The sequence below is a fragment of the Alkalihalobacillus phoenicis genome (assembly GCF_047302405.1).
Classification (GTDB): Bacteria; Bacillota; Bacilli; order Bacillales; family Bacillaceae_D; genus Alkalihalobacillus.
Genome location: NZ_CP154853.1, coordinates 3,748,642 through 3,806,312, shown reverse-complemented (window position 1 = coordinate 3,806,312; position 57,671 = coordinate 3,748,642). Strand labels below are relative to the sequence as shown.

The 57,671-nt window shown below is 37.1% G+C and carries 56 protein-coding genes and 1 riboswitch (2 of these 57 only partly in view); of the genes, 38 read left to right on the top strand and 18 right to left on the bottom strand.

Annotation, left to right across the window (positions count from 1 at the left end; translation table 11 throughout):
- Nucleotides 1–226, top strand: partial view of a VOC family protein gene (locus tag AA0017_RS17825; RefSeq protein ID WP_413376656.1) — the 3' portion only. It extends 197 nt beyond the left edge of the window; the window shows 226 of its 423 coding nt (coding positions 198–423); the start codon falls outside the window, past its left edge; it ends in the stop codon at nt 224–226.
- A 274-nt stretch (nt 227–500) separates the two neighbouring features.
- Nucleotides 501–641, top strand: coding sequence for a MepB family protein (locus tag AA0017_RS17820; protein WP_413382691.1), 141 nt, complete (start codon nt 501–503; stop codon nt 639–641).
- A gap of 74 nt (nt 642–715) precedes the next feature.
- Here AA0017_RS17820 and AA0017_RS17815 read toward each other — a convergent pair whose 3' ends face one another.
- On the bottom strand, nt 716–1,516 hold the full coding sequence (locus tag AA0017_RS17815; protein WP_413376654.1) for a nucleotidyltransferase: 801 nt from the start codon (nt 1,514–1,516) through the stop codon (nt 716–718).
- A 263-nt stretch (nt 1,517–1,779) separates the two neighbouring features.
- Between AA0017_RS17815 and AA0017_RS17810 the strand changes: the two genes are divergently transcribed.
- The 3 genes from AA0017_RS17810 to AA0017_RS17800 all read left to right on the top strand — a co-directional run bounded on the left by AA0017_RS17810 (nt 1,780) and on the right by AA0017_RS17800 (nt 4,694).
- Nucleotides 1,780–2,091: an iron-sulfur cluster biosynthesis family protein gene (locus AA0017_RS17810; RefSeq protein WP_413376652.1), complete on the top strand. Its 312-nt coding sequence runs from the start codon at nt 1,780–1,782 to the stop codon at nt 2,089–2,091.
- Nucleotides 2,092–2,245: 154 nt separating this feature from the next.
- The gene (locus AA0017_RS17805) at nt 2,246–3,061 is read left to right on the top strand and encodes a dimethylarginine dimethylaminohydrolase family protein (RefSeq protein WP_413376650.1); all 816 of its coding nucleotides are present in this window, start codon (nt 2,246–2,248) and stop codon (nt 3,059–3,061) included.
- Between the two features lie 37 nt (nt 3,062–3,098).
- Nucleotides 3,099–4,694 (top strand): M20/M25/M40 family metallo-hydrolase, encoded by a 1,596-nt coding sequence (locus AA0017_RS17800; protein ID WP_413376648.1) that lies wholly within the window; start codon nt 3,099–3,101, stop codon nt 4,692–4,694.
- 131 nt (nt 4,695–4,825) lie between these two features.
- Here the strand turns inward: AA0017_RS17800 and ytxJ are convergent, their stop codons facing one another.
- From ytxJ to AA0017_RS17780, 4 genes are all read right to left on the bottom strand, one after another.
- The gene (gene ytxJ / locus AA0017_RS17795) at nt 4,826–5,176 is read right to left on the bottom strand and encodes a bacillithiol system redox-active protein YtxJ (RefSeq protein ID WP_413376646.1); all 351 of its coding nucleotides are present in this window, start codon (nt 5,174–5,176) and stop codon (nt 4,826–4,828) included.
- Between the two features lie 141 nt (nt 5,177–5,317).
- Nucleotides 5,318–5,478, bottom strand: a riboswitch (cyclic di-AMP (ydaO/yuaA leader).
- 620 nt (nt 5,479–6,098) lie between these two features.
- Complete coding sequence (locus AA0017_RS17790; RefSeq protein WP_413376644.1) at nt 6,099–7,772, bottom strand: SLC13 family permease; 1,674 nt, start codon at nt 7,770–7,772, stop codon at nt 6,099–6,101.
- An 80-nt stretch (nt 7,773–7,852) separates the two neighbouring features.
- Nucleotides 7,853–8,551: a response regulator gene (locus AA0017_RS17785; RefSeq protein WP_413376642.1), complete on the bottom strand. Its 699-nt coding sequence runs from the start codon at nt 8,549–8,551 to the stop codon at nt 7,853–7,855.
- Nucleotides 8,544–10,154, bottom strand: coding sequence for an ATP-binding protein (locus AA0017_RS17780; RefSeq protein ID WP_413376640.1), 1,611 nt, complete (start codon nt 10,152–10,154; stop codon nt 8,544–8,546). The genes AA0017_RS17785 and AA0017_RS17780 overlap by 8 nt, the downstream gene beginning before the upstream one ends.
- Before the next feature lie 1,039 nt (nt 10,155–11,193).
- Here AA0017_RS17780 and AA0017_RS17775 point away from each other — a divergent pair.
- The 7 genes from AA0017_RS17775 (at nt 11,194) to AA0017_RS17745 (ending at nt 17,829) form a co-directional block, all read left to right on the top strand.
- A complete protein-coding gene (locus AA0017_RS17775; protein WP_413376638.1) occupies nt 11,194–11,616 on the top strand; it encodes a VOC family protein in 423 nt (140 codons plus the stop codon).
- Between the two features lie 151 nt (nt 11,617–11,767).
- Nucleotides 11,768–12,106, top strand: a complete 339-nt coding sequence (locus AA0017_RS17770; RefSeq protein ID WP_413376636.1) for a VOC family protein — start codon at nt 11,768–11,770, stop codon at nt 12,104–12,106.
- A gap of 259 nt (nt 12,107–12,365) precedes the next feature.
- Nucleotides 12,366–13,340, top strand: a complete 975-nt coding sequence (glpX, locus tag AA0017_RS17765) for a class II fructose-bisphosphatase (protein ID WP_413376634.1) — start codon at nt 12,366–12,368, stop codon at nt 13,338–13,340.
- Nucleotides 13,341–13,629: 289 nt separating this feature from the next.
- A complete protein-coding gene (locus tag AA0017_RS17760) occupies nt 13,630–15,255 on the top strand; it encodes a spore germination protein (RefSeq protein ID WP_413376632.1) in 1,626 nt (541 codons plus the stop codon).
- Nucleotides 15,252–16,457 carry a Ger(x)C family spore germination protein gene (locus tag AA0017_RS17755; protein ID WP_413376631.1) on the top strand — a complete coding sequence of 402 codons (1,206 nt, stop codon included), beginning with the start codon at nt 15,252–15,254 and terminating at the stop codon, nt 16,455–16,457. Before AA0017_RS17760 ends, AA0017_RS17755 begins: the two co-directional genes overlap by 4 nt.
- A 10-nt stretch (nt 16,458–16,467) precedes the next feature.
- Entirely contained in the window at nt 16,468–16,701 is a 234-nt protein-coding gene (locus AA0017_RS17750) for a hypothetical protein (RefSeq protein WP_413376629.1), read from the top strand.
- A gap of 15 nt (nt 16,702–16,716) precedes the next feature.
- Nucleotides 16,717–17,829 (top strand): GerAB/ArcD/ProY family transporter, encoded by a 1,113-nt coding sequence (locus AA0017_RS17745; RefSeq protein ID WP_413376627.1) that lies wholly within the window; start codon nt 16,717–16,719, stop codon nt 17,827–17,829.
- Nucleotides 17,830–17,993: 164 nt separating this feature from the next.
- On the opposite strand, the gene AA0017_RS17740 is transcribed toward AA0017_RS17745, so the two are convergent.
- The gene (locus AA0017_RS17740) at nt 17,994–19,535 is read right to left on the bottom strand and encodes a methyl-accepting chemotaxis protein (RefSeq protein WP_413376625.1); all 1,542 of its coding nucleotides are present in this window, start codon (nt 19,533–19,535) and stop codon (nt 17,994–17,996) included.
- Between the two features lie 234 nt (nt 19,536–19,769).
- On the opposite strand from AA0017_RS17740, the gene chrA reads away from it, so the two are divergent.
- Together chrA and AA0017_RS17730 are read left to right on the top strand one after the other, a co-directional pair.
- The gene (gene chrA / locus AA0017_RS17735; protein WP_413376623.1) at nt 19,770–20,951 is read left to right on the top strand and encodes a chromate efflux transporter; all 1,182 of its coding nucleotides are present in this window, start codon (nt 19,770–19,772) and stop codon (nt 20,949–20,951) included.
- 186 nt (nt 20,952–21,137) lie between these two features.
- On the top strand, nt 21,138–21,896 hold the full coding sequence (locus AA0017_RS17730) for a MerR family transcriptional regulator (protein WP_413376621.1): 759 nt from the start codon (nt 21,138–21,140) through the stop codon (nt 21,894–21,896).
- A 147-nt stretch (nt 21,897–22,043) separates the two neighbouring features.
- Here AA0017_RS17730 and tnpB read toward each other — a convergent pair whose 3' ends face one another.
- Nucleotides 22,044–23,177, bottom strand: coding sequence for an IS200/IS605 family element RNA-guided endonuclease TnpB (tnpB, locus tag AA0017_RS17725; RefSeq protein WP_413376619.1), 1,134 nt, complete (start codon nt 23,175–23,177; stop codon nt 22,044–22,046).
- Between the two features lie 263 nt (nt 23,178–23,440).
- Here tnpB and AA0017_RS17720 point away from each other — a divergent pair, with 263 nt between their 5' ends.
- The 6 genes from AA0017_RS17720 (at nt 23,441) to AA0017_RS17695 (ending at nt 28,671) form a co-directional block, all read left to right on the top strand.
- Entirely contained in the window at nt 23,441–23,851 is a 411-nt protein-coding gene (locus tag AA0017_RS17720; RefSeq protein ID WP_413376617.1) for a hypothetical protein, read from the top strand.
- 16 nt (nt 23,852–23,867) lie between these two features.
- Nucleotides 23,868–24,305, top strand: a complete 438-nt coding sequence (locus AA0017_RS17715; RefSeq protein ID WP_413376615.1) for a DUF4279 domain-containing protein — start codon at nt 23,868–23,870, stop codon at nt 24,303–24,305.
- Nucleotides 24,306–24,513: 208 nt separating this feature from the next.
- Nucleotides 24,514–24,816 (top strand): phasin family protein, encoded by a 303-nt coding sequence (locus tag AA0017_RS17710; protein WP_413376614.1) that lies wholly within the window; start codon nt 24,514–24,516, stop codon nt 24,814–24,816.
- A 49-nt stretch (nt 24,817–24,865) separates the two neighbouring features.
- Complete coding sequence (locus tag AA0017_RS17705; RefSeq protein WP_413382688.1) at nt 24,866–26,545, top strand: ABC1 kinase family protein; 1,680 nt, start codon at nt 24,866–24,868, stop codon at nt 26,543–26,545.
- 214 nt (nt 26,546–26,759) lie between these two features.
- The gene (locus tag AA0017_RS17700) at nt 26,760–27,557 is read left to right on the top strand and encodes an alpha/beta fold hydrolase (protein WP_413376612.1); all 798 of its coding nucleotides are present in this window, start codon (nt 26,760–26,762) and stop codon (nt 27,555–27,557) included.
- Nucleotides 27,558–27,765: 208 nt separating this feature from the next.
- Nucleotides 27,766–28,671: a glycerophosphodiester phosphodiesterase gene (locus AA0017_RS17695; RefSeq protein ID WP_413376610.1), complete on the top strand. Its 906-nt coding sequence runs from the start codon at nt 27,766–27,768 to the stop codon at nt 28,669–28,671.
- A gap of 117 nt (nt 28,672–28,788) precedes the next feature.
- On the opposite strand, the gene AA0017_RS17690 is transcribed toward AA0017_RS17695, so the two are convergent.
- The 3 genes from AA0017_RS17690 to AA0017_RS17680 are packed head-to-tail and all read right to left on the bottom strand — an operon-like array spanning nt 28,789 to nt 31,366.
- A complete protein-coding gene (locus AA0017_RS17690) occupies nt 28,789–29,979 on the bottom strand; it encodes an acetyl-CoA C-acetyltransferase (protein WP_413376608.1) in 1,191 nt (396 codons plus the stop codon).
- On the bottom strand, nt 29,979–30,641 hold the full coding sequence (locus AA0017_RS17685) for a 3-oxoacid CoA-transferase subunit B (protein ID WP_413376606.1): 663 nt from the start codon (nt 30,639–30,641) through the stop codon (nt 29,979–29,981). Before AA0017_RS17685 ends, AA0017_RS17690 begins: the two co-directional genes overlap by 1 nt.
- A 17-nt stretch (nt 30,642–30,658) precedes the next feature.
- The gene (locus AA0017_RS17680; RefSeq protein WP_413376604.1) at nt 30,659–31,366 is read right to left on the bottom strand and encodes a CoA transferase subunit A; all 708 of its coding nucleotides are present in this window, start codon (nt 31,364–31,366) and stop codon (nt 30,659–30,661) included.
- 155 nt (nt 31,367–31,521) lie between these two features.
- Between AA0017_RS17680 and AA0017_RS17675 the strand changes: the two genes are divergently transcribed.
- Nucleotides 31,522–32,421, top strand: coding sequence for a LysR family transcriptional regulator (locus AA0017_RS17675; protein WP_413376602.1), 900 nt, complete (start codon nt 31,522–31,524; stop codon nt 32,419–32,421).
- 45 nt (nt 32,422–32,466) lie between these two features.
- On the opposite strand, the gene AA0017_RS17670 is transcribed toward AA0017_RS17675, so the two are convergent.
- Nucleotides 32,467–33,795, bottom strand: coding sequence for a short-chain fatty acid transporter (locus AA0017_RS17670; protein ID WP_413376600.1), 1,329 nt, complete (start codon nt 33,793–33,795; stop codon nt 32,467–32,469).
- 675 nt (nt 33,796–34,470) lie between these two features.
- On the opposite strand from AA0017_RS17670, the gene AA0017_RS17665 reads away from it, so the two are divergent.
- From AA0017_RS17665 to AA0017_RS17645, 5 genes are all read left to right on the top strand, one after another.
- The gene (locus tag AA0017_RS17665) at nt 34,471–35,151 is read left to right on the top strand and encodes a hypothetical protein (protein ID WP_413376598.1); all 681 of its coding nucleotides are present in this window, start codon (nt 34,471–34,473) and stop codon (nt 35,149–35,151) included.
- Nucleotides 35,152–35,352: 201 nt separating this feature from the next.
- Complete coding sequence (locus AA0017_RS17660; protein WP_413376596.1) at nt 35,353–35,898, top strand: NADPH-dependent FMN reductase; 546 nt, start codon at nt 35,353–35,355, stop codon at nt 35,896–35,898.
- An 873-nt stretch (nt 35,899–36,771) separates the two neighbouring features.
- A complete protein-coding gene (locus tag AA0017_RS17655; protein WP_413376594.1) occupies nt 36,772–37,017 on the top strand; it encodes a hypothetical protein in 246 nt (81 codons plus the stop codon).
- A gap of 131 nt (nt 37,018–37,148) precedes the next feature.
- On the top strand, nt 37,149–37,358 hold the full coding sequence (locus AA0017_RS17650; protein ID WP_413376592.1) for a hypothetical protein: 210 nt from the start codon (nt 37,149–37,151) through the stop codon (nt 37,356–37,358).
- Between the two features lie 131 nt (nt 37,359–37,489).
- A complete protein-coding gene (locus AA0017_RS17645; RefSeq protein WP_413376590.1) occupies nt 37,490–37,990 on the top strand; it encodes an N-acetyltransferase family protein in 501 nt (166 codons plus the stop codon).
- A 74-nt stretch (nt 37,991–38,064) separates the two neighbouring features.
- On the opposite strand, the gene AA0017_RS17640 is transcribed toward AA0017_RS17645, so the two are convergent.
- Nucleotides 38,065–38,223, bottom strand: coding sequence for a hypothetical protein (locus tag AA0017_RS17640; RefSeq protein ID WP_413376589.1), 159 nt, complete (start codon nt 38,221–38,223; stop codon nt 38,065–38,067).
- A 127-nt stretch (nt 38,224–38,350) separates the two neighbouring features.
- On the opposite strand from AA0017_RS17640, the gene AA0017_RS17635 reads away from it, so the two are divergent.
- Both AA0017_RS17635 and AA0017_RS17630 read left to right on the top strand, forming a co-directional pair.
- Nucleotides 38,351–39,130, top strand: coding sequence for a class I SAM-dependent methyltransferase (locus AA0017_RS17635; RefSeq protein ID WP_413382685.1), 780 nt, complete (start codon nt 38,351–38,353; stop codon nt 39,128–39,130).
- Nucleotides 39,131–39,543: 413 nt separating this feature from the next.
- Nucleotides 39,544–39,876, top strand: coding sequence for a GrpB family protein (locus AA0017_RS17630; RefSeq protein ID WP_413376587.1), 333 nt, complete (start codon nt 39,544–39,546; stop codon nt 39,874–39,876).
- Between the two features lie 209 nt (nt 39,877–40,085).
- Here AA0017_RS17630 and AA0017_RS17625 read toward each other — a convergent pair whose 3' ends face one another.
- Nucleotides 40,086–40,706, bottom strand: a complete 621-nt coding sequence (locus tag AA0017_RS17625) for a TetR/AcrR family transcriptional regulator (RefSeq protein WP_413376585.1) — start codon at nt 40,704–40,706, stop codon at nt 40,086–40,088.
- Nucleotides 40,707–40,885: 179 nt separating this feature from the next.
- On the opposite strand from AA0017_RS17625, the gene AA0017_RS17620 reads away from it, so the two are divergent.
- From AA0017_RS17620 to AA0017_RS17605, 4 genes are all read left to right on the top strand, one after another.
- A complete protein-coding gene (locus AA0017_RS17620; protein WP_413376583.1) occupies nt 40,886–42,370 on the top strand; it encodes a DHA2 family efflux MFS transporter permease subunit in 1,485 nt (494 codons plus the stop codon).
- 102 nt (nt 42,371–42,472) lie between these two features.
- Nucleotides 42,473–43,327 carry a class I SAM-dependent methyltransferase gene (locus AA0017_RS17615; RefSeq protein ID WP_413376581.1) on the top strand — a complete coding sequence of 285 codons (855 nt, stop codon included), beginning with the start codon at nt 42,473–42,475 and terminating at the stop codon, nt 43,325–43,327.
- 180 nt (nt 43,328–43,507) lie between these two features.
- On the top strand, nt 43,508–43,762 hold the full coding sequence (locus AA0017_RS17610) for a hypothetical protein (protein ID WP_413376579.1): 255 nt from the start codon (nt 43,508–43,510) through the stop codon (nt 43,760–43,762).
- Nucleotides 43,763–44,043: 281 nt separating this feature from the next.
- On the top strand, nt 44,044–45,282 hold the full coding sequence (locus tag AA0017_RS17605) for a Bcr/CflA family efflux MFS transporter (protein WP_413376577.1): 1,239 nt from the start codon (nt 44,044–44,046) through the stop codon (nt 45,280–45,282).
- 109 nt (nt 45,283–45,391) lie between these two features.
- Here AA0017_RS17605 and AA0017_RS17600 read toward each other — a convergent pair whose 3' ends face one another.
- The 5 genes from AA0017_RS17600 to AA0017_RS17580 all read right to left on the bottom strand — a co-directional run bounded on the left by AA0017_RS17600 (nt 45,392) and on the right by AA0017_RS17580 (nt 50,417).
- Entirely contained in the window at nt 45,392–46,273 is an 882-nt protein-coding gene (locus tag AA0017_RS17600) for a putative RNA methyltransferase (RefSeq protein ID WP_413376575.1), read from the bottom strand.
- A gap of 180 nt (nt 46,274–46,453) precedes the next feature.
- The gene (locus AA0017_RS17595; RefSeq protein ID WP_413376573.1) at nt 46,454–47,728 is read right to left on the bottom strand and encodes a TRAP transporter large permease; all 1,275 of its coding nucleotides are present in this window, start codon (nt 47,726–47,728) and stop codon (nt 46,454–46,456) included.
- A 3-nt stretch (nt 47,729–47,731) separates the two neighbouring features.
- The gene (locus AA0017_RS17590) at nt 47,732–48,226 is read right to left on the bottom strand and encodes a TRAP transporter small permease (protein ID WP_413376571.1); all 495 of its coding nucleotides are present in this window, start codon (nt 48,224–48,226) and stop codon (nt 47,732–47,734) included.
- Nucleotides 48,223–49,254: a TRAP transporter substrate-binding protein gene (locus AA0017_RS17585; RefSeq protein ID WP_413376569.1), complete on the bottom strand. Its 1,032-nt coding sequence runs from the start codon at nt 49,252–49,254 to the stop codon at nt 48,223–48,225. Before AA0017_RS17585 ends, AA0017_RS17590 begins: the two co-directional genes overlap by 4 nt.
- A 398-nt stretch (nt 49,255–49,652) precedes the next feature.
- Nucleotides 49,653–50,417 carry an IclR family transcriptional regulator gene (locus tag AA0017_RS17580; protein ID WP_413376567.1) on the bottom strand — a complete coding sequence of 255 codons (765 nt, stop codon included), beginning with the start codon at nt 50,415–50,417 and terminating at the stop codon, nt 49,653–49,655.
- 330 nt (nt 50,418–50,747) lie between these two features.
- On the opposite strand from AA0017_RS17580, the gene AA0017_RS17575 reads away from it, so the two are divergent.
- The 6 genes from AA0017_RS17575 to AA0017_RS17550 all read left to right on the top strand — a co-directional run.
- Nucleotides 50,748–51,692: a fumarylacetoacetate hydrolase family protein gene (locus tag AA0017_RS17575; RefSeq protein ID WP_413376565.1), complete on the top strand. Its 945-nt coding sequence runs from the start codon at nt 50,748–50,750 to the stop codon at nt 51,690–51,692.
- 2 nt (nt 51,693–51,694) lie between these two features.
- The gene (locus AA0017_RS17570; protein ID WP_413376563.1) at nt 51,695–52,192 is read left to right on the top strand and encodes a DinB family protein; all 498 of its coding nucleotides are present in this window, start codon (nt 51,695–51,697) and stop codon (nt 52,190–52,192) included.
- Between the two features lie 208 nt (nt 52,193–52,400).
- On the top strand, nt 52,401–53,513 hold the full coding sequence (locus AA0017_RS17565; protein WP_413376561.1) for a cupin domain-containing protein: 1,113 nt from the start codon (nt 52,401–52,403) through the stop codon (nt 53,511–53,513).
- 28 nt (nt 53,514–53,541) lie between these two features.
- Entirely contained in the window at nt 53,542–54,735 is a 1,194-nt protein-coding gene (locus AA0017_RS17560) for an FAD-dependent monooxygenase (protein ID WP_413376559.1), read from the top strand.
- Between the two features lie 185 nt (nt 54,736–54,920).
- Nucleotides 54,921–55,829: a protease HtpX gene (gene htpX / locus AA0017_RS17555; RefSeq protein ID WP_413376557.1), complete on the top strand. Its 909-nt coding sequence runs from the start codon at nt 54,921–54,923 to the stop codon at nt 55,827–55,829.
- Nucleotides 55,830–56,375: 546 nt separating this feature from the next.
- Nucleotides 56,376–57,671, top strand: the 5' end (the start) of a protein-coding gene (locus AA0017_RS17550) for an endo-beta-N-acetylglucosaminidase (protein WP_413376555.1). The gene runs 1,374 nt beyond the window's last position; the window shows 1,296 of its 2,670 coding nt (coding positions 1–1,296); it begins with the start codon at nt 56,376–56,378; its stop codon lies off the right edge, out of view.

The window sequence follows — 57,671 nt, the reverse complement described above, 5'->3', positions numbered from 1 at the left end:
CCTAATGCTATCTGATACATTCCCTGGTCAACCATATGAAACTGGAGCACAAGTGGACGTAGCGATTACCTTAAGTGATGTAGAAAAATCAAAAGAAGTATTTGGTAAACTTGAGGTCGGTGGCGAAGTAGTGATGCCACTTCAAGAAACTCCGTGGAGTCCTTCATATGGACAAGTAAAAGATAAATTCGGCATAACTTGGCAGATTTCCACAGTGGAAGAATAACTTTTATACTTTGCTGTACAAGTAGTAAAAGTTTAATCAATCGATCAATTAAATTTAATATAATTTCAGGCTGGATATATAGTAAATCCAGCCTTTTTGTGCACTCTTCCTTTTTAATGTTATCTGGTCACTACATTATAAATGATGGATGTGTAGGAGAGAGGAGTTAAAATGAAATCGGAAAGTTTGTTCAGAGATATTATGAACAAGGTTGGAAGTATAGATAACTTTGTTCTAAAACGAGAAGTCCAAAATAGTGGAGCAAAAGGGGAAAATGGCTCTTAGAGTTTATCCGAGTTGGATAACTGAATTGAATACAAATGCTGCTAGAACTCAAAAATGGCAAGTAGAATATTTTATTGATTTATCAAATAACTTCGAAGTTGAAAAATTAAAGAAATTGTATTTTTTATAATTAACGAAATTAAAAAGAGCTAATCCCTCAAAGGTCATTTTCATGACCTTTTGAGGCGCCCCTTTTTGCTTTGATTACGTGAAATGCCGGTTTAGCTTACTTATTAAATGTTGATTTACTTCTATTTTATAGTAAGTAGCTAATATTTTATTGAGTTTTTCCGCCAATGTTAAGGCATTTTTATAGGCAATTTTCAGCTCATTTTCATTTAATGTTGAGGTGATTGACACATAGTCACGGTAAGACTCACTGCTTAAGTCTTTTTCTAAATTTTTTGTACTGTTTAACCAACGTTCAACTGTTTGTTCTTTCACTCTGAGTAATTGTAATAAGAACTTTTGTACGTGCGTTAAAACTTCTAGAGAACGTGCTGATTCCCCTCTCTCCAATACATTCACACCCATCAACCAAGCATTTACGAAATTATTAAAGGCAAAGTTTACATTCTCATCAGTCAATCGGTCTGGTCCAGCACCACTTAGAGCATCAAGTAAAGGCCTCAATTGTCCTGTCGAGTCGTAAATATACATAGACTCCGTATTTGGAAAAACACCAGTTGGTTTAAAACTTTTAATAATTCCTATTTCGGATAGAGGAAGAAAGTGAAACTCTCCACGAATCAGAGTAGAAAAGATGGCTACCTCTGTGCCATACTCATTGTAAAAAAGTAAGTCGACAGGGGAGAGTGCAGAAATCCAAGGTCTTGAGCTGAATTTTTCGACCTTATCGTCTGCTATGAATATATAAAACTCTACATCAGAATACTGGTCCCCTTCACCTTTTATAAAAGAGCCATACATCATACACGCAGCAATTGATTTATCTTGAGTACATTTTTTTGTAACACTTTGAATGATTTTATTTTGGATTAACATATTTCCAGCCCCTTATTTAATTATTTTCTGTTTACATAAGGGACTTATCAACTACAGGACAGCATGAGCAACACATATAGAGAATGCTCCTTTCGCTATTTAGTCAGTATGAATATAACATATAATCATAAAGAGTGGTCATTTTCAATTCAACAAAAGATGGGAGGCTACTCAAGTAAAGTCCACACTAAATAGACCTACTTCATGGTAATATGAGATTGAATATAATTGGTTAAATTTACGAAAGACGAAAGGTGAGAACAATGGAAATTCACTTTACCGAACAAGCAAAAAAAGAACTGTTAAAACACTTCGAATCTAGTACAAGTTATATGTGTTTATATTATGAGTTAGGTGGATGTTGTACGCCCCTTGATGGGGTTATCCGCTTGAAAAAGATAACATCGATACCAGATAGTCATCTAAAAATATTAACAAATGGTATACCTGTTTATACAGAGCGATCGAATTTAAGGTTTTTAGAAGAGAACCTGATCATTGATTATCAACCAAATGGATTTGTAGTTAAAAGTAAAAACCAAATCTATGGATATTCATTGCGGATCGAAAAATAATTCTTTAATCATGTGCACATGGCGATTGGTAATGAAACTTGTGGAATGTACACAGGCTTCTTCGTGAGATATTGAATGTTATAAAAAGTGACGCATTTAATTCCTTTATTACATAGGGTATATATAATTAAATAAACACTAAAGGTGGTGCGTTATGGAAAACGAATACGGTGTGTTAGAAAAAGTGATTGTGTCCGAACCTCAATATATGAGAATTACGGAAATTATTAATGAAGTACAAAAAAAGTATGCAAAAGAAAACATCGATACAACCGCTGCTTTGAAACAACATCGTGCGTTTGTCAAAACATTAAAAAATGAAGGGGTAGAGGTTCTGTATTTGCACAACCATAAAGAGTTAAATGAACAAGTGTTTACTAGGGATTTAGGCTTTGTAGTTGATAAACAATTATGTGTGTCAAATCTAAAAGTACATATTAGGAAAAAAGAAACAGACTTTTTAATTCAAATGCTTAACAAGCAAAAACTTGATTATTATGAATTTCAACATGAAATTGAAGGTGGGGATGTTCTCGTTCACCAAAATACAATTTTCATTGGCATAAATAACCGGACAACAATGGATGCTGTGAAAGAAATAAAACAGAAATTTCCAAGCAAACAGGTCGACGTCATACAGTTAACAGAAGGAATTTTGCATTTGGATTGTGTATTTAACATTATTGACGAACAAACAGCTCTCATATATAAAGATGGAATAGATCAAGAGTCCTTTTTGAGGATGAAGCAAAAATTCAATCTCATTTTGATTACAAAAGATGAACAAGAAAAGATGGCAAGCAATGTATTGTCGATCGGAAACAGAAAAATTATCACTCTATTCAATCAAGAAAGAATAAATACTCTTTTGAAAAGGCGTGGATTTACTGTGATGGAGCATGATTTATCAGAAATTATTAAATCAGGTGGAGCGTTTCGTTGTTGCACCTTTCCGATTATTCGAAGGTGAACAGTCATGTATCGTTTTTTTATAAGGGGGAAAAACCATGCACTGGCAAACAAAAGAAAAGCGTCTAGCATTATTAGAAAAATTAGTTTCTATTCCTAGCATTTCTCGGACTAATGAAGAAAAGGTGGTAACAGATTTTCTATATAAAGAGTGTATGAAACTTGATTTTTTTCAAAAACATCCAGACTTCATGAAAAGTTGTCACTTTAACGATAATAGTTCTTATTTTTCCGCATTATCGAAAAGAAAGGATCAGAAAAAAACGATTATTTTAATCAGTCATTTTGACGTTGTAGGAGTAGATGACTTTGGTTCGCAACAGGATATAGCCTTTAATCTATCAAAAATGACGGAATTTTATCGGATTAATCGAAAGCTTTTATCTTCTCACGCTCAAAAAGAAATGCAGGACGGGGATTGGGTTTTTGGGCGCGGAACGATGGATATGAAAGCAGGTCTTGTCGTTGGAATGGGTATTTTAGAAAAAGCCACTTTAGGGGAATGGGATGGAAATATTCTGCTCATTACGGTATCTGATGAAGAAGTAGGGTCCAAAGGGATGTTGCATGCTGTAGAAGAAATAAAACAGTTAAAAGAAACACATGATTTAGAATATGTCCTATGTTTAAATACAGAATCTTCTTTTAAGGAAAACCCCTACGATCAAAATAAATACTTATATACAGGTACAATCGGAAAATTAATGCCTTCTTTTTATTTTAGAGGAAAAGAAACGCATGTAGGGGAACCTTTTGCGGGTTTAAACTCTACTTTTATGTGTTCCATTTTAACAAATGAACTAGAATTGGCTGCTGATTTTCAAGAAGAAGTAGAAGGAGAGAAAACACCAGTTCTCACTAATTTAATGATGCGAGATTTAAAGCAACATTATAATGTTCAAACCCCCGTTTCATCAGTTAGCATGTTTAATCTTTTGTATATGGAAGAGTCTCTTGCTTCTATTACCAATAAACTCCTCAAAAAAACAAATAACATTGCCGAACAGATTATGACTTTATACAAACAAAGGGCCGATAAAGTAGGGCTACAAACCATTCCATTTAAGGTGCAAGTATTTACTTGGGAAGAATTATATAAAAAAGTATCTAATAAAATAGGAATAGACAAAGTGAACGGTTTAATTACTCAAATACTCGAGGAACAGGCAGAACGAGATGAAAGAGAAGTAAGTTTACACATTGTGCATACATTAAGTGATATTATAGATTCGGAATCTCCTATGATCATTCTGTATTTTAGTCCTCCATTTTATCCAGCTGTTTCCTCGAGAAATAATCAATTAGTAAAAGATTTATCCATGTTTGTTAAAACTTATGCGAAAGAGAACCATCAAATCACGTTAGAAAATCGTTGTTTTTTTCAAGGACTGAGTGATTTAAGTTATGTTTCTTTAAGTCATGATAAAGTGGAACCTTTAACGAATAATATGCCTTTGTTTGGAAATGGATATGATATTCCATTCGAGACGATTAAAACATTTGATTTTCCCGTTATGAATATAGGTGGGTATGGATGTGATCCGCATCAAAAAACAGAACGATTGGAGTTGGATTTTTCATTTCAAATATTGCCTGATTTATTAGAGGAACTACTAAAAAAAGTATTTGAATGACCTTTATCATGTATACACTTTACATGTCAGAACTTTGAAGACTTAAAAAAGCAGTACATCTAGAAAAAAATACTCTCTGTATGTTTATTACTCCTAAATGTAACCCTACTAAAACGCAGGTACAGAGAGTTTTACGATATTTTTCTTGAACCATTTTGGATATTTTTAAGTTCTATACTCTTATGGTTATCACACCAAACTGAATCGAAATCTTTCATAATGATTAATTGTGGAGATTGATGAGTTACTTCTAAATCATTAGCAACTTGTTTAGAAACTGGTTTAGAGCGTACAACATCTATGATATATACATCCACACTGTCTTTATCATATTGACTATAGAATTTTTCGAATTCACTGTAGGCACGCTGGCAGATGACGCAATGCTCATTGTATTTTAAAATAATAGCTATCCTTTCTGATGACTTCATATATATTTCTTCCCACTGTTTAAGGGTTTGGATTTCTTGAATTTTATTCACGTTAGTGCCTCCGTATTTGGTATTAGTAAATGACTTAGGATGCGACCATTTCTTTCAGTTAAGAAAGGGCTGCATCTTTTTTTGCATGATTAATAAACACTGATTATCCGACTTTTTGGTATATCAATGCATAACAAAAAACAATTGTCTCTTTCAACGCTGACGAGGTTAGCTGTCGGATTCGGGCATAAGAGTCGCCCTACGGCTGGCAGAAGTCAGTCGATTCACCCCTAGGATTACGCTATTCTGTAATCCCTAAAAATTGGGTCCCCCGTTTCGTATGAATTAAGCGATATACGAATTGTTCTAAAACATAGCTTTTTCATTTGTAATAAAAGATGTAAAAAAATCCCCCTTTTAAGTGTATGAAAAAAGTTAAATATAATGGATTGACCATAGATTACTCCTGAGTCGTTATGTTGTAAAGTCGTTAAAAGTCTAAAAAGCAGTGGATTTTAGGTGTTTTTATTGGGTTTGAATGGATTAACTTAGTTTTTCTTAAACTATCTAACAAATCCTCTTGTTTTTAAAAAATGAGATGTTTTTCTTCTTATTTAAAAATAGAATTAAAAAATTATTTATAATAATGATTATACAAATTTATCCCAAGTATATATTGACAATTGACTAACATAGGAGTAGATTACTAGTTATGCTTAAGTAGAAAAAATGAAAATGAGTCAATTGATTAGTTGAGAAAAGTCGTTTAAACTTGCGTGTGGCTGTTTTTTTATGGAAGTAAAATATTTAAGAAGCAGGATAAATGGACTTTATAGAGTAAATGATCTAGGGAAGATATTGAGTAAAGTAAAATTACAATGACGAGGATAAAAAAAGAGAGATGTCTTGTGATTGACACCTCCCTTCATTTTGAAGCACTTATTAGAATTCTTTTAATGATAACTAGAGTAACCGTACGTAGTTATCTCATAAAATCTTCTGGAAAGATGCTCAAGTCAATATCAAAAACGATCGGTAACATTAAATAAGTAAACATAACGATTAGAATCGTTGAGAAGACATTTAGAGCAAATCCAGTTCGGACCATTTCGATAATTTTCAACTTCCCTGTCCCGAATATGATTGCATTTGGAGGGGTTCCAACCGGTAGCATAAAGGCACAGTTAGCGGCAATCGCACAAGGGATCATTAGCGCAAATGGATGCACATTGATGGCAACAGCTAAGGAAGCGAGTATTGGCATAATCATTGTCGCGGTAGCTGTATTAGAGGTAATCTCTGTTAACATCATAATTAATAATGTCGCCCCTGCAATAATCATTATCATATGAAGACCATCAAGTACGGTAAGCTGTTCTCCTAACCAAGTAGATAAACCACTTGATTGGAAACCAGCAGCAATCGCAAGCCCTCCACCAAACAGCAATAACACACCCCAAGGAATATCTCTTGAATCAGCCCAATCGAGGATGCGGGCACTCGCTTTACCAGGGATTAAAAATAATAGAATGGTTGCTATCATAGCGATCATCCCGTCTGAAATTCCTGTTAATTGCAAAATCAGTGCACTCTCTCCATTCCAGAAAAAGTCTTTCGTAATCCACATAAAAGCGGCAAATATAAAAACAGTTGCAACTATCCCTTCTTCATAGGAGATAGCTCCAAGCTTTTTTCTCTCATCTTGGATCAGTTCTTTTCCACCTGGAAGATGTTTGAGATTTATTTTAAAGGCGAATTTTACTAAATAGAACCAAGTACAAAGAAGAATGATAATCATGAGTGGTGCAGCAAACATCATCCAAGATGCAAAGGAAACCTCTACTCCAAATAATTCTCTTACTTGACCAGCAAAGATGATAGTGGGTGGTGTTCCGATTAAAGTTGCAAATCCACCAATTGTCCCGGCATAACCTACCCCAAAAAGCATTGATTTTTCAAATTTAGGTAAATCAGAGTTATCCTCTTTTAACGTTGCGGCTACTTGTGCCGTAATCGCAAGAGCCATTGGAACCATCATCATAACAGCCGCTGTGTTCGACACCCACATTGATAAAAATCCAGTTGCCACCATAAAGCCAAGCATAATTCGTTGGGTGCTCGTTCCGATAACAGCAATGATAAAAAGAGCAATCCTACGATGTAAATTCCATTTCTCCATCGCTGTAGCAATAAAGAAACCACCTAAAAATAAGAAAATAATATCATTCCCGTAAGAAGAAGCGACATCAGGACCTGTCATTGTTCCTGTCAACGGCAATAAAATGAGTGGCATCAAGGACGTTACAGGAATCGGAATCGCTTCTGTAATCCACCAAGTAGCAATCCATAATGTAGTTGCGAGTATTAACCGACCTTCTGATGTTAGCCCTTCAGGATGGAAAAAAAGAAGGGTTAAAATAAATAATAATGGACCTAATAATAATCCGACTAGTTGACCTCTTGTATAAGGTTTTTTCTCATCTGGTTTTGGTTTTATAGGCTTAATCTCTTTTTGTTTCAGTTGTTCGTAGTGACTTGATTCTTTTTTTAGAGCATTGCTGCCTTTTTTAGCATAAGCAAAAACATTGAGTGCATCTTTTGTTTTTCTATGTTGTTGCCACATTTTTCCCCAAGCAAGTGAGAAACCTTGTTTCATCGTAACCACCTCTTCTATGAAAGTGTGAAAGCGTTTACTATATTTTTCATTAAATGAGGGATTACGTCTAGCTTATTTAATTAAATGAAACCAGCTTCTAAAAATAGAGGGGCATCTTTAGTAGTTTTATATTTTTGTAAAGGTCTTCCAGAGATTTGATAGACGAGCTCTGTTTCGATTAATTTTTCTTCTTCAAAAAAACGCATGTATTTACGCAAGGAAACGTGTGATATTGAACATTTTTCGGCAAGTTCAGCTGCCGTAAGCCAGTTATTTGTTGCGATTAAACAGCGAATTACACGAAATGCTGTTACTTTTGTAATCCCTTTAGGTAGAGTGTAGACAGGATTTTGACCGCCTTTATGTAAAAGTCTATCAACCTCTTGCTGTGAAAAGATTTGACTAGTATCAAGTCTGTTGGCCCGATAGCGGCTTAAAGCTTCTTGAAAACGTGTAAAGGAAAAAGGTTTGATCAAATAATCGATTACTCCAAAACGATGACCCGTTTGAACGGTTTGAGCATCATTGGCCGAAGTAATTAAGATTACATCTATATTTTTTCCTTCTGCTCGAATTTGTTTCAGTAAGTCGAGTCCATTTTTGGAACCGATATAAACATCAAGCAGGAGCAGGTCGGGTTGATGCTGCTGGAGTTTTGTTAATCCTTCTTCTAGTGAATGGGCTTCACAAATGAGTTCAAATCCGTCCACTTTATTTAAGAACAAACGGTGAAATCGACTAACATCTAAGTCATCCTCAATCATCGCCACTTTAATCATTTTCTTGGCTCCTTTCTGTATATGGAATGTGAACCGTAATAATCGTCCCTTTATCTTTTTCGGATAAGATGTCTAATGTTCCATTAAGGGGCTGAAGTTTCTTTTGGATATTGGCAAGTCCATAGCCGTGATCGCCTTTTTTTGTACTTGCTAGGAATTGCTGTTTTTCGTTTGCAGAAAAACCAATTCCATTGTCTTCAATTACATAACGGAGTACACCACCCACTTGTTTTAATGTGAGCGTCAAGCTTTTGTGGTCCTTATGTTGCATCGCTTCCCATGCATTATCAAAGGTGTTACCAATGACGGTAACCCAGATGTCAGTGAAGTCAGCACTCATACTTGGCCAGGGAGTCCCACTTTGGATATGGACATGAACCCCCATTTGTTCCAGCCAACCGATTCTTTTTGCTAAATAGTGAGCAATACTCACATCTTCGACAAGTTGTTTCACTTGGCTAGCCGCACTTGCGGTTTTTATATGGTAACGTTCAGAAAGGTCTTCAATATAATCTTTTAATTCTTCATATGATTCTGTTTCGACCATTGCTTGAATAATATGGAGCTTATTCATAAATTCATGTGTTTCACTTCTTAAGCTATGAGCATAAACCTCTGCTCCAATAAGATGCCTCACGATGTCATGGAGGTGGCTGCGTTCATTAAAAGTCGCCAATGCACCAACACATTGATGATTGACATACATGGGCACTCGTGTGACGACGGTTTCGACATCACCTCTTTTAATTAACTCATGATCAACCGTAGATGTTGCCATTAGGGCCTCTTGAAGTTTTAACTCAGGCCAAATGAGATCAATAGGAGTATGCTCAAAAGGGCCTTGGTAACCAGTCCGCTTTAGAAATTGTTGGGCTGCATCATTGGCTAAAAGGACTTCTCCAGCATGATTAATCGCTAAGATTCCGTCATTAACTGCTTCAAGCATAGAGTTCCGTTCTTGGACGGCTAAAGCAATTTCTTTCGGCTCCATACCATTTAATGTTTTCTTCAAATGATTTGCTAAAGACCAAGCACCGATAAGACCAAGGATTAAACTTATTGTTGTAATCATAAGCAGGATGATTTGATTATCTAAAACGGCATTAGCAATCGCATCAGTTGAAATGCCTACAGAAACAGCCCCAATTTGATTTCCTTCATTATCCCAAACTGGATGAAAGGCACGCATGGACGGCCCTAAGGTGCCGACATTTTCAGATGTATATTTCTCTCCTGAAAATACTTGTTCGGCATCTGTCCCGACAAAGATTTGGCCAATTTGTGTGCTATTAGGGTGGGTAAAGCGTATTTTATTAGTATCCATAACGACAATATATAGTAGATCATTTTCTTCTCTAATGATCTCGACATAATGAATTAATTCTTGATTCGTTTCTCCGGCTAAAAGTGAATTTTGAACTAAGACGTTGTATGCAACATGACTGGCACTAAGCTGAACCTTTTCAGCCAAATACTCTCTTGTGTTATTTGTTTGATTATGAGCAACAAACATACTTAAGATCAAAAGAGATAGTAAGACAATTAAGCTTGAAAATAACATGACTTGTCCTTTGAGTGGAACCTGTTCCCATAACCGTTTCATAAACTTTACTCCTTTAACTGACCTAACCGAGTTTAAATTGAACTTTTAATCTGTAATAAAAGGGTTCATTTAGTGCTCTCAATAATATGAAATAATATGAAAGTGATTGTCTGTGAAAAAAAGCTATCTGATTTTTTCTTTAGGTGAAACTTTAAAAAAAGTCTATTCTGAAAATAGAGTTTTGTATTTTAGTATTATACTTTTTATGGTTTGTGTCAATGGTAAGAGGGGGTAAGGCAGGAATGAAGAAAATATAGGAATAAAAAGTACTCTTGATAGGGATTGACTCATTTAGTGGGGTAAATAAAAGGGGCTGTACTAAAAAGTCATAAAAATGACCTTTGAGGGTTCAGCCTCTTTTTGGATGTATATAAAGTGAGAGGTAAGACACCGCTCCCTGGAGAGGCCACTGAAAAAGTAGGATTCTAAGACTAAATGAGAAGAAACTTCATTCAATGTTATTCTATGAGTTGGATTACCAAAACGGAACGAGCGGAATGCCCGGAGACTCCTGCGGGAATAGTGAAACACGGGAGACCCCGCAGCGACTTGTCGTGAGGAGGCTCCCGGTTCACCCGCGGAACGCGTAGGGCATGCAGCGAGTGGAGTAAAGCTAAATGATATAGCCATATTCTTACGCTCAGAGTTTTCCAGTGACCTCCTCCCTAGATGGGGTCTCCTTATCCTTCAACAAGCTGATAATAAGGTTTGCTTTATAAATTTTTAGGGCGAGATATATACTGGGCGTCGTATGTGGTGAATTATGACACGGAATTAGTCTGAGTTCCATAATTCATGTCGTATTGGCACGTTTATGACGCGATATTAATGGGAGTCTCACATATCGTGCCGTATCGAACAATAAACGACGCGGTATCTAGTCTGAGTTCCGAATATCATGTCGTATCGACCATGAGATAAGGCAAAAACAAGGATTAAAGAACTTGGAGAAAATAATAATGAAAGTTAATTAAACGTTTATTTAACTAAGGACGCAAAGTATTAGTAATTAAAATAACTGGAGGAGGAATCATTAATTATGAAACCGAGAATTACTGTTATTACATTGGGTGTAGATGATTTGGAAAGAGCGTTACAATTTTATCGAGACGGACTGGGGTTTCCGACAGAAGGCATAGTTGGTAAAGAATTTGAGCATGGTGCCGTTGCCTTTTTTGATTTACATAGCGGATTAAGACTTGCCCTTTGGAAACGTGAAGACATTGCCTACGAGACAAAAGTTGCACAGACTCCAGCGAGCCCTACTGAATTTACGATTGGTCATAATGTAGGGAGTAAAAAGGAAGTTGATCTCGTAATGGTACAAGCCAAAAAAGCAGGTGCTACGATTACAGACCAGGCACACGATACTTTTTGGGGAGGCTATTCTGGTCACTTTCAAGACCCAGATGGACATCTGTGGGAAGTCGTCTGGAATCCGCAGTGGGAAATCGAGGAATAATTTACACATTAGCTTATACAATAGCCTTAAAGTAAATGTCTAATGTTTTTTAAAGATAATGCTAATAATATAAGCTAAAAAACGGCCGACTTTGTCACTTGCATAAATGTCATATACTTGAAATGGAATAAGAAAAGGAGTGACATTACTTATGAAACTGAATCATTTAAATTTAACGGTTACTAATGTAGAGGCTGCGAGAGAATTTTTAGAAACCTATTTTGGAATGACGTGCGAAGGAACTCGTGGAAATGGTTTTGCGGCTATGTTTGATGAAGATGGCTTTGTGCTAACATTAATGAAAGGAAAGTATGTTGAGTACCCTCAAACCTTCCATATCGGATTCCCCCAAGAGAGTAAGGAGAAGGTTGATGAAATTTATAAACGTTTGAAAGAGGATGGATTTGAAGTAGAGCCACCTATTGAATCTCATGGATATACTTTTTATGTTCAAGCACCGGGAGGGTTTACCGTTGAAATCTTAGCCTAATTGTATAAAGGTTGACTATTAAGACGATAAAAATAAGAATGAAAGCAAATGGTGGAGATATGTTCCACCATTTTTTATTGGTGTGCGGTATCAGGACTTTTAAATAAACATCCATAAAATGCTCGTAACTAACAGATATAAATTCCTCCTATTTACTGAAAATAAAAAGTAATAGTGTACTCTATATGAAATTATGATACATTATTTAAGGTTAATATGGTATGCTATTTTATGAGAGTAATAGATAGGAGGCGTTATTTTGAATAGAGAACTAGCATTAGAAGTAGTACGTGTAACAGAAGGAGCGGCTTTGGCTGCGGCAAGTTGGTTAGGACGTGGAGATAAAATGAGTGCCGATGGAGCAGCTACCAACGCCATGCGGTCCATCTTTGATTCGGTTAATATGAAGGGAAAAGTTGTCATTGGTGAAGGTGAAATGGACGAAGCACCGATGTTATATATTGGAGAAGAATTAGGAACAGGAGAGGGACCGGAAGTTGATATTGCGGTTGATCCGATTGAAGGGACAAATATCGTAGCTAAAGGGTATTCTAATGCGATTACGGTGCTCGCGATAGCGGATAAAGGGACATTATTACATGCTCCTGATATGTATATGGAAAAAATCGCCGTTGGTTCTGCGGCTGCTGGTAAAATCAACATCAATGACCCCATTGAAATCACGATTGATATTGTCGCAGAAGCAACGAAAAAAAGAGTTCAGGATTTAACTGTGATGGTTCTTGAAAGAGAGCGTCATCAGGAATTAATCGAACGCATTCGTCAAAAAGGGGCGAGGGTTAAGTTATTTTCCGATAATGATATTAGTGCAGCAATTGCGACAGCTTTTCCTAAAACAGGTGTCGATTTATTTGTTGGAAGTGGTGGTGCACCAGAAGGCGTTATTGCGGCAGCTGGATTAAAATGTCTTGGCGGAGAATTACAAGGTCGATTACTTCCTGAAAATGAGGCTGAATTTGAAAGATGTAAACAAATGGGGATTGAAGACCCGACAAGAGTGTTAACCTTAAATGATCTAGTTGCAGGTGATGATGCTATTTTTGCCGCTACAGGGGTAACTTCAGGAGACATTTTAGAAGAAGTTCGATTTTTAGGCGATCATTTAGTGGAAACACATTCGATCGTCATGCGTGCAAAAACAAAGACGCTTCGTTTTATCAATTCCGTTCATCATCTTGATCACAAACCGTATGTGAATAAAGATAATATTTAAAGATAGGTAGTGTATCTTTGAAATAAAGAATTAAAAAAGTAATCCATCTTAAATAATCGAAGAACCGTCATTTTGATAGATGCATAATCAAAATGACGGTTTTTTGTGGATATTAGCATGAAGTAACGTGAAATGCGAAAAAGGGAGAGGAGGCCGAGTCGTAAAAAGGCAGATGCGACGCCTAATATAAATTCTTTAGCAAATTTAGACATATTTTCTCTCAAAGTACACAAAATACATAACATGTTCATCTGTAAATAAATATTCATGATAGATCGGAGGGAATCACATGAAACTTTTTAGTAAAACTCTACGATCCATCTATAAAAAAACGAAAAATGAGACGAATACGGCTTCCGAAGAGTTGGTCTCTCCAGAAAATACACAGCTACATCTCTTCACGTCACTTGAAGAGAATATGAGTCATATTAAAAAAGTTTTGGGTAATAGTTCTGATATTGTGATTCGTCCCTTTAAAATCGGACCTCATAATGAATACAAGTTAAGTTTGGTCTATACGGTAGGACTTGTGGACAGTGGTCAACTACAGGACCTGCTTGAGACCTTAATGTATCGGTTTAAACCAAATGATTTAGATAAGAGTGAAACAGGTCAGCCTGCTTCCTTTATTGACTCGCTAAAGGAAAAGAGTGTGACAGTCGGAGAGGTAGATGAGGTCAATAACTTTCCTTCTTTAATGGGAGGTGTCCTTTCAGGAAAAACTATTATTCTTGTTGAAGGGCAGTCCAAAGGCATTTCAGTGAGTATTAAAGGGTTTGAGAAGCGTGGTGTTGAGGAACCACAATCGGCTACATTAATTAAGGGACCTCGTGATGGATTTAATGAAACACTCGCAACGAATATAGCTCTCATTCGAAGGAGAATCCGTAGTTCTAACCTTTGGTTTGAGTCGATGGAGATTGGAAGAGTAACGAAAACAGATGTGGTTATAGCTTACATTAATGGTATTGCCAATGAGGATATCATCAAAGAAGTACAGAAGCGTTTAAAACGAATCGACATTGATGGGATTTTAGAAAGTGGCTACATAGAAGAGCTGATTCAGGATGAGACCTACACACCTTTCCCTACTGTTTACAGTACCGAGCGGCCAGATTCTGTTGCGGCTAAACTACTTGAAGGAAGAATCGCAATTTTTGTGGATGGAACACCATTTGTCATGGTAGTTCCTTCATTATTTATTGAATTCTTTCAGGCAAGTGAGGACTATTATCAACGAGCAGATATTGCGACGCTGTTGAGGGTATTAAGGTTTTTTTGCTTTTTTATTGCTTTACTTGCACCAGCCTTTTATATTTCTATTTTAACCTTCCATCAAGAGATGTTACCGACACATTTATTAATTGGAATTGCGGCACAGCGGGAAGGTGTTCCCTTTCCAGCTTTTATTGAAGCTCTTATGATGGAAGTTTCTTTTGAAGTTCTTCGTGAAGCTGGTGTTCGAATGCCAAGGGCGGTAGGACAAGCAATGTCGATTGTAGGTGCTTTAGTGTTAGGTCAAGCTGCTGTTCAAGCGGGAATCGTATCACCGGTAATGGTGATTGTCGTAGCGATTACGGCTGTGGCTAATTTTTGTTTTCCATCGATTAATATGGCCATTTCAATTCGAATCATTCGTTTTGTGATGATGAGCCTTGCAGCAGCTTTCGGATTTTTTGGAGTGATGTTTGGGTTAATTATCTTGGTGATCCATTTAAGCGGCCTTCGTTCATTTGGTGTACCGTATACAGCTCCTGTTGCCCCGTTCATTCTTCAAGAACAAAAAGATGTGTTCGTTCGAGTCCCGTGGTGGGGGATGTTTTCTCGTCCCCGTTTAATTAGCCGTAAAAATGTCATACGTGAACAAAACAATCCTACCCCAAAGACCGAATCACGAAAGGGGGATAACACGTGAAAAGGACATTGTTATTTTTGTTTTTGACTGTTTTTCTCTTAGCGTCATTGAGTGCTTGTTGGAATCGTCGAGAAGTGACTGATTTAGCTATCGCTGTTTCATTAGGAATTGATAAAAGTGATGAAGGTCATTTCATTGTGACAGTGCAAGTACTTAATCCAAATGAAGTGGCTGCAGTTGAAGGTGGTGGTGGGTATGATAGTCCAGTTACTACCTATTCAGCAAGTGGGGAAATGTTATTTGAGGCATTAAGGAAACTAACAAAACAAGTACCACGAAGTATTTACCTTGCCCATATTCGTATGATTGTTTTTGGTGAGAAATATGCAAGAGAAGGTATCTATGATTCACTGGATTTCTTATCTAGAGACCATGAAATGAGAACGGATTTTTATATCGTAGTAGCCAAAGATAAATCAGCCAATGAAGTCCTTTCTACGTTAACTAGTATTGAGAAAATCCCAGCTGATAAATTGCTCTATTCTCTTGAATCATCTTCTGAAAACTGGGCTGTATCGAGAAAAGTGCAAATGAATCAACTTATAGATGAAATTTTGATTACTGGAATGGATCCAGTACTTACCGGAATTACAACATTAAAAGAGTCGAGTAAAGGTGATACTTTTGATAATGTCCAGACTGTCAATCCTGAGGTCACTTTAATGTACACTGGCCTTGCTGTTTTTCGACAAAATCAATTAATTGGTTGGCTAACTGAAGATGAAAGCAAAGGATTTAATTATATTAAAGGAGATGTTCAAAGTACCGTTGTCGTTACCGAATGTGGAAATGGACAAGCTGGTATTGAAATGATAAACATGGATTCCACGATTAAAACAAGCGTTGAAGGCAGTAAGCCGGCTATCTTTATTACAATTGAAGGGAAAGGGAAATTGGCCGAAATCAATTGTAAGCTTGATGTACAAAAACCAAATACAATCAATGAGTTAGAGAAGCAGACGAATAAACAAATCGAAAGTGATATCAGAGATGTTATTTTCAAGGCACAAAAGGAATTTAGCTCTGATTTTTTGGGGTTTGGACATCAGTTGTATAAAGATTTTCCTGATGAATGGAAGAAGTATAAGGGTAGTTGGGAAACAGAGTTTGCACACGTTGATGTAGAAGTTAAATCAAATATAAAGGTTCGTGAAGTTGGTTCTATTTCCAACCCTTTTCTTTATGAAAATGAGGAGGGGTAATCATTAGCTTATGTTGGTAACTGTTGGAATTATTATAGCGCTAGTTGTCATTATGTTACTTCAAGTACCGTCGCTTTTGAAAAATAAGATGATAAAAGAGACTTGGATTTTCTCTTTGTTAATGTTATTTGCAACTTTGATCATGATCGGGAACATTCATGACTATCCAATCCCAAATCCGTTGGACCTAATTGGATGGTGTATGGAACCGCTAAATAAGTTATTTACATGGATTTTTGATTAAGAATGGAGGGTCACTTTGCTTGAAAAAGGAAGAATCAGTCCTTTGCAGCTAACCGTCTTTGTTATATTATTTTCAGTTGGTACAACCATTCTTCTTGAACCAACTAATCAAGCTGAAATTGCTCAACAAGCCGCATGGATTTCCACTCTATTAGGAGTTATAGTGAGCGTTCTGGTGGCTTGGTTTTATGTAATATGTGCAAGAAATATTGGGGATCAATCCTATGTTCAATATTTGCAAAAAGTATATGGAAATGTGATTGGAAAGTTTATGATTTTATGTTTTATATTTTTCGGTTTTATTGGAACAACTACTCTGCTTTTTCATGTTGGTACGTTTGTGTCTACGCACATGCTACCTGAGACACCAATTGAAGTGTTAATTGCTATGTTTGGTTTTCTTATTTACTTAGCAACAAGAGGAGGGTTAGAAGTCTTAGCAAGGTGTGGTGAGTTACTTCTTCCATGGTTTCTTTTATTATTTATTGCCATGGTTGTTTTTATTACACCTAAACTGGAATTTGAAAGATTGACTCCGTTATTTGATGTAAGCATCAAGCAGTTGGCATCAGGAGCATTTGAATTTGTAAGCGTTGCTACTTTCCCATTAGTGGTCTTCTTGATGTTCTTTCCTAAAAATGTGAGTAATTTGAAAAAGGTAAAGCATTACTTTTTAGGAGGGATGTTTCTTGGTGGATTTTTTGTTTTCATTGCTGTCTTGTTGTCGATTCTTGTACTTGGAGCTGATTCAACGGCACGGCAAATGTATCCTAGCTATGTTCTAGCTAAATCAATCAATGTTGGTGACATTATTACAAGGATTGAAGTGATTATGGCTGGTATGTGGATGATTACAATCTTTTTTAAAATGTCCCTTTATTTCTATGCTACGACAGTGGGATTAGCAGAGTTTTTTAACCTTCAAACATATCGGCCAATTGTTTTGCCAATTGTTATTTTGGCGGTGGGTTTCTCGACAATTATCTACCCAAACGTTGCATTTATGAGTTCGTGGGATAGTAAATATTGGGCTCCTTATGCTTTCACAATGGGTGTCTTGTTTCCACTTTTAACATTAATTGTTGATAAACTGCGGAATCCTCGAAAAAATCAAGTGCAGCAAATGTAAATGCTTTTGGAATGGGGGGGCTTTGTGCAGGCGGTGGCTGAACCACAGCTCGAAACGCAAATTCCATACGAAAAAAGGAATAACCCATCAAAATCATTTTATGATGACTCAATGGGTTATTTTTTAAGGGCTTTTGAGATGCCCTTTTTTAATTTAATAATAAATTATTTTTCTTTTGTAATTTCTTGTATATGATGAACGATTTGCTCGAGTTCAAGTACAAGAGATTCAAGTGACTCTGAAATTTCTGCTAAGGTATTAGTAGCATGTGATTGATGTTCAGTTGAAGTCAAAATACTACTAATATCTAAATGAAAACTAGAAGCTATTTCTTCGATTAGAATAAACTGTTGTTTTGTTTCATTTGAATTGTTAAGTAATTGAGCAGACGAGTCAACGGTCAATGCACTCTTGGTGTTCACTTCATTAGAAGAACCAATCATTTGTTCAAGAACGTTTTCGGTTTCTGTTGAGCGGGCTAGCCCTTCTTGGACGTCTTCTAGACTATCGCTCATTTTGTTGGCAATTTGCTCAATTTGTTCTTGTAGTAAGCGAACGACTTGTTGGCTTTCGTTAGCTGCCTCATTTGATTGTTGAGCAAGCTTTCGAACTTCCTCTGCAACAACAGCAAAACCTTTCCCTTGCTCACCTGCTCGAGCAGCTTCAATAGAAGCGTTTAAAGCAAGCAGGTTTGTTTGATTGGCTATGGTTGTAATGGTTCCGATGAAGGTTCCAATATTTTGGGATTGTTTGATTAATTGCTGAACAAAGAGATCGACATGCTGAACATTCTCTGCAATTTGTTCCATTTGTTTCTTTGTGTGTTGTACGACTTGTTTCCCTTTTTGGACTTGTTCTGAAGTATCTAAAGATATTTTTTGAACAGTATCTGCAGTCTCCTTCACTTGTTTAAGTTGATTTAACATAGATTGAATTTGGGTGACACCGGTTGAAATTTGTTTAAACTGTTTGTCTGTACCTAGTGAAATGGTTTCAACGGAAGAGGCAATCTCATGACTTGTTTTGTTCGTTTCCGTAATACCATCTTGAAGCTTGTGAACAGAAGTAAGTACGGAACCACTTCGATTATTTAGGCGTACTAACACATTATTTAAAGCATCTTGTTGTAGGGTGACTTGTTTTTCGTAGGCGTCGGTTTTTATTTTTTTAGTATGAATTAAAAGAATCGTAGCACCACTTGTTAAAAGAAGGTAAATAGCATGAATAAGCAATAAGCTAAATTGATAGTCAGAAGTACCACAGAGTAATTCTGGAAAGAAGAAGTAACCAGCTATGTGATGAATGGCAAATATAGATGTGCTATAGATGACTAATTTCATTTGATCGTAATATCCTAGTAAGGCAATAACCATAAATATAGAAAAATGATATTCGACAAGACCATTACCGCCTGCAATGATAGAAATACTACTAAAGGTAAGTGTTGTGACAATAAGCCAAGGTAAGATAGGAGATTTTTGATTTTGTTTATAAGCAATAAAGCTGATTATCAATAATAAAATCGGTAAAAGAAAAAGAATATTTTTAAAAAGGAGCAAACCGCTAGATAGTTGGCTAATTCCTTGTAAAAGAACATATGTATCTAAAAATCCAAAGAAGCGATGGGAAATATGGGTGAATAGTGATAGTAGGACGATTAAAGTAGCTAAAAAAAGCATTGTGGTATTTTTATTTAGTGAAGTCAATTGGTTATTCTCCTTTATCTCAATAGTTGTTGGGAGCTTATCTTCAATTAATAATAAGGTGACTAACTAACCTATTATAATAGATATAGTTCAAAAGGTCTATTTGTAATCGTTGCTAGAAGGAGAACATTTTTTAATAGAAGTTAAAGTTTTACAGAATGGTAACTTCAAATTCCTATTAATATGTGATAATTTATAATTGAAACGACTCGTTATAATGAATCGAGGTATCTAATGAATTTTTTTCAAAAATTGATAGAGGTATTTATCATATCGATGAGACTTGGTTTGACCTCATTTGGAGGGCCAGTCGCCCATCTAAGTTATTTTCATCAAGAATATGTGAGAAGAAGAAAGTGGCTGAGTGAAAAGGATTACGCTGATTTAGTGGCGTTGTGTCAGTTTTTACCTGGTCCTGCTAGTAGCCAAGTTGGGATTGGAATTGGTGTGATGCGAGCCGGAGTTATTGGAGGGTTTATCTCTTTTTTAGGGTTTACTTTTCCTTCTGTGTTCGCTTTAATCTTGTTTGCACTATTTGCTCAGCAAGCTGGTGTTGCTGATTTTGGTTTTATCCACGGTCTCAAAATTGTAGCCGTCGTTGTTGTTGCCCATGCGATCATTGGGATGGCTCAAAACTTAACACCTGACGTTAAGCGAAAATTGATTGCTCTTTTTGCTCTTCTATTCACTTTGTTAATCCCAAGTGCTCTGGCTCAAGTTGGGGCCATTTTTGGAGCAGCTGTCGTCGGGTATTGGCTGTACAAAGGGAAGACCGTAGAAAAACCTGGAGGAGAATTAATATTTCCTCTTTCAAAAAGATTCGGTATCATTTGTCTTTCGTTATTTTTCGGTTTACTCGTTGGTTTACCGATTGCGAGTTACCTTATTCAATCGAATTGGTTAGCAATGATAGATAGTTTTTACCGAGCGGGATCATTAGTTTTTGGTGGGGGACATGTTGTTCTACCACTATTAGAGCGAGAGTTTGTTCCGACTGGTATGATTAGTGAGCAAGAATTTTTAGCAGGGTATGGAGCGACACAAGCTGTACCTGGTCCGCTATTTACATTTGCTGCATACATTGGGGCGACCATTTCTGGATGGTCAGGTGGTGTAGTCGCAACGATAGCGATTTTTACACCAGCCTTTCTTCTTATACTAGGTTGTTTACCATTTTGGAATGTCTTAAGGCAACATAAAAAAGTCAACGCGGCATTATTAGGGGTAAATGCAGCGGTTGTCGGCATTATTATCTCGGCCTTTTATGAGCCGATTTGGACAAGTGCGATTCTATCTTCGGTTGATTTTGCATTTGCCGCTATCTTATTCAGTATGCTTGTTTATATGAAATTACCTCCATGGGTTATCGTTCTGACAGGAGTGATAGGAGGTACCATTTTAGCAGCTTTAGCCTAATAGAAGTCAGTTACTTTATTGAAAAAAAGTGACTGGCTTCTTTAAACTGGCTTTTAATTAAACGTTTATTTAAAACGTGAATTGATGTGAAAAATTAACTTATTTAATTTGGTGATAAAATAAATAATCGTTCTTGACCTTCACGTTACGTAAAGCTTTATGATGAAATTATCAGGAGGTGAATGCATGGAATATACGATAAAAAAGGTCGCGGAAATGTCAGGTGTTAGTACACGAACGCTGCGTTATTACGACGAAATTAATTTATTAAAACCAGCAAGAATTAATTCATCGGGTTATCGTATTTACGGGGAAAAAGAGATTGATCAGCTGCAGCAAATTCTCTTTTATCGTTCAATTGATATGAAACTAGAGGACATTCAGACCATGCTTGCGAAACCTGACTTTGATGTTCAGGTTGCCCTCCGCTCTCATTATGAAGAATTGCTACAAAAGAGAGCACAGATTGATCATCTGTTGACGACAGTGGCAAAATCGATACGTCACCATAAAGGAGAGATTAAAATGAGCGATCAAGAGAAATTTGAAGCGTTTAAGCAGGATAAATTAGCTGAAAATGAAAAAAGTTATGGCAAAGAAATTAGAGAAAAGTACGGTAAACAATCAATCGAAGCTTCCAATCAGAAGTGGATGAATATGAAGGAAGGGGATTTTGAGAACATGCAAAAAGTGGAGGGTGAGATGTTTGAAGCATTAGTTCGTTTAGCCAAAACAAACGTCTTAGAATCGGCTGATGCAAAAACGGTTTATGAAAAACATAAAGAATGGTTGAGTTATTCGTGGCCAGAGTATTCAACGGAAGCCCATGTTGGCTTAGCGGAAACGTATGTTGCCGATGAGCGTTTTGCAGAATATTATAATAGCAGAGCAAAAGAACAAGTGGTCGAGTTATTACGTGATGCGATTGTTAAATATGCAAATTGAACTACCCCCATTAATCCAATTTTCGGTCGGATTGAAGTGGGAGATTCTTGGGAACAGAGCGTACTTGCCAGCGTATTTCTTTGCCAACAGAGGTTTCTCTTATGGACCAAGCTATCCCCGTAGATTCCTACGGTTCTTTAGACTCGTTTAAGCTGAAGCGAGTATTCGTAAACCTTCAGCTAATAGATTTCGACTGGCATTTATATCTCTGTCGTGATGTTGATGGCACGCAGGACAAGTCCAGACTCTTATTTCAAGAGACTTCTTGCCCTCTTGATGTCCGCAACACGAACAGATCTGACTAGATGGAAACCACCTACTTACTTTCATGATCGTTTTGTCGGACCATTTCGCTTTGTATTCTAATTTCGTGACAAAAGCAGACCATGAGACATCAGAGATGGACTTAGCCAATTTATGATTGCGTAACATTCCTTTCGTATTCAAATCTTCTATACAGACAATATCGTGGTTTTTGATGATTTCTGTACTGAGTTTGTTCAGGAAATCGTCACGCTGGTTCAGGACTCTTTCATGTAATCTAGCAACTTTTACCTTTTGTTTCTGATAATTTTTCGCATCCAAAAGTTGGACACCCTTCTTTTTTGCACGTAACGCACGTCTTGAAAGTTTTCGCTGTTCCCGTTTCAGTTTCTTTTCCATTTTGGATGTGAACTGATGATTGTCCACCTTGCGACCATCCGAAAGAATCGCAAAGTCCGTGATGCCTAAGTCTAGGCCAATCGATGTTTTCGTTTTCTTCATGGGTTCGACTTCTACTTCTGCAAGAATCGAGACAAAGTATTTCCCGCTTGGATTTCGTCTAATGGTCGCGTTCAGAATACGACCTTCTACCTCACGACTTTTAGCAAACTTCACTAGTCCAAGTTTAGGTAACTTGATTTTGTGGTCAACGATAGCTATATTCCCATTCGTGTGTTTCGTGGTATAAGATTGAACAGGGTTATTCTTTGATTTAAAACGTGGTGCTTGATTTTGCTTTTGGAAAAATCGTGAGTAGGCATCCGCAAGGTTTTTAAGGGAGGACTGAATCGCAATGCTGTCCACTTCTTTTAACCACGTCCATTTTTTCTTTAGCTGTGGTAATTGAGAAGAACAAGCCTGATAGGTTAATCCTTTCCCTGTTTCTTTGTGCGTATGATTCCACTCTGCTAGAAAGTGATTGAATACAAAACGAGAACAGCCAATGGTTTTGACAATCAAGGTTTCTTGTTCTTTGCTTGGATAGATACGAAACTTAAAGGCTTTGTTGACTAGCATGGCTTTCACCCCTTAATAACAGAACGTTTGTTCTTATCTTATCATTAAAAGGAGCGTTTTGGCTACCACTAACCGACATTCATCTCCCACGTATCGTTGGGCTACTCTACATACAACGATTGAGGATGGAGTCTTCTGTCGGAAAGTAGGTAAATAAAGAGTAAAAAGTGATCGGTAATCGGTCACTTTTTTTGTGTGTTGTCATTGTTTTTATATTTTGAATATTGTTGTAATATAGTAATGAAGGAGTGTGAAACATACATATGGCAATTTTAGCAAGAATGATAACGATTATGCTTTCATCTATTTTATTTTCTACTGTGGTTGCGTTTATACATTACATACCTGTTTCTCGGCAAGAAGAAGGTGGCGATTACTGGAGTTTTTTAGATTTAGTGTATTTCAATTTGCAATCAAGTATCCTCATTTTCACGGCCGTAGCTCTTATTATTTACTTTTTTGATCGACAGTTAAAGAAAATTGAGCCCATTAAACGCCAAGCGAGAACCATTATACATTTAGTTGGCGGTTTTTTATTTGCGATTGGTTTCTTATTATTACTTGATAGTGTTGGAGTTGCTAGTTGGATGACTTTGATTCTAATCGCAGGAGCAGTGTCTGTTTTGCATTATTTTGTTTTATCGGGAGCTAACAAGTTATTGGTAAAAGAGTAAAGGAGAGGATAATTAGTTGGAGAAGTCTAATGCGATGGTTTACTTTTGGTTGGCGGGAGATTCCTTTCCGGTTGAAGAGGTGACGAGGAGGTTGGGAATTATACCGACCGAATCGTATCGTAAGGGTGATGTCATTCGGTACTATCCAATTTATCATACAAGAATCGAAACAGCCTGGAAGTATGGAACAGATTATCAAGAAACAGTTGATATTGAAAATCAATTTGCTCAAATTATCTCGCCATTACAAATGAAAAAAGAGGAGCTAACGGCGATTATAAATGATTATTCCATCGAAGCAGGAATTACTATCGTTTTGAATATTTTAGAAGGTCAGACACCAGCTCTTTTTTTTACGAAGGAGGTCATTCAATTTGCGGCAGAGCTTCAGCTAGAAATTGATGTTGACCTTTACGCGTATCCATACAAAGAAGATCAAGAAGATTTGTTCTAAATGAACAAATCTGTATCTAAACTTTAAAGATGTGTATCCTCCATGGCAGATGAAAAGTCACCTAGCTGGGAGGTTTTTTTATTGAAAGACAGTCGTAAATTCGGTCAAGTATAAGTCAGAATCGTGAATTTTTGCTGAACTGAGTTTACTTTGTATCTTTGTAAGGAATGATAAAACTAATACAAATCATTGAGGAGGGCTGATTGTTATGAGAGACGCTATTAAAAAAGGAATGGCTTTAGGGTTTGGTTTGGCAGTCGCAAGTAAGGAACAGGCGGAAAAAGTTTTTGATGAACTTGTTAAAAAAGGTGAACTAACGAAGCAGGAATCGAAGGAATTTATGAATACGGTCATTGAAAAAGGTGGAGAAAAGCAGGAGCTGTTCGATAAAAAGCTACAGGAACAGATGAAAAAGATGTTAAGTGAGTGGAATGTGGCCACAAAGGATGAAGTAGAAAAGTTAGAACAGCGAATTATACAGTTAGAACTTCAATTAAAAAATAAAGAATAAACGAACAGCTATATGAATGACTGGATAATTAATTAAGGGAGGGATTCGTATTTTTGAGAGACGGTTTCGCCACATACATCGTTATCGAGAAATTGCCGTCGCCTTCTCCCGCAATGGATTTGGCTATTTAGTAAAAGAATTAGGATTACATGAGTTTTTGTCATTACCGAAAAGGATGTTTACCAAAGATCGGAAAGAAGTGCAGACTAAAACAACTGGTGAGCGAATCCGTTATTTTTTAGAAGAACTTGGTCCTACTTATGTTAAGCTTGGGCAAATTGCTAGTACGCGTCCTGATCTCATTCCAGTCGATATTGTCAAGGAATTAGAAAAACTTCAAGATCATGTAACCCCATTTTCATATTCCGAAGTAAAGGAAATCATTGAAGAAGAACTCGAAATGGAGATGGAAGAGCTCTTTACTGAGTTTCATGAAGAGCCACTTGGTTCTGTCTCGATTGGGCAAGTACATTATGCAGAATTAAAGTCAGGTGAAAAGGTCGCGATCAAAGTTCAACGTCCAAATATCGAAAAGATGGTTAGGACAGATTTAGAGATTTTGCAGGATATTGCTGAAATAGCTGAACATAGACTTGAATGGGCCGCTCAATACCAAGTAAGTGATATTATTAAGGAATTCTCTACCGCTCTTTTAGCTGAGCTAGATTATTATTTTGAAGGAAGAAATGCGGGAAGAATTGCGAAACAATTTAATGATGTCGACTATATTCGTATTCCGAATGTGTATTGGGATTATACGACAAAAAAAGTTTTGACAATGGAGTATGTTCAAGGAAAGAATTTACTTGATCTTGAGCAATTACACAAGCAAGGATTTAATACAAAATTAATTGCAGAAAGAATTGTTGAGTCCGTTATGCAACAAATTCTTATTGATGGATTCTTCCATGGTGATCCACATCCTGGAAATGTAACAGCCTTGCCTGGGGATGTTGTCGTCCTAATGGACTTTGGAATGGTCGGGCGGTTAACGCCACATATGAAGTCAAATCTTGCCTCATTAATCATTGCTATGATGAATCAAAGTACCGCTGGGATTATTAAAGCGATCATGCGAATGGGGATTGTTCCAGATTCTGTTGATATTGAATTGTTAAATGCGGATGTCGAGCTTCTGCGAGATAAGTACTATGATATTCCGTTAAGTCAGGTTAGTCTTGGTGAGGCAGTGACCGATTTATTTTCTGTTGCCCACCATCATGAAATTAAAATCCCTTCTAATTTAACCTTAGTTGGAAAAGCACTTCTCACCATGGAAGGATTAGTGGAAAGACTTGATCCAGACATAAGTATTATCGATATTGCTGAGCCATTCGGACGGAAATTAATTATTGAACGATATCGACCTGATAATCTTGTTAAGGACTCCTTTAATCATTGGACTGAGTACTGGGAGCTATTTACCGAAGCACCGAAGCATATAAAAGATGTGACGGCCATGCTGAAAAAGGGGAAGGTTCCGATTGAAGTGGCATTTCCAAAAGCGGAAATGTTTTTAAATAAACTTGACCGAGTGAGTAACCGTTTATCGTTTGCGATTGTGTTGCTTTCATTTAGTATTATTATGGTTGGTCTTCTGATTGGTTCGGCTATTAGTAGTCAATCCTCTTTGCTTTGGGACATACCAGCTATTGAAGTTGGATTTGTGATTGCGATGCTGATGTTCGTTTGGCTCATCTTTTCGATTTTTAAGTCAGGTCGCTTTTAGCAGAAGAATGGTAAAACGAGACGAGATGCTAGAGAGGGGAATCTTTGTAGCATCTTTTTTATAAGTTGCTTGATACTCTTAGGATGATTCATTCATGTTAAAAGAATATATAATCAATAACCTGTAGTTCAACCTAGATGACAAATTAAGAATGATAATCGTTGTTCAGTTACATACTATCTGTAATTTGAAAGTCATTGAGGTGGTTTGTAACATGCCTATTTTAGAAATAGAAGATACTACTTTGTATTATTCCGTAAAGGGTACAGGAATTCCGCTCGTTTTTATCCATCCACCGCTTCTGACGAGTGCCAATTTTATGTACCAATTAGAAGGGTTATCGCAATCGTTTAAAGTGATAACTTTTGATATTAGAGGTCATGGAAGAAGCGGCTATTCAAAAGAGGAGATCACCTACCCGCTTATTGTCGAAGATATGCTGAAAATTTTAGATCATTTAGATATAGAAAAAGCATTTATTTGTGGATATTCAACGGGTGGTTCTATCGTTTTGGAGTATTTATTGACAAAACCTAATCGGGCGTTGGGTGGCATTATTATTAGTGGTATGTCGGAAGTGCGGGATTTTTATTTAAAAGAGAGAATAACCTTTGCCGTCAAACTAGCAGAAAAGAAAAGAGTTCCTTTTTTGAATTTGGCCATCACATGGGGAAATGCGGATAAACGACAAGCATTTTTTCGTTTGTTTAAAGAAGCATCACGGGGAGAAGTTGAAAATATTCAACAATATTACCGTTATAGTTTACGCTATAATTGTACGAGGATGCTGCCTAAAATTGATTTGCCAGTTTTGCTTGTCTACGGTACAAAAGACAAATCTTTTCATCGGTATGCCAGGCTTTTGCATAAAAAGATTCCTCATAATCAATTAGTTTTTTTAGAAAATGAAAAGCATCAACTTCCAACGAAAGCTGCACTTAAATTAAATGATGTTATTCATCAATTTGTTTCTCACCAATCAAACGGTTCAAAACTTGATAAGGAAACATGAGAACAAAAACAGGCTCACCTATTTAAGGTGGGCTTATTTCTTTAGTATTAAAAAATACTTAGGTCTAAGTTGTGTTAATGTTTATTTACCATTTCTTAACAAAGAGAGAGTAGGATGTTTAAACTCTTTTAGGTAATATAAAAAACGTAAGCTGCTTCATATTATCACTTTGGAACGTAAAGAAAAATCAAAGGGAGATGAGTAGTGTATGAAAAAGAGTTTAAAAAGAATGGTAATTGTCGCATTAAGTATCGGATTGGTTGTTTCAGGTTTGGCACCTAGTGCTTCTGCACAAAAAAAGGATGAGTCCCTCTACCCGGTACCAGCTTCAAAAATTCTTAATGTTGCCCATCGTGGTGCTTCTGGTTATGCCCCTGAGCATACATTGGTTGCTTATGAGATGGGGGAAAAAATGAAAGCCGATTATATTGAAATTGATCTTCAGATGACTAAGGATGGCGTTTTAATTGCGATGCATGATACGAACGTTGATCGTACGACAAACGGTTCCGGTGCAGTCGCAGATATGACACTAGAGGAGATCAAAGAACTAGATGCAGGTTCTTGGTTTAATGAAAGGAATCCAGAAAAAGCGAAGAGTAAATATGTCGGTTTAAAGGTTCCAACTCTTGAAGAAGTGTTTCGAAAGTTTGGACGTTCCTCATTATATTATATTGAAACGAAGTCGCCTGAGCTTTATCCGGGGATGGAAGCCGAGCTACTTAGACTTTTAGATAAATATAACTTAGCAGGTGTGAATGGTCGTTCAAGTAAGGTGATGATTCAATCGTTTATCCCTGAAAGTTTAATAAACATCCATGAGATGAATCCGAATTTGCCATTGGTTCAACTTCTGAGCCAGCCAGTTTTAGATGAGGGGGCAGATGCCCAGTTAGAAGCAATAAAAGAGTATGCGATTGGTGTCGGGCCTAGCTTTACAAGAATTACAGAGGAATATGTACAAAAAGTACATTCGCATAACTTGTATATCCACCCTTATACGGTCAATACGAGAGAGGCGATGGAAAGAGCATTAGACTGGGGTGTGAATGGACTTTTTACCGATTATCCGGATGTGTTTAGAGAAGTGATTAAAGAACATAAAAAGAGATAATACAGTAATGATTCTGCTGTTCATTCAAAAAAGTAGGTGAAGGTGCTCATAGCCATACACCTACTTTTTGTTAAGTCATTAGATAAAGAAGTGATTTTTGCTAAAATTTGAGAGCTTTTATTGAACTCTTTCTACAATCGTTGCTACACCTTGACCGCCGCCAATACATAAAGTCGCGAGGCCAACGTTACTTTGTCTTCGTTGCATTTCATGTAAAAGGGTGACGAGGATACGAGCGCCACTAGCACCGATTGGATGGCCTAAAGCAATCGCTCCACCATTTACATTTAATTTATTTGGGTCAAATTGTAATTCTTTTTGTACTGATAGAGATTGAGCAGCGAACGCTTCATTTGCTTCGATTAAATCCAGGTCTTCAATGGTTAATTTCGCTTTTTCTAGTGCCTTTTTAGTTGCGGGAACTGGTCCGATACCCATAATTTTCGGATCAACACCACTGCTTGCATTACTAAGAATACGGGCAAAAGGTTTAAGTCCAAGTGCTTTTGCTTTTGACTCACTCATAACAATCATACAAGCAGCTCCGTCATTAATGCCAGAAGCATTCCCCGCTGTCACGCAGCCTCCATCACGTTTGAAGGCAGGGCGGAGCTTTCCGAGACTTTCCAAAGTCGTTTGCGGTTTAATATGTTCATCAGTTGAAACGAAAATAGGGTCACCTTTTCGTTGTGGGATCGTGACTGGAACAATTTCAGCATCAAAAACTCCAGCGGAATGGGCGGTCGCTGCCCTTTGATGACTTTGCACAGAGAAATCGTCTAATTGTTCGCGCGTTAACTCATATTTTTCTACTAAATTTTCAGCGGTTATTCCCATATGAATGTCATTAATTCCACATGATAATCCGTCGTGAACCATACTATCAATCAGTTGTTGATTACCCATTCGTAAACCAGATCTCGCATTCATACTTAAATAAGGAGCCTGGCTCATATTTTCCATTCCACCTGCTAAAACGACTTCCGCATCTCCTGCTATAATTGCCTGTGTGGCTAAGTGGATCGCTTTTAAACCAGAACCACATACTTTGTTAATCGTCATGGCTGATACGGATTCAGGAATACCTGCTTTTAGGGCCGCAAGTCGAGCCGGATTTTGCCCTAGACCTGCTTGAAGAACGTTTCCCATGATGACTTCATCGATTTCTTCAACGTTTAAATTAGCACGGTTAATGGACTCTTTTAAAACGAGTGCTCCTAAGTCAACTGCGGATACGTTTTTTAATGAGCCAGAAAAGCTACCAATCGGTGTTCTGACGGGCTGAATGAGGACAACATTTTCTGCCATTATTCTGCCACTCCTTCATTCACTAAATGATCGGCTACGGTAAAGTTAGCTTCGGTAATGGCTCGAATTTCCTCGACCGTTTCGTCGCTAAGGATTTCTGTTAAGACCATTCCGTTATCTGTAAAATCAAATACAGCTCGGTCGGTAATGAGACGGCTGACGACTTGAGTTCCTGTTAAGGGGAGGTCGCATTCTTTTTTGACTTTTGCTTCTCCAGCTTTATTAACGTGATCCATAATGACAATTACTCGTTTGGCACCTTGGACTAAATCCATCGCTCCGCCCATGCCTTTGACCATTTTTCCTGGGATCATCCAGTTTGCTAAATCACCAGTCTCGGAAACTTCCATTCCCCCAAGAATGGCGAGGTCAATATGCCCGCCGCGAATCATTGCGAATGATTCAGCATTATCAAAATACGAGGCACCGGTCATCGCTGTAACGGTTTCTTTTCCGGCATTGATTAGGTCTGGATCTTCCTCTCCTTCATACGGATAAGGTCCAATACCGAGTAGGCCATTTTCAGATTGCAAGAAAACGGTTTTTGTGTCTGGGATTTCATTAGCTAAAAGTGTAGGCATACCAATTCCTAAGTTGACATACATGCCATCCTCAATTTCTTTGGCAGCACGTTGAATGATACGTTGACGAGCTGTTAACATCTCCATTCCCCCTTATGTTAATTCGTTTGTTTTTGACGAGTTGTTTTTCTTTCAATTCGTTTCTCATATTGATCGCCTTCTACGATGTGTTGTACATAGATGCCAGGAGTGTGAATGAAATTTGGATCAAGTTGCCCAGCTTCGACGATTTCTTCGACTTCTGCAATCGTCACTTTTCCTGCAGCTGCTGCTAATGGATTAAAGTTTCTCGCTGTTTTGCGGTAAATGAGATTACCGAATGGGTCACCTTTCCAGGCTTTTACAAAGGCTACATCGCCAGTGATGGCTCGTTCTAACACATAGGCTTTTCCGTCAAACTCCTTTATTTCTTTTCCTTCCGCGACTTTTGTACCGACACCAGTTGGAGTATAGAAGCCTGGGATTCCTGCACCACCAGCACGAATTCGTTCCGCCAATGTACCTTGTGGAACGAGTTCTACCTCAAGTTCACCGTTCAAAAATTGTGTCTCGAATAATTTATTCTCACCTACATAAGAGGCGACCATCTTTTTGATTTGACGATTTGCCAGTAATAATCCTAAACCCCAATCATCAACTCCACAGTTGTTGCTAACAAACGTTAAGTCTTTTACACCGCTATCTGCTAAAGCTAAAATGGCTTTTTCCGGAATTCCGCATAAACCGAAGCCGCCCGCGATAATCGTATCGCCATCTTTAATAACAGAGATGAGATCTTCCATTGATTCTGCACGTTTTGAGCTCATACTTTACACTCCCTTATTTTAAAAAATTCAAAGATTATAAGTTATATTGAAAGCGTTTTCTTTGTATCTACTTTACTAAATGTCAGACTATTAGTAAAATGAATAAATATTATAACTATCATTCTTATTTGGAATAAATGAAAGGTGATGACCTTATGGATATTAAACAAGTGCGTTGTTTCCTAGAGGTTTGTAGCCAGCTCAGTTTTTCAAGGGCTAGCCAAAAACTACATCTCTCGCAATCTGCTTTAAGCAAAATCATTCAAAGTATGGAGGACGAACTAGGAATTAAATTATTCGATCGCTCTACAAGGCATTTATATATTACGGACGAGGGAAAGGCTATTATTCCTTATGCTAAAAGGCTTCTACTAAAAATGGAGGATTTTATGAAGGTTGCTTCTGAACAGCATCAAGCAACAACAGGTCACGTGAAATTTGGTCTGCCACCTGTAATTGGTTCTAGTTTTTTTCCGAGTGTCATAGCTCAATTTCGTAAGGCGTATCCAGGAATTGAGTTAGAGATTGTGGAAGAAGGATCAAGAATCGTGGAACAAAAGTTACTTGATGGTCAACTGGATGTGGGGGTAGCGATACTTCCACTTGATAAAGAAAAGTTTGAAGTACAGCCGATTATTGAGCGGAAATTAAAGCTTGTTTTGCCAAAACATCATCGTTTTGCTTTGCAAAAGGCGGTGAAATTAAAGGATTTAAAAGATGAGGAATTTCTCATGTTTAGTCGGGGGTTTACCCTTTATGATCGAGTTCGTGATGCCTGTATTAAAGCTGGGTTTGAACCGATTGTCGTGCAAGAGAGTAGTCAGTGGGATTTTATGATTAAGATGGTTTCAGTAGGAAATGGAATATGTGTGCTACCGGAAACAATTTGTGAGCATGTTCATCTTTATGATTGTACAGCTGTTGATTTAATTGAGCCCGTTATTGAGTGGAATTTAGCGTTAATTAGGCGAAAAGATAGTTATTTATTTTCGACTATGAAGACATGGATGGAATTTGTGTCAGTTTCCCTTAAGAATCAACAACAAAATTCTTAAAAAACAGTACAAAGCTTCGTTAAAGCTCTGTACTGTTTTTTTAGATTAAAAGAATAACAAACCAATTGTGATTGGGATAAAGGCCCAGAATAAAAGGATCAAACAAAAGCCCATAATGTCACGTACTTTTAATCCAGCAATTGCTAAAATCGGTAAGGCCCAGAATGGTTGAATCATATTTGTCCAAGCGTCTCCCCACGCAACGGCCATTGCAATCTTTGCCGTATCGGCACCTAGTTCAAGTGCAGCAGGAATCATAATGGGTCCTTGAACTGCCCACTGTCCTCCACCTGATGGGACAAAGAAATTGATAATACCTGCACTAATAAAAGTTAAAATAGGTAAAGTTGTCTCGGTTGAAATGTTAACAAACCAAGTAGCAATTTGTGCAGATAAGCCAGAGGCACCCATCATCGCCATTATACCTGCATAAAATGGGAATTGAATAATGATTCCACCTGCATTTTTGACCCCTTGGGTAACCGCATTCAAAAATCTTTTTGGCGTACGATGAAATAGAATCCCTAAAAATAACATAGTGAAATTAACAATATTGATATTTAAATCGAGCCCATTTGAAGCAAAGTGAAAAATGATGTAGATTAGACCAAATCCGCCAACTAGAAAAGAGAGAATTTGGCTGTTTTCTACACGCTCTGCCGGTGTTAAAGGTACATCAGATGTAGCCGCACCCTCATTTTTATTGTTTGCTTCTAAGAAAGCTGGATCAATAATCGTTTTGTCTTTAATTGATTTTAATGAAAAATAGTTGATGATTGGCAAAGTTGCAATTAAAGTGACGACGATAAAGATATTATAAGGAGTTAATAATGTTTGAGTAACTGGAATGGAACCGATTGTGTCAAATAAAAAATGATTGTCTGTAGCGATGGTTAATGGGATTGAAGCGGACAAACCACCATGCCAGACAAGAAAACCACTGTAAGCGGAAGCAACGAGTAAACGATAATCTACCGTTGGAACTTGTTTCACAACATGTTTAGCAAATAATGCTCCAATCACAAGACCAAAACCATAGTTTATTAAGCAAGCTACTGATGCCACGATAGTTACGAGTACGATTGCTTGTCCCGGTGTGTTCGCTACTAAAGCGAGCCTGCCTAGCAAGTTAGTAACAATTTTAGAGCTTGCAAGTATATATCCTGTGATAACGATAAGAGCCATTTGCATCGTAAAGGCTAATAAATCCCAAAAACCCGATCCCCAATGATTAACCATATCGACAGGAGTACTTTCTGTCATAAAGATACCAAGAATAAAGACGATAAAAGTTAATAACAAGGCAAAAATAAAGGCATCAGGTAAATAGCGTTGAACCATTCGATCGAAAAACCTTATCAACCCACCGAACATTAAAAATCACCTCTTATAATTTTTTATAATTTCGAAATGAAAAAAAGACTGCGGATATAAATAACAAACAAATTATGAAAACGCTTTCTGAACTTATAATTTTTATTTATATCATAGGTTTTAAAGATGTCAATAAGTGAATTTATAAAAAAAGAAAAAGAGTTGATCGGGTGAAAGAAGATAAATAAGTTGTTCTTTTTGTATTTTAAAATAATAAAATTTCTCTTTGATAAGAGATGAAAATATTATTATTAACTAATCTTAAGAGTTTAACTATGTTTGTAAAAAGGGTCATTAAATTGTTTTGAATATATTTATATAATGAAATTTTCTTTTTCTGGACATGGTGTTTTTATGGTTTTAGTAGGAAATACAATGAAAAATATTTTTATAAATAAACATGCTTCTTGTTGGAAGTTAATGACCAACCTTGTTAGATGACTGTAACTAAATTTAGAAAGAAGTGATTAATAGACTTTTGAACGTTTTAATTATATAGAAATTTCCTTTTGGTTATTTGTTTAAAAACATTAATCAATAATCTTAAAGTATATGACGGATAATGTTCAATAAATGCTCTAGTGGATGACTCAACCTCATCATTTGCATGAATGATGTAATCTAAAGGTAGAAAGTAATAATAAAAGACGATCGATTGAAAGGGTGACTTTAAGGATGGAGCATTTAAATCAAAATCGAACGATTCCACTTTTTGATTGTGATTATGAACAATTTGATCAGCATTTAGAGTTTTATACAGCACTTGGGTTTGAAATTACGTATTATCAAAAGGTCCCATATCGATTTGCCTCTGTCGTACATTCAATAGCGGAGTTTGGTTTTTATGGTGCTAATAAGAAAAAAGAGACGATCAATGTTGGTGGCTGTAGTATTGTTGTACCGAATGTTCGTGAGGTTTATCATGAATTAAGAGCGAACTTAAAGCAACATTACGGGAAAATTCCATCAAAAGGAATTCCACGTATCTCACGCTTAAATGAAACGGTAGAAGATTGGCGGTTCAACATAACGGACCCGAATGGGAACTATATTATTATCTGCGAAGCAAAAGGAGATTCGGCAACTCTGATGGAAACGGAAGAGGAGCGGGTTAAGCATTTATCGAAATTTGAAAAACTATATAAACAAGCGTATCGTTTAGCCTACTCTAAGGAAGATTTTCGAGCGGCAAGGAATTTATTAGAAGCTGCTTTTAAAAGACATGGCGAGGAGCTTTCTCCAGAATTAGTTATTAGAGGAAAGGTATTGCAAGTCGATGTTCTTAATGAGTTGAGTGAGCTAGCGAAAGCGAAAGAAATTCTGAAGCAATTAGATGATCTCCAAGTGGCCATCTGATATCAATGATGAGCTTGCAGAAAGGTTTCGTGATTTAAAGGAAGAGCTTTTGTAATTGAATGAAAGCAGCATTCGATATGAGGGCTTTCTTAAGTTGAAAAAGGTGAGCCTATGAGCTTTATTACTTTTCATTTGCTAAAAGATTGCTCATAATAAGAGTCGTATCATTTAACAAGTTTATGACACGGAGGGATAGTTAATATGAAAGTTGTGGCTATTGTTGGAAGTCTTCGCCAAGAATCCTTTAACAGAAAATTGGCAGAACATATTAAAGAACGTTACGTCGAAAAGTTTAATTTGGAAGTGCTCACTTTGGATGAGTTGCCATTTTATAACCAGGATGTTGAAAAGGAACCACCATTAGCTGTCGTTACGTTTAAACAAAAGGTAAAAGAAGCGGATGCTGTTATTTGGGTGACGCCAGAATATAATGGTACGATTCCTGGAGTACTAGGAAATGCGATTGATTGGTTATCGAGAGTGGACCAGGTGATGGTTGGAAAACCTTCTTGGTTAATGGGGGCAGCAACAGGGAATCTTGGAACGGTAAGAGCTCAATTGCATTTGCGTGATATTATGTTTTCGCGTGGAATTTCTTCGCCTGTTTTGCAAGGTAGTGATGTGTTTGTTGGAGCGGCTCATGAAAAATTTGATGTTGCAGGTAAGTTAGTCGATGTGCAAACCATTCAATTTATAGATGCTGCCGTAGAGAATTTCATTCAGTGGATGGAAAAGCATTATTTATAAAGAATAAGTGTCGATGGCTGATTCATTTAATGCTTAAAAAGGGAAGGACAGGGCTTCAGTAATAAAGAGGCTCTGTCCTTTTTTGGGTAGGTATTTTTATTATATCCTAAATGATGAGAAATTATATGGTAGTTAGCCTGTTAAATAGAGAGAGCAACTATTTCTATTTATACGGATAACTGTGATCTCTATTTAAAAATCCTATCACATTGGGTGGCCACTGAAAAAGTCTCAACACCAGCATTTTCTTTAAAAAAATCAAAAGTTATTAGGTTTTTATGTGAAAAGTCATTCATAGGAGCAAACTGTTTTTTATGATCCAAAACGGAGCGAGCGGAATGCCCGGAGACTCCTGCGGGAATAGTGAAATACGGGAGACCCCGCAGCGATGAGCGCGGAGGCTCCCGGTTCACCCGCGGAACGCGTAGGGCATGCAGCTCGAGGAGTCGGCTAACTAATGTAACTATATTTTAACAAATAGACCGTTTTTCAGTGGCCTCTCACATTGGTAGGGTTATTTTTCTTTAAGCTGTGAAGTTTTAGTTGCTGTTTAATTAATGGGGGTTAATGAAATGGAGGAGGGATGTGGATGATTGTATCGAATAAATGAATATGGAGGAGTTGGACTAGCTGAAAGTATTATGTAGATAAATTGCTTGGAGTGAGAAGTGATGAAAATAAAATCGATATTGCTTTTGTGTATTTTATTAATGGGTTGCCAAAACCAAGCAAAGAGCATGGAAGAGGACTTAAGGCCATTAACACAAGTTGTAGGGAGATTATTTTCTCATTGAAATCGTAACGCCAACTCTGGTAGCGGAAGGGCAACAATTTGTTGTAGAAACAAGTTTGACTTATTTGGGTGAAGAAGAAGTGGAGCTCAGTTATAATGGGCCAATTCGCATTTATTTTGATGGGAATGCTTATGAATATGCTTATACAGAGGATGAACATTTTCGAATAATCAATCAAGGTTACCAATTTAAACAGGAGACTGAATTGGAAGCAGGAGAAGGGGGGACATATCAAATGATTTTTGATCCTCATTTTAAAGTTAATGGTAAAGATTATTATATTAATGATATTGAGGTTGAACCGATTGAAGTTACAATTAAGTAACTCTTCTGAGAGAAGGATTTAAGCGATAATAAAGCTAGTTAAATAATTTCACTCAAACTTTGTTCAAAAACTTTAAACAAACGTTTAATTAATCGAGCATTTCCTTGATTTTTAAGGAGATTTTTAATGTTATGGAAAGAGGCCAAGTGAAAATGAACCATTTAACGATCGTCGGAAGATTACTTGTTTGGGGCGGGTTTATCCTTTTTATAGGGGCATTATTTGTAAGGTTAAAAGTATTTCCGGAAGTGCCTGAGTTGTTTCAGCCACTAACGTATCCAACTCTCATCATTGGTATGGTTTTACTTTTGACAAGTAGCTTTTTTCGGAAACGGACATGAATGAAAGGGTGCTATATTTATGGATAGTGGAAACAAATGAGCGATTTTTTTCTATTCTGTTAGCGGTGTTAGAAACAAAAAAGAGAAATTAACATGAAGTATAGGTTATTAAAAGAGAGGGGGAAAGGTAGATGAGCCCAACAGATATCACTATTAAAAAATTGGAGAAGTCTAATTGGGAGCAAGTCCGTGAAATATATATAGAAGGTCTAGCTACCCGAAATGCGACTTTTCAAACAGAAGCACCTTGTTGGGACATTTGGGACGAAACCCACCATCACGTCGGACGACTTGTTGCAGTGGTAGATGGAAAAGTAGTTGGCTGGTGTGCACTAACGCCCATTTCGAGTCGGCCTGTTTATCGTGGTGTGGCAGAGGTTAGTATTTATATTTCGAAAAAATATACAAATAAAGGGATTGGAAGTCAGTTAATGAATAGTTTGATAAAGGGTAGTGAAGCCCAAGGAGTTTGGACATTACAGGCTAGTATTTTCCCTGAAAATGAAACAAGTATACTTTTGCATAAAAAGTTCGGTTTTAGGATTGTGGGCCGTAGAGAAAAAATCGCTCAACTTGATGGCATTTGGCGAGATACGATTTTGGTTGAACGTAGAAAAAGAATCAACTATTAAACCGTCCCAGCTGGTAATACGCGATGAGACGGTCCTTTTGTCTCCAAAGGAGTCGTTGCGGAAAATGTAGGATATTAATAACTCTTTTTATTTCGTAACTCATCACGAATGTCTCTTAAGAGCTCATTCCGTTCTTTAAATGATTTAAGTACTAAAACGGTCACAACGACAACAAAAACAGGGACAGCTAAGGATAAAAGTAGACTAAAGATGCCAAATAAAGCAAATTCCATTTAAGTTCCTCCATTCAGAAAAATAATTGAAACTTGTTTACGTGTTAACGGTAGGGAAGGTTTCGTTAGATACATTATTATTCATTATGCTAAGATGAAATTATACAGATTTTAGGAGTGATGCCTTATCGGAATGAATTTTCATGATCAGAAAAATCGAAGTTCCTATATGACTAGAAAGGCAGATCAAAGTTGGTTAAAGTCGTTTCAGCAACTCGTTCCTATCACTAAAGTGGAGCGAGCAATTGATATCGGTTGTGGTGGCGGGATTTATACGAAGGCTTTATTAGAGATGGGGGTTCAATCAGTTATCGGTATTGACTTTTCCGAAGTAATGATTGAAGCAGCAAAGGAAAACTTGCAGGATTATAACAATGTCTCTTTTCAAAAAGGAACGGCTTACGATTCTCAAATTGAAACCGATTCTGCTGATTTATTATTAGAACGGGCACTAATTCATCATCTCGATGATTTAAATGCTTGTTTTAGTGAGGGATTTCGTATTTTACGAAGAGAAGGACATTATTTAATACAAGACCGAACCCCAGAAGATTGTCTCCTGCCTGGAAGTAAAGAACATATAAGAGGCTACTTTTTTGAATTATTTCCTCATCTAATTGAAAAAGAAAGTGCAAGAAGATATACAAATGAACAAGTTATATCTGCATTAAAACAGGCCGGTTTTTCCAAGAACACAGAAGTCCAACTATGGGAAGTCCGGGAAGAATACAAGGACAAGGAACAGCTTTTGAATGATATCCGTGAGAGAACAGGAAGAAGTATTTTACACGATTTAACGGACGCACAGCTTCAGGAGTTAGTTTCGCATCTTGATGAAGTATTTCCTTCAGGTGAAGTGATTGTCGAGAAGGATCGCTGGACGATTTGGAAGGCACAAAAGGAATAACATCTTTAATTATGTAAAAAGAGAAGTATGACTTTGATGGAGAGCATCAACTTTAGTTTAGTTTAATTAAACATTTGATTAACCCGTACTTCTCCTGATGTCTTTGACTTGTTTAGGAATACTTTCTATCTAATTATTAGTACTAAACAAGGAAAAGTGATCCATATAAGGGGAGTGTTTAACATAATATTTAGATTTACGAAATAAAATAATGGTGATACGAGTAGTGCCTTTTAATAGTTAAAGTATGGGGAGCGAATCGAATGCAAATGGATGATCGGTTTTATTTAGAGTTAGCTTTGACAGGGGCTGAGCTAGATTTTGCTAAAAATACTTATCCAGTCGGAACAAAACCATAATCATGTTCAAAAATTAAGGAAAGCGATTAAGCAGCTATAGGAGAAATGACTTTGATGCGAAAAACTAATATTCAACCGTACAGATTAGAATGGAAGCAGGCTTACTTGGAGGAAGAGCAACTATTAAAGGAGATTTTTAACAAAGAAATCATTGAGATTTTTCATATCGGTAGTACTTCCGTTGCGGCGATTTTATATGCAAAGCCGATTATTGACATTTTAATTGAAGTAAAAGATATCAATAATGTCGAACAAAAAAATCAAGTGATGCAACAAAATGGTTATTTAGTCAAAGGAGAGAACGGGATTTCTGGTAGAAGGTATTTTTCTAAAGGCTGTGGCAATACAAGAACACATCATATTCATATTTATGAAACTGGAAATTAGCGAATTAGGGAACATTTAGCTTTTAAAAGTTATCTGAAGGCTCATCCAAAATTGGCGAATCAGTATGGTGAATTAAAAATGGCCTTACGAAAAAGCAAGTTTTACCTTATTCGAATTGGTTTGAGCTAGAGTATCGAATCAATGATGAGAGATTGAAGTAAAAATAAACGAATGGCCGTATGACCATTCGTTTACAGTGGCTGTTCGTTCTAATCGGACTTTTTATTCTGTTCGTCTGAATATACATTGCCGAAGACGAATTTTCTCATATAGGTTGCCACTTCAATAGGAGATTGTTTCATACCTGTGTCGAGCCAATGTTGGATGACCCCTAGCTGGGATGAGATCGAAATGGCACTTATGTAATCGATGGGGACTGTTGCTGGAAGGGAGGCACGATGTTCCTTAATCAACCTTTCCATATTCTCCATCATTTCTTTTTTTAGCTTTACGTGAAAACTGGGATCACCTTTAGGGCCAAGCAATACCGTCATTAATTCGGAATGCTCTTTGACACACTCAAGTAGTTTGACCATGTAAGGAGAAGGCTGGTTCATTAATTGTCTATTTTTGCGGAAATCCTTTTGACTTAAAAAGGTTTGGATACGTATCTTTTTTAACTCTTCGATAATTTCCATTTCACATTTTTCGAGAAGATCGTATTTGTCTCGATAGTGTAAATAAAACGTTCCTCTGTTGATATTCGCTAGCTCAGTAATATCTCTTACCGTTAATCCTTCAAATCCTTTTTTCAGGATGAGCTTGGTTAAGGCATCTCGTATCATTTTCTTGGTACGGATAATCCGACGATCTGTTTTGGGTCTATCCAATTCGAAAACATCCTTTGAAAAATATTTTAATTATTGAACAGAAGCTAATCTTATGTTGAGAAAGTAACAATCTTACCCTTTTTGTTTATTGAATTATAAATCGAGAGGACTATAATGGTCAATGGAGGCATTATCGAACACGGTGTTGATAATTGCTGATTTAGAAATGGGGAGTAGAGATGCAACAACAAAATGATGTGATTAAACCCGATTATACGCTTATCGTCGTATTATTAGCGGGGGCCTTTGTCGCTTTTTTAGCGAATACATTGTTAAATATAGCTTTACCTACAATTATGGAACAGTTTCAAATTTCACCGTCGACCGTTCAATGGGTCACGACAGGATATATGCTAGTAAACGGTGTATTAATACCGATTACGGCTTTTTTAATCCAAAGATTCTCAACGAAAAAATTATTTTTAGCTGCGATGATTCTTTTTACGGCAGGTACACTTGTTGGTGGATTTTCCCCTAGTTTTGCCTTCTTATTAGCTGGGAGAATGATACAAGCATCAGGGGCTGCGATTATGATGCCTCTCCTTATGAATGTTATGTTATCTAGCTTCCCGATTGAAAAAAGAGGACAGGCGATGGGTGTTTTTGGATTAGTGATGATTTTTGCACCAGCAATAGGTCCAACACTTTCTGGTTATTTAATTCAACATTATGATTGGCCGATATTATTTCATATTATTTCTCCTATTGCGTTTTTAGTTTTAATTGTGGCAGCCTTTAAAATCAAAGAGAAAAATGACCAAATGGAAATCAAGATTGATGTCTTTTCTGTGATTTTATCGACGCTAGGCTTTGGTGGAATTCTTTATGGATTTAGTTCAGCGGGAGATAGGGGTTGGTCTGATTTAGTTGTCCTACTCACATTAGGAGTTGGATTTATTGCTTTAATCATTTATATTTTAAGGCAGTTTAAGTTAGAAAAACCAATGCTTGATTTTCGAGTCTATCAATATCCGATGTTTTCACTTTCATCAGCTATTTCCATTACGATGAATTTAGCCCTTTTTTCGGGAATGCTTTTAATGCCGATTTACTTACAGATCATTCGTGGTTTTACGCCATTAGAAGCAGGGTTATTAATGCTGCCAGGAGCCATTGTAATGGGGATTATGTCCCCAATTACAGGAAGACTGTTTGATAAGTTTGGAGCTAAAGTTTTAACGATAACAGGCTTATCGATTACGCTCGTATCGAATTATATTTTTAGTAATTTAACGTTAGAAATTCCTTATTCTACTTTAGTGGTGATATTTACATTACGAATGTTTGGAATGTCGATGGTGATGATGCCGGTTATGACCAACGGCTTAAATCAGCTTCCAAGTAGGTTGAATCCACACGGAACAGCTATGAATAGCACCTTAAATCAGGTTTCGGCAGCGATTGGTTCTGCGTTATTAGTTACGGTCATGCAAACACGCTCAAATTTTTCAGCCGAGCGATTGACGGAAGAACTGACGTCAAACAACACAAGTGCTGAAATGGTTCAACAAATTGCTATTTTATCGCAGCTAGAAGGGATTAATTTTGCCTTTTTTGTTTCGACGATTATCCTTGGGTTCACCTTACTTCTTTCTTTCTTTATAAAAAGAGCACAGCCATCTGAAGAAGATGATCCTGAGAAACAAGTCATCAAAAGTTTATAGGATGATGAGCAAAATGTGAAAGTTCCTCAATTTTTTTGAAATGAGGAGCTTTTTCCAGTTGAATAAAAGGAAATTAACCTAAAATTAAAATCGGAGGTAGATATGTTAAGAAGAATGGATGTTGAGAAGATAGTCGATAGTCTGGCCCTTTCCGAAGAATATAAGGAAATTCAAAGAATACAAACAGAGCATAGATTAAAACTGGCTCAATTCTGGGGAATCGAAAAAGGAAATAAAGTATTAGAAATTGGTTGTGGGCAAGGAGATACAACAGCAGTGTTGTCTTATCTTGTTGGAGAAAGTGGCTATGTTTATGGCATTGATAAAGCATCTGCTGATTATGGTGGACCTTTGACATTAGGTGAAGCGATTGGTATTTTGCAAAAATCGTCATTAGGAAAGCCGATTCAGGTCGAATTTGATTATGATATTTTGGCGAATGATGTTCATTTCCCGGAAAATATGTTTGATTGTATCGTATTCTCGCACTGCTCTTGGTACTTATCTTCACAGCAAGAATTGGTTAACTTATTCAAAAAAGTAGGTAGCTGGGGCAAAAAACTTTGTTTCGCAGAATGGAACCCTGAATTATTAACATTAGAACAATACCCACACTTGTTGGCTGTGCTTATACAGGCACAAACGGAAGTGTTTAAAGAAAAAAGTACCGCAAATGTACGTACTGTATTTACACAAGAAAATATTCAGAATGCAATCATTCAATCAGGTTGGTCATTAGATAAGGAAACAGTTATTTCTTCGCCGTTATTACAGGATGGTGGCTGGGAAGTGTCACAAGTTTTAAATGATGCAGATGAAGGGTTGAATTTAATCAAAGAGATGCCCGATAAAATGAAGCAAGTTTTATTAATGCAAATATCCTTGTTAAAGAAGGTTAAAAAGGAGCAAACGGTTAAACCTTTATCTACTTATGCCTTTACAGCTCGAAGTATTTAATTTGTAATTTGAATGGTTTACTGAATCGTAAGAAGAATATTATCTTTCCCGATTTTATATAGAACATTCTTTTTGAAAAGAGAATTTTTGAAACATCTTTGACCAATTTTTTCATCACATGACTTGTTTTTTTCAAGGGCATACTTTGTGTACAGTCCATTGGAGAGGTAGGTGAGAAAAATGAAAAAAATGGTATTAGGTGTGGTTTCAGCTGCATTAGCTCTTGGTATGCTTACAGGTTGTGGGAATGTCAACGAGCCTAATGATCCAATGTTGGATGAAGAAGTACCAACAGAAGATCCTTATATTGAGGATGGCTTAGATGATAACTTAGGTGAAGAGGAAATAAATGAAGGTGTTGATCCTCAAGGGTTCCGTGGGAACTCGAGAAGAGGTATTGATCGAGAGCGTATGAATGATTATTATCGTAACTAATCATTAGAATAGACCCTTGAGCCACTTTGATGGTTCAAGGGTTATTTGTGATTATAAGGGATTCTTTTAACTAATGAGGGGAAGTTTTATCGAAATGGTATATGGTAAATAGGAGGAGAAAAATAAAGCTATTTTGGGGGAAACGATCTATAATAGGAATATTCATTTAACAGGTCGTACAATTTGTGGATGATTTTGTGGGCGAGATTTTTGAGCCCTTTTTGTTTTGGTCAAAACTAGCTTGAGCTAGTAAGTTTATCACGTAAGGAGGAGTTAGTGAGATGATACAAAATCCAACAGGGAAAAAGCGAATTGCTTTAGCGTTTATTTTAAGTTCTCTTGCAATATTAGGTCCTTTTAATATTGATATGTATTTACCGAGCTTTCCTGAAATAGGAGCAGATTTAGGAGCTAGTGCATCTTTAGTTCAGTTTAGTTTAACAACATTTTTAATTGGGTTAGCAGTTGGACAAGTCATTATTGGTCCGATAAGTGATTCTGTTGGACGCCGAAAACCACTCTTAATTTCATTGACATTGTTTTCTGTTGCATCGTTAGTTTGTGCTCTTGCACCTAATATTACCGTTCTTATTATTGGTCGTTTATTACAAGGATTAACAGCATCAGCTGGGATCGTGCTTTCTCGGGCGGTTGTGAGTGATGTGTTTACGGGGCGTGAATTTACGAAGTTTTTTGCTTTATTAATGGTTATTAATTCAACAGCTCCAATGATTGCCCCGATGACAGGGGGAGCGGTTTTGTTATTACCATTTGCCACTTGGCATACGATCTTTTATTTCCTTAGTGTTTTAGGATTAGTAATTGTTTTTATTGTGGCGACGAAATTAAAAGAATCATTGCCACCTGAAAGAAGGCAACCGAGTTCTATTGGACATTCATTACGAACAATGGGTAGTTTAATGCGAGACCGGTCATTTATTGGTTATGCATTAATAGTAGGAATTATTCATGGTGGAAGCTTTGCCTATGTAGCAGGAACTCCATTTGTGTACCAAGGTATTTATGGTGTTTCTCCTCAAGTGTTTAGCATTTTGTTTGGGATTAATGGATTAGCAATTGTTGCAGGTAGTTTTACAATTGGTCGATTAAGTGAAAAATTTCATGAAAGAAGCTTGTTAAGGGTAGGAGTCTTAATTGCTGTATGTGCGAATTCGCTGCTTTTTCTCACAGCGATTGTTCAAGGTCCATTAGCGATGGTTGTTTTTTCAATTTTTGTTTATATGGGTTCAATTGGAATGATTATTACAAGTGCGACTACATTAGCGATGCGTTCACAAGGTCATAGAGCCGGGAGTGCGAGTGCTGTTGTAGGAATGTTGCCTTTATTTGTTGGTTCGCTGATGGCTCCACTAGTTGGAATTAATGAAAGCTCTGCCGTTCCAATGGGGGCAATTATGTTTACGACATCATTTATCGGCTGCATCATTTTCTTTACATTGACGAAAAAAGAAGTCGTATTAGAAGAAGGTCATTATAAAAAAGCGGTAGCGGAAGGGTAAACATCAGATTTTCTGAATAAATGAGTTGTTAGTATAAGTGTTTGCCACTAGTTCAGTCGAGCTAGTGGCTTTCCTTTTTAGTCGATTTCAATTCTGTTCGGATTGCAGTTTACGATTTACCAACAACGACCTCTAAATCAACGGTAATCGCTGAAGCGGAATATTCCCTTATAAATTGTTCTATTTTATCCTCATTTGCTTGCCATGTTAGTGGTGTCATGTTTACTAAAGAACGGAGCTCATCTTTGTTTAATTTTTTCGTGTAAGTCAATGGGTGACGTTCGACTTGGTGAAAGTTTTCATAAAAAAGAGTTAAAGTATTATCGTTTTGATATTCTTCCTTTTCTTGTTTTTGGAAAAAGAACTGTCTTAGCTCCTTTAAATAGGAAGGGCGAGGAATCACTTTTATAACGATGCCATTCGGTGCGAGCAAACGTCTAAATTCTTTATAATTTGAAGGCGAGAGAATGTTTAACAAAACTTGAAAACTTAAATCAGCAAATGGTGATTTCGCTAAGTCCCCCACAAGCCAGACGTTTCCTTCATAATTTTTGGCGGCTTGTAGAATTCCATCCTTCGCAATATCTAACCCAAAACCTGTGAATTGCTCTAAACGGTCCTGTGCCAAAATTTGTGCAAGGTGAGAACCTTCCCCACAACCAATATCTAAAATGGTTCTACTTTGAACGCTATGCTCAAAAGTCTCATTATGAATAATATCCGTTATTAGCTTTTGCAACGGGCTAAAAAAATCAGTTTTTACAATTAAATGATGTCGATATTCAAATAAAGTCTTATCATAATGGCTATTGGATTGCTGTACTAACAAATTTAAGTAGCCTTGTTTGGTAAAATCAAAGGTATGGTTATTTTGGCATTTAAAACTTTTTAACTCAGTTACAGCAATAGTTTCCTGACAAATTGGGCATTTAAATAAGTGCTCAAACTGTTGAACAAGTTCAGCACTTTTTATTTTTTTGCTTTTTGACACAACGACTGACACCTCTTTTTAAGAAAAACATCTTGCTCGAATTTTACCATAAAGTCATAACGAACATGAAATGAATTATTGTGCTTGAGGAAATGGTTGGGCATGATGGAGGAAAAAGGAGAGGAAGCTCGTTCAGAAGAGGATGGGCGAGGTTAGTGTGAAAAAACCTCGCCCAAAACATTAGAACCATAAAGATGGAAGCCATAATACGAGCTGTGGAAAGTAAGTGATGATGATAAGAACAACAATCGCCACACCTAAAAATGGCCAAATCGCTCTCGTTAGTGTTTCGATTTTTACTTTTCCAATGGAAGAGGCAATAAATAAACCTGTGCCAATCGGAGGCGTAAGCAGTCCGAGTGCTAAGTTGAAGCAGATAATCACTCCAAAGTGAATCGGGTCAATCCCAAACTGAGCGATAATGGGCATAAAGATAGGAACTAAAATGATTAAAGCGGCAATACCGTCTAATACCATTCCAACTAAAAGTAGAAAAAGATTGACGATTAATAAAAATAAAAGTGGGTTTTCAGTAATCGAAACCATCCATTCAGCAAGTGATTGTGGAATACGTTCAAAGGTTATCGACCAGCCGAAAAGATTGGCCATCGCAATTAACATCGTAATCGTTGCCGTCGTAATGGCGGTATTAATCATAATTTGTGGGAAATCTTTTACCTGAAGCTCACGATAAAAGAGAGCACCTACTACTAACGCGACAGCACAAGCAATGGCCGCTGACTCAGTTGCTGTAAAGACACCACTTAAGATCCCGATAATAATAATGGCCGGTACTAAAAGAGCTGGGAGCACCTTTAAGAAGTTGGTCATCATTTCACTAGCACTTGCTCTTTCGGAACTTGTCCATTGCTGTTTGAAACCAATGAAAGCAATACATAATATAAAACCAATTCCGAGTAGAATTCCAGGTAAGACCCCAGCTAAAAACATTTGGCCAATTGAAGCTCCGGAAGTAACGCCATATATAATAAACATCATACTCGGTGGAATAATCGGTCCTAACAAACCAGCTGCAGCCGTTGTCGCTGAGCTAAATGACTTAGAGTAACCTGCTTTTTCCATCGCGGGAACCATAATTCGGCTCATCATGGCAATTTGGGCAGTGGCTGACCCAATTATAGAAGCAAGCATCATGTTCGCTAAAACATTAACATAAGCAAGTCCACCTCGATAATGACCAATAATCGTTTTAGCAAAATCAATTAATCGTTTCGTAATGCCTCCTGAATTCATTAATTCACCAGCCATCATAAAAAGGGGGATGGCTAATAATCCATAACTTTCAAGCCCTGAATACAAGCGTTGGGGAGCGGTATCTAAAAGACCCATATTTCCACTAATGATAATATAAAAGACGGTTGTAATTCCAAGAACAAAGGCAATCGGTACGCGTAATAGCAGAAGGGCAATAAAAATAATAAGAGCAATCAACATAAGTTAAGCTGCCTCCTCTGGTTGAGTTTTTAAATTTAACAAAAATAAATGGATAGAATGAATGGTTATAAACGTAAAGCCAACGGGGACACTTAAATACGGAAAGACCATCGGCATTTGCATCGAATTAGAGTATTGTAAACTTATCGTTGGTGAACCTAACCAACGTACGGATAAAATTAAAATAAACACGGAAAATAATAGGACAGACAAAATACTAATAGAGATTAACCATTGTTTTGTTTTTCCTCTTAAACGATCGACTAAAATGGTAATTGAAGCCGACTCCTGTCTTTTAATCGCCATACTACCACCAATAAACGTTAACCAGACGAGTGAATAAATCGCCATTTCATCTGACCAAACCAAAGGAGCATTTAGAACATAGCGATAAATAACGCCAAGAAAAAGGGCGATCAGCATGACGATACTAAATAGCATAGCTAGACATTTCTCAATACTGTAGACCCAATTGCTAAGTTTTTCGATCGTTTTCATGATGCTCCTCCTTTTTGAGGTAATTCTAAGAAGTCCTCGACAATCGACGATTTTTCCATAAATTCCTCTTCAATATTTTCTTTAATTTGTTGAAAGGATTCTAAATTATCGAAGTATTCAACTTGCACACCAGCCTCAATTAGGGTTTGTAAATTGGCTTCTTCTCTTTTAATCGCTTCTTCATTACCCCAATCGGCAGCAATTTGCATCGCCTCTAAAATGATTTTTTGTTCTTCAGTTGTTAAGTCATCAAAAACATGCTGACTCATCGCGACCAGTGAAGGAAAGGTCATATGGTTGGTTAACGTTAATTTATCAGCATTTTCGTAATACTTTTCTGCGACTAAGGCATCTAAATCAATGTCCAGTCCATCAATAACCCCTGTTTGTAGAGCGGTATAAACTTCCGATAATGGCATCGCGGTTGGTCCGACCCCTGTTTGTTTCCAAAAGCTCTGCATCGCAGGACTTCCGATGATTCTTAGCTTTTGTCCTCTTAAATCTTCAGGAGAAAAGACATGGGTGTCCTGCATTAAAATATGTCGGTTTCCAGCAAAGACAAAGTCTAGACCTAAAAGACCTTGTATTTCTAATTCTGCGAGCATCTGTTGAACAGGCTCTGATTTTCTCACTTCATTTGCTTCGGTTAAGGTTTCAAATTGAAAGGGCATAAACCAAGCATTAAGAGAGTCTTGACGAGTGGCCATATAGGCATTTGTAAAAAAAGCAAAATCCAAAGCCCCTGTCTCCATTAATCTGGCCATGTCTCGCTCTTGCCCTAATTGGGATGCTGGAAAAATATCAACTTGCATTTGGCCTTCAGATAATCGTTCAAGCTCTTCACCGAATTTCAAAGCGGTTTGATTCCATATATGACCACCTTGGACGACATGGCCAATTTTAAATATACGAACGCCTTCTTCTTCATATTTAATGGAAGTTGCTTCAGAAGAGAGGCAGGCACTAAGAAGAAACAAAAGTGCTGATAGGATAAGAAATTTTCTCGAGATTATTGATAACGTTTTCATTACTTCCTCCAATCTGTTTTTAAAGCGTTTTCATTGAATAAGCTATTAAAAGGGCCTTTTCTTGAATGAAGTGAATCTGTTATTAAAATGTTGAGAAATGGTAATAAATTCATTATTTATCTATATAGTGAATTAGTTTCACTATATAGATTTTATGTTTTTATTATATAACAGCAAATGTTTGTGTCAACATAATATTTAGAAAATTATTATTGTTAGCTCTATTTGGAAAGGAGCGTCGTTTGGTCGTTGCAGGTTCTCCCATGTTATTAAAGGTAAGAATGAAATTTTTTTAGTGACCTAAGACAAAAATTGGAGGCTAAAAACAATTAAGATTGCCATCGCAGTCAAAAAACCACTGAAAAGGTTGAAGAGGGCCTTTTCAGTGGTTTTTCTACTTATGTTTGGGCGGTATAACCGAAGCCCTCAGATAGTTCATCTGAAATACTCTTTAACATTTGACTTAATGGATGGTCAATAGTCGTTGGAATTAATTGCATAAAACCAACAATCGTAATCGCTCCAATTAATTCATGATTATAGTTGAACAATGGAGCTGAGATTGAGGAAACATAAGGAACTAGCGGTTCTTTAGCAAAGGAGATATTCGTTTCTTTTATTAAATTTTCCTCTTCTAATAAAGACCGTTTTTCCTCATTGTTCATCGCTTCTAACTCATTTGTTTTCCAGTCTGACTTAAGGCTGCTAGAGTGAAAGACAGAAAAAATCTTACCGCTAGAAGAAAGAATGGGGAGCTTTGTCCCAATGTTTGCTCCAATGTTTATTCCGTTATTTGAATTCGAAATATTGGCAATGACAGGTCCGTCATTTGTCCAGACAGCTAATAATGCAGAACTTGATGACTGGAGGCTCATTTGTTGTAAATAAGGGGTCACTTTGCTGATAATATCTTGATTTCCAATTGCGGCCATTCCGTATTCAATCATTTTGTTCCCGAGTGAATACGTCCCGTGTTTTTTGTCTCTGTTTAATAACCCTAAATGAGTGAGCGTATTTAAGTATTTATATAGATTGCTTTTGGTAATTTGTGTTAGTTCTTGGATTTCAGTGAACTTTAAAGCATCCTTTTTAGCGATTAAGTCTACTATACTCATTCCAACTTGTAATGACTGAATCATAGACGGATTCTTACCATTCTCCATTATATAGACCCCTTACAATTTAAAATTTCTCTTAGTATAGCAGAAAAAATGAGAACGTAAAAATAGAGGATTAGACGTCAGAATATTTTATTATTTAATATTGACAGATAATTAAAGGGGATATATTCTATAAATAGAGAACTTGGTTTACTTTTAAGGGACTTTTATTCAATCACAATTAGGGCAATTGTTAGATAAGTAAAAATTGAAAAGGAATGGTTTGTGTTCTCTTTTTGTAAATGTTCAGTTTTGTTATGTTAGCGTTTACAAAAATAGGGTGAAGGAAAGTTACAGAAAAAATTTTTAGATGAAGAGAAAGGGAGATGACAAATGAAATTAATTACATTTAGTAAAGAAGGAATTAAACAACATCCAGGGGCAGTTGTTGGAAATGAGGTTGTGGACTTACATGTTGCTTACCGGGCTTACGTTGCGTCAGAAGGGAAGGTTCGGGCACAAGAAATTGCGGATGCTTTTGTCCCAGCTGAGATGACCGGTTTTTTACAAGGTGGAAAAGAATCCATGCGGCTTGCAGAACAAGCCATCCAATATGCATTAGAAAATAAAACAGATAATGGCTATCGCTTAGTTTACAACTATGAGGAAGTGAAGGTTGAGGCACCTGTTCCCACACCAGGAAAAATCATATGTGTCGGACATAACTACCGTGATCACATTTTAGAAATGGGTCGTGAACTTCCGAAAGCTCCAGTTGTATTCGCTAAATTTTCAAATACAGTCATCGGACCACAAGATGATATTCCTTTTTATCCAATCTCTGAGATGTTAGATTATGAGGCAGAATTTACATTTGTTGTCGGTAAGCGTGCACGTAATGTAAAAGAAGAAGATGCCCTTGAGTATGTAGCTGGTTATACAATTGCCAACGATGTCACTTATCGTGATATTCAACGACGTACACTTCAATGGTTACAAGGAAAGACTGTTGATGGAAGTGCACCGATGGGACCTTGGCTCGTAACAGCTGACGAGATTAATAATCCATCTGGTTTACAAATGGTCTTAACCGTAAATGGTGAAGAACGGCAAAGGGCTAACACTGATAATCTTGTATTCTCTGTTCAAAAATTAGTTGAATTTTTATCAAACTTAATGACGCTTGAACCTGGAGATATCATTCTAACAGGGACGCCAGGTGGTGTCGGTTTTGCCCGTGAACCTAAAGTATTTTTAAAAGATGGGGATGTCGTAAAAATCGAAATTGATCAAATTGGTGCATTAGAAAATAAAGTTTCACATGTGGAGGAGGAGTAAGAATGGCAAGGGTAAATGAAGACATACAGACGATAAATCATTTAATTGATGAAATAAAAGAAACGGTTAACGGTCTATCTGAAGAGACAATTCGTTGGAATCCAACGGTAGAAGAGTGGTCAATTATGCAAATTCTAACTCATTTAGAAGAAGCTCTTCCTTACTGGTGTGATGAAATTGAGCAACTGTTAGAAGAGCCAGGAAAAGAGTGGGGCAGAGGACTTCAACATGAAGGGCGTCTCGCAGCGGTTGCACCTGATTATGTTGACAGTAAATTGATTGAAGACGTATTTAACGGTTTAGATAAAGTAAAAGTGCGTATTGAAACAACGTTACTAAAATTAAATGAAGAAACATTAGCACAGGAAGCTCCAAGCCGCAATCCTCGTTTTGGTACGAAACCGATATCTTTTATCGTTGATCATCTCTTAATTGAACATACAAGAAAACACCTTGGTCAAGTGAATCGTAATTTGTCAAAGGTAAACGAATCTAATTAATTCGTTTAAATAAAGGCTGCTCCAACACAATGGTTAGATTATGTGAATCTATGTCCAATCATTCTTTCTATATAATAGCCAAACGAAGCTAGAGGAATTTTAAAATTATTTATATTTTTCATTTGATTCCAGTTGTAGGTGTGTGACAACTAGAAACGATTGGTATAAAAGAGTCTTCATAAAAAACGAATGAAAAGAGGGAATAAGGATGGCAGAGAAAAATGATTATTTTAAAAGTAAAATTGTGCAGGATTTTACCCAAGATATTCGTCAATATAATTTAGGACCTCTATGGGAAGCGATTCCCGCCCTTATGCATCATCAACCAGAGCCAAACGCCCAAGCGTATCTTTGGAAATGGGAGCTTCTTGAAAAAAAACTAGGAGAAGCGGCCCAAATTTTCACACCGGATCGCGGGGGGGAGCGAAGGGCAATTTATTTGCAAAACCCTGGTTTAGACTATCGTCAGCCTTGGGGATGGGCATCGACATCACAAACACTGTATGCCGCCGTTCAATTGTTACAACCGGGAGAAATTGCTCCATCGCATCGTCATACCCAAAATGCGATGCGGTTTGTTACCCATGGTGAAGGAGCCTATTCCATTGTTGAAGGAGAGCGTATCTTCATGGAAGAAGGAGATTTTGTCATTACACCTAAAAATCTTTGGCATGGACATGGGCACGAAGGAAAAGAAAACATGATTTGGATGGATATTTTGGATATTCCAACGATCTATATGATGGGGGGGACTTTCTTTGAGCCTTATCCGGATAAAATTGAACCACCAAGTAAACCAGATAATTACTCAGCCCAACGTTATCAAGGGGGGATGGTTCGTCCAATTTCTGATCGTCATCCACAAAAAGCCCCACTTGGTGCCTATAAATGGAATTCGACGGTAGCGGCTATTGATGGATTAGCAAAGTTTGAGCCGGATCCGTACGATGGGTATGCCGTGGAGTATATCAATCCATCCAATGGACAAACAGCCAATCCAAATATGGGAGCTCGGTTACAAATGTTACCAAAGGGCTTCCATTCAAAAGCACATCGCCATACGCATTCGACGATTTATCAAGTCTACCGAGGAAAAGGATATAGTGTCATTAATGGTGAACGTTTTGATTGGTCTCAAGGCGATTACTTTGTGATACCAAATTGGGCCGTTCATGAGCATATAGCCTTAGAAGAGACTTATTTCTTCTCGGCAAATGACTTACCGATTATGGAGAAGTTTGACTTAGAACAAGAGGTCGCATATGAGAGCAACAATGGACATCAAGAAGTGAGAAGCGAATTTAAACCTTTATTAGGGTAATTAATTTCTTCTTTAGGGGGGGAAGAGTATGGTGAATGTAAATAAGGATGTACTTGTGATTGGTGGAGGAATTGGTGGAATAGCAGCAGCCCTAGCATCAGCAGAAGCTGGCCATAAAACGAAAATCTTCGAACAAGCATCGCAGTTTGGTGAAATTGGTGCCGGAATTCAAATGGGACCAAATGCGATGGCAGTCCTTGAGCGTTTTGGCGTAGCGGATGAAATTGCCAAAGTGGCTGTTTTTCCAAAAAGATTAGTATTAAAAGATGTCTACACAGCTAAGGAGTTAGCGAGTCTTGATTTAGGTGATGAATTCAAAGCGAAATATGGTTTTCCATATATCGTTTTACATCGTTCAGATTTACATCATGTTTTATTAGAAAAAGCCAAAAGTAATGATTTAATTGAGCTCGTCAATGATCAAGTAATTGAAAACGTCACACAAGACGAAGCGAGTGTAACGGTGACGAACCGAAATGGAGAATCATTCGTTGGGAAAGCGGTTATTGGGGCAGATGGTTTATGGTCCAAAACACGTAAACACTTTATTCAAGATGAAGCCATTTGTTCAGAATATGTTGCTTATCGTGGGACGGTTCCTATTAAAGAAATAAGTAACGATGCCGCCATGGATGATGTGATTATGTGGATCGGCCCAAACCTTCATGTTGTTCAATATCCTGTACGTAAAGGAGAATTATATAATCAGGTTGTTGTATTTAAAAGTCCTCATTACAACCCAAATTCTGATGATTGGGGAACACCTGACGAAATGGATCAAGTATTTGCAGGCTGTCACACACTAGTAGAAAATGCATTATCGTTTATTCAACGTCAAATTCGGTGGCCGATGTATGATAGACTCCCACTGGAAAATTGGACCGATCGCAAGTTCACGTTATTGGGAGATGCAGCTCATCCGATGCTTCAATATTTAGCACAAGGTGGATGTCAGGCACTTGAAGATGCTGCGTGTTTAGCGAATATGTTGCATGAGTATGATGAGAACTTTGAACAAGCCTTTTTAGCTTACCAAAAAGAAAGAATTCCGCGTACCTCAAAAGTTCAATCAAGTGCTCGTATGTGGGGGGAAATCATTCATGCTGTTGACCCGGCTGCGATTCTTTTAAGAAATGCCCTTTTAGAAACAAAAGAAGGGAAAGATTTTGAAATGGTCGATTGGTTGTACGATTATAAAAAAACAGCAGCTCCTGTTAAATAGTATAAAAATATAATCTGATTGAGTGGGGAGAGTAGCCTAAAAGAGGTTACTTTCCCTATTTTTAATCATACTTGTTGATTTAAAGCCGTCGTTCATGTGAAATTATGAATCTGTGAATAATATTACAAACTTTCCCCTAATTCATGTTAAAATAGTAGCATTACTATATTTACAGGGGGATCGAAATGGGAAAACGAATTTTACTTTTCTTATTAACAAATATTTTGGTCATGACGACAATTATGGTCGTCTGGTCAGCAATTATTTACTTTACAGGTTGGGATTTATCGTTCCAAAGTGATGGAAGTATTAACTTTGCAGCGATTATGCTCTTTAGTATTATTGTTGGTTTTGCAGGTTCCTTTATTTCATTAGGGATGTCTCGCTGGGTTGCGAAAATGATGATGAAGGTCAAAGTGTTGGATCCAAACGGAAGCTTATCACCAACAGAACGCTCTGTTGTTGAAAAAGTACACCGCTTATCACGCGCGGCTGGATTAACTCATATGCCTGAAGTCGGAATTTATCAATCTCCAGAAGTGAACGCATTTGCGACTGGTCCATCTAAAAAACGCTCACTAGTAGCTGTTTCAACAGGTTTATTACAAGCGATGGACGAGGATGCAGTTGAAGGCGTTATCGCTCATGAAGTTGCCCACGTTGCGAACGGTGATATGGTGACAATGACTCTTTTACAAGGAATCGTCAATACATTTGTTGTCTTCTTATCTCGAATTGTCGCGATTATCGCATCCCGAATTGTTCCTGAGCAATATTCTTTTATTGTTCATTTCGCTTCGATTATTATTTTCCAAATCCTGTTCTCTATTCTTGGAAGCATTGTTGTTAATGCGTATTCTCGTCACCGTGAATTCCACGCCGACCGTGGGGGTGGCGACTTAGCAGGGAATGATAAGATGGCTCACGCTCTTCGTTCATTAAAGGCTCACGTAAACCGTGCGAAGGTTCAAAATGATCGTACAGATGATTCTGCTGTTGCGACAATGAAGATTAGTGGTAAAGGTGGAATGAGTAAATTATTCTCCACTCACCCTGATTTAGATGAGCGTATCGCTCGTTTAGAAGCACGTTAAGATTGATAAATGTTTAATAACTACCTCCATTAGTAGGGGTAGTTATTTTTTGTTTTCCTGATGGAAATATTAATTAAACGAGGGAACGTTGTTATGGCAAATGCTGTGACAGCTTTTTTGAGTTGAGAGGTAGTTTTGTGGCTTTGAGCGTTATAGGACTGAGGGGACGCTATTGTTCAGGAAGAACATCCCGCTCGTTAATGCTATTCAAGCCGGCTATATCCATATTAATTAAACGTTTATTTAATTTGAAAATAGAGTAGTATAGTTAATTTTTAGGGGATGTGATGGTTGGAAAAAATAAAGTTTTTATGAAAAAAATAGAGTTTAATACATAAGGTGGTTGACTCTTAAATCATACTCAAATATGTTTAAAAGCAATTAAGAGCAAATGTTCACAATTTTGATTTTATTAATTTGAAAGCGTTTTAATTGAACTGTGAACTTTGACTAGTAATTAAATTGAGTTTGCTGGAGGTGTAATTTTTTAAAAAGGTGAAGTTCATTTATTTGGTTTTTAGAAGGAAATAGAATGGAGGTAGTTTTGTGAAAAAAACGATTTTTTTAATGTTAGTGTTGATAACATTTTTGTGTGTTGGTTTTAATTCAGGTAAAGGTTTTGCAGAGCAACCAGAATCGTCTTATTGGTATCCTGAGACATTGCTAAATTGGAGTCCAGAAAATGACCCTAATGCAAAATTTAATCGAAGTACGGTTCCTCTTGCTAAGCGAGAAACATTATTTAAAATGAATGATTCACAGCAAAGCGATGCTAAATTAGTTGCTTTATCTGCTTTAAATCCAAATACGAGTGGTGTTCCTTCACAAGGGGGGAAAGAGTTTTTTGCGAACACATTTAGTTACTGGCAGTATGTTGACTTAATGGTGTACTGGGCAGGGTCTGCTGGTGAGGGAGTCATTACTCCTCCAAGTGCAGATGTGATAGATGCTTCCCATAAAAATGGCGTTCCGATTTTAGGAAATGTGTTCTTTCCTCCAAAAGTGTATGGAGGAAAAGATCAGTGGGTGGAGGAAATGCTTTCTCAAAGAGAAGATGGAAGCTTTCCAGCGGCAGATAAGTTATTAGAAGTAGCGGAGTATTACCAATTTGATGGATGGTTTATTAATCAAGAAACAGAAGACGGAACGCCGGAAACGGCCCGGAAAATGCAAGATTTCCTCATCTATTTACAAGAGAATAAACCTGAAGAGATGCATATTATGTGGTATGACTCGATGATTGATGATGGCCAAATTCGTTGGCAAAATTATTTGACGGATAGGAATAAAATGTTCTTACAGGATGGGGATACTCGCGTAGCTGACAGCATGTTTTTAAATTTTTGGTGGACAAATAATAGTCAGAAACGCTCCTATGATAAGGCTTTAGAAATTGGACGAGAACCGTATGATTTATATGCTGGAATTGATGTTGAAGCAGATGGAACCAATACATTTGTGGAGTGGGGGAACTTATTTCCAGATGGTGAGTCCCCGTATGCTTCATTAGGGATTTATCGACCAGATTGGGCCTTTAAATCAACAGAAAATATGCAGGATTTTTATAAGAGAGAACAAGAGTTTTGGGTAGGACAAGCAAATGATCCAACAAAGACTGATGAGAATCCAGATCATTGGAAAGGGATGGCCCATTATTTTACTGAATCAACGGTCATAAACGAACTTCCTTTTATCACTCATTTTAATACTGGAAGTGGGGAATTCTTTTCCATCAACGGAGAGGTACAGTCTACCCAATCTTGGAATAATCGTAGTTTACAGGATATTTTGCCTACTTGGCGTTGGATTAGAGAGAGTAAAGGAGAACCACTTGAGGTAGAT

Coding starts and splice junctions, on each gene's coding strand:
- AA0017_RS17730 (WP_413376621.1), top strand. CDS start 21,138: ATGGAATATACGATAAAAAAGGTCGCGGAAATGTCAGGTGTTAGTACA.
- AA0017_RS17810 (WP_413376652.1), top strand. CDS start 1,780: ATGGAAATTCACTTTACCGAACAAGCAAAAAAAGAACTGTTAAAACAC.
- chrA (WP_413376623.1), top strand. CDS start 19,770: ATGAATTTTTTTCAAAAATTGATAGAGGTATTTATCATATCGATGAGA.
- AA0017_RS17575 (WP_413376565.1), top strand. CDS start 50,748: ATGAAATTAATTACATTTAGTAAAGAAGGAATTAAACAACATCCAGGG.
- AA0017_RS17760 (WP_413376632.1), top strand. CDS start 13,630: ATGAAACTTTTTAGTAAAACTCTACGATCCATCTATAAAAAAACGAAA.
- htpX (WP_413376557.1), top strand. CDS start 54,921: ATGGGAAAACGAATTTTACTTTTCTTATTAACAAATATTTTGGTCATG.
- AA0017_RS17675 (WP_413376602.1), top strand. CDS start 31,522: ATGGATATTAAACAAGTGCGTTGTTTCCTAGAGGTTTGTAGCCAGCTC.
- AA0017_RS17620 (WP_413376583.1), top strand. CDS start 40,886: ATGCAACAACAAAATGATGTGATTAAACCCGATTATACGCTTATCGTC.
- AA0017_RS17700 (WP_413376612.1), top strand. CDS start 26,760: ATGCCTATTTTAGAAATAGAAGATACTACTTTGTATTATTCCGTAAAG.
- AA0017_RS17780 (WP_413376640.1), bottom strand. CDS start 10,154: ATGAAACGGTTATGGGAACAGGTTCCACTCAAAGGACAAGTCATGTTA.
- AA0017_RS17670 (WP_413376600.1), bottom strand. CDS start 33,795: ATGTTCGGTGGGTTGATAAGGTTTTTCGATCGAATGGTTCAACGCTAT.
- AA0017_RS17785 (WP_413376642.1), bottom strand. CDS start 8,551: ATGATTAAAGTGGCGATGATTGAGGATGACTTAGATGTTAGTCGATTT.
- AA0017_RS17595 (WP_413376573.1), bottom strand. CDS start 47,728: ATGTTGATTGCTCTTATTATTTTTATTGCCCTTCTGCTATTACGCGTA.
- AA0017_RS17710 (WP_413376614.1), top strand. CDS start 24,514: ATGAGAGACGCTATTAAAAAAGGAATGGCTTTAGGGTTTGGTTTGGCA.
- AA0017_RS17570 (WP_413376563.1), top strand. CDS start 51,695: ATGGCAAGGGTAAATGAAGACATACAGACGATAAATCATTTAATTGAT.
- AA0017_RS17650 (WP_413376592.1), top strand. CDS start 37,149: ATGGAAAGAGGCCAAGTGAAAATGAACCATTTAACGATCGTCGGAAGA.
- AA0017_RS17820 (WP_413382691.1), top strand. CDS start 501: ATGGCTCTTAGAGTTTATCCGAGTTGGATAACTGAATTGAATACAAAT.
- AA0017_RS17775 (WP_413376638.1), top strand. CDS start 11,194: ATGAAACCGAGAATTACTGTTATTACATTGGGTGTAGATGATTTGGAA.
- AA0017_RS17720 (WP_413376617.1), top strand. CDS start 23,441: ATGGCAATTTTAGCAAGAATGATAACGATTATGCTTTCATCTATTTTA.
- AA0017_RS17695 (WP_413376610.1), top strand. CDS start 27,766: ATGAAAAAGAGTTTAAAAAGAATGGTAATTGTCGCATTAAGTATCGGA.
- AA0017_RS17770 (WP_413376636.1), top strand. CDS start 11,768: ATGAAACTGAATCATTTAAATTTAACGGTTACTAATGTAGAGGCTGCG.
- AA0017_RS17630 (WP_413376587.1), top strand. CDS start 39,544: ATGCGAAAAACTAATATTCAACCGTACAGATTAGAATGGAAGCAGGCT.
- AA0017_RS17605 (WP_413376577.1), top strand. CDS start 44,044: ATGATACAAAATCCAACAGGGAAAAAGCGAATTGCTTTAGCGTTTATT.
- AA0017_RS17590 (WP_413376571.1), bottom strand. CDS start 48,226: ATGAAAACGATCGAAAAACTTAGCAATTGGGTCTACAGTATTGAGAAA.
- AA0017_RS17690 (WP_413376608.1), bottom strand. CDS start 29,979: ATGGCAGAAAATGTTGTCCTCATTCAGCCCGTCAGAACACCGATTGGT.
- AA0017_RS17815 (WP_413376654.1), bottom strand. CDS start 1,516: ATGTTAATCCAAAATAAAATCATTCAAAGTGTTACAAAAAAATGTACT.
- AA0017_RS17615 (WP_413376581.1), top strand. CDS start 42,473: ATGTTAAGAAGAATGGATGTTGAGAAGATAGTCGATAGTCTGGCCCTT.
- AA0017_RS17805 (WP_413376650.1), top strand. CDS start 2,246: ATGGAAAACGAATACGGTGTGTTAGAAAAAGTGATTGTGTCCGAACCT.
- AA0017_RS17585 (WP_413376569.1), bottom strand. CDS start 49,254: ATGAAAACGTTATCAATAATCTCGAGAAAATTTCTTATCCTATCAGCA.
- AA0017_RS17660 (WP_413376596.1), top strand. CDS start 35,353: ATGAAAGTTGTGGCTATTGTTGGAAGTCTTCGCCAAGAATCCTTTAAC.
- AA0017_RS17800 (WP_413376648.1), top strand. CDS start 3,099: ATGCACTGGCAAACAAAAGAAAAGCGTCTAGCATTATTAGAAAAATTA.
- AA0017_RS17685 (WP_413376606.1), bottom strand. CDS start 30,641: ATGTTAACAGCTCGTCAACGTATCATTCAACGTGCTGCCAAAGAAATT.
- tnpB (WP_413376619.1), bottom strand. CDS start 23,177: ATGCTAGTCAACAAAGCCTTTAAGTTTCGTATCTATCCAAGCAAAGAA.
- AA0017_RS17560 (WP_413376559.1), top strand. CDS start 53,542: ATGGTGAATGTAAATAAGGATGTACTTGTGATTGGTGGAGGAATTGGT.
- AA0017_RS17610 (WP_413376579.1), top strand. CDS start 43,508: ATGAAAAAAATGGTATTAGGTGTGGTTTCAGCTGCATTAGCTCTTGGT.
- AA0017_RS17750 (WP_413376629.1), top strand. CDS start 16,468: ATGTTGGTAACTGTTGGAATTATTATAGCGCTAGTTGTCATTATGTTA.
- AA0017_RS17645 (WP_413376590.1), top strand. CDS start 37,490: ATGAGCCCAACAGATATCACTATTAAAAAATTGGAGAAGTCTAATTGG.
- AA0017_RS17580 (WP_413376567.1), bottom strand. CDS start 50,417: ATGGAGAATGGTAAGAATCCGTCTATGATTCAGTCATTACAAGTTGGA.
- AA0017_RS17665 (WP_413376598.1), top strand. CDS start 34,471: ATGGAGCATTTAAATCAAAATCGAACGATTCCACTTTTTGATTGTGAT.
- AA0017_RS17565 (WP_413376561.1), top strand. CDS start 52,401: ATGGCAGAGAAAAATGATTATTTTAAAAGTAAAATTGTGCAGGATTTT.
- AA0017_RS17640 (WP_413376589.1), bottom strand. CDS start 38,223: ATGGAATTTGCTTTATTTGGCATCTTTAGTCTACTTTTATCCTTAGCT.
- AA0017_RS17790 (WP_413376644.1), bottom strand. CDS start 7,772: ATGAAACAAGGTTTCTCACTTGCTTGGGGAAAAATGTGGCAACAACAT.
- AA0017_RS17680 (WP_413376604.1), bottom strand. CDS start 31,366: ATGAGCTCAAAACGTGCAGAATCAATGGAAGATCTCATCTCTGTTATT.